The organism is Ensifer adhaerens (assembly GCF_001270265.1).
In the GTDB taxonomy this organism is placed as follows: domain Bacteria; phylum Pseudomonadota; class Alphaproteobacteria; order Rhizobiales; family Rhizobiaceae; genus Ensifer; species Ensifer adhaerens_B.
On sequence record NZ_LGAP01000001.1, the window covers coordinates 621462 to 679132 of the forward strand.

General features: G+C 60.8%; 51 protein-coding genes and 5 tRNA genes (2 of these 56 cut by a window edge). 36 read left to right on the forward strand and 20 right to left on the reverse strand.

The genetic code is table 11. From position 1 onward, the window contains the following. From AC244_RS03010 to exoR, 3 genes are all read left to right on the forward strand, one after another. Nucleotides 1-1182, forward strand: partial view of a valine--tRNA ligase gene (locus AC244_RS03010; RefSeq protein WP_053247310.1) — the 3' portion only. It extends 1659 nt beyond the left edge of the window; 1182 of the gene's 2841 nt are visible here — the last part of the coding sequence; the start codon falls outside the window, past its left edge; the stop codon is at nt 1180-1182. A gap of 453 nt (nt 1183-1635) precedes the next feature. Continuing rightward, a complete protein-coding gene (locus AC244_RS03015; RefSeq protein ID WP_053247311.1) occupies nt 1636-2892 on the forward strand; it encodes an OmpP1/FadL family transporter in 1257 nt (418 codons plus the stop codon). A gap of 455 nt (nt 2893-3347) precedes the next feature. Beyond that, a complete protein-coding gene (gene exoR / locus AC244_RS03020; RefSeq protein ID WP_053247312.1) occupies nt 3348-4154 on the forward strand; it encodes an exopolysaccharide production regulator ExoR in 807 nt (268 codons plus the stop codon). 28 nt (nt 4155-4182) lie between these two features. Here the strand turns inward: exoR and xth are convergent, their stop codons facing one another. Continuing rightward, entirely contained in the window at nt 4183-4977 is a 795-nt protein-coding gene (gene xth / locus AC244_RS03025) for an exodeoxyribonuclease III (RefSeq protein WP_053247313.1), read from the reverse strand. A gap of 205 nt (nt 4978-5182) precedes the next feature. On the opposite strand from xth, the gene AC244_RS03035 reads away from it, so the two are divergent. Further along, nucleotides 5183-6646: a phospholipase D-like domain-containing protein gene (locus tag AC244_RS03035; protein ID WP_053247315.1), complete on the forward strand. Its 1464-nt coding sequence runs from the start codon at nt 5183-5185 to the stop codon at nt 6644-6646. 33 nt (nt 6647-6679) lie between these two features. Here the strand turns inward: AC244_RS03035 and erpA are convergent, their stop codons facing one another. Next, entirely contained in the window at nt 6680-7012 is a 333-nt protein-coding gene (gene erpA / locus AC244_RS03040) for an iron-sulfur cluster insertion protein ErpA (RefSeq protein ID WP_053247316.1), read from the reverse strand. A gap of 214 nt (nt 7013-7226) precedes the next feature. Between erpA and AC244_RS03045 the strand changes: the two genes are divergently transcribed. The 15 genes from AC244_RS03045 to AC244_RS03115 all read left to right on the forward strand — a co-directional run bounded on the left by AC244_RS03045 (nt 7227) and on the right by AC244_RS03115 (nt 24697). After that, entirely contained in the window at nt 7227-8444 is a 1218-nt protein-coding gene (locus AC244_RS03045; RefSeq protein ID WP_053247317.1) for a deoxyguanosinetriphosphate triphosphohydrolase, read from the forward strand. 95 nt (nt 8445-8539) lie between these two features. Continuing rightward, nucleotides 8540-10300 (forward strand): arginine--tRNA ligase, encoded by a 1761-nt coding sequence (gene argS, locus AC244_RS03050; protein WP_053247318.1) that lies wholly within the window; start codon nt 8540-8542, stop codon nt 10298-10300. A 63-nt stretch (nt 10301-10363) separates the two neighbouring features. After that, complete coding sequence (locus tag AC244_RS03055; RefSeq protein ID WP_053247319.1) at nt 10364-13321, forward strand: SPOR domain-containing protein; 2958 nt, start codon at nt 10364-10366, stop codon at nt 13319-13321. A gap of 142 nt (nt 13322-13463) precedes the next feature. Further along, nucleotides 13464-14480 carry a beta-N-acetylhexosaminidase gene (gene nagZ / locus AC244_RS03060; RefSeq protein WP_053247320.1) on the forward strand — a complete coding sequence of 339 codons (1017 nt, stop codon included), beginning with the start codon at nt 13464-13466 and terminating at the stop codon, nt 14478-14480. Between the two features lie 84 nt (nt 14481-14564). Then, complete coding sequence (locus AC244_RS03065; protein ID WP_051509162.1) at nt 14565-15383, forward strand: segregation and condensation protein A; 819 nt, start codon at nt 14565-14567, stop codon at nt 15381-15383. Beyond that, nucleotides 15376-16104 carry an SMC-Scp complex subunit ScpB gene (gene scpB, locus AC244_RS03070; protein ID WP_053247321.1) on the forward strand — a complete coding sequence of 243 codons (729 nt, stop codon included), beginning with the start codon at nt 15376-15378 and terminating at the stop codon, nt 16102-16104. Before AC244_RS03065 ends, scpB begins: the two co-directional genes overlap by 8 nt. A gap of 87 nt (nt 16105-16191) precedes the next feature. After that, a complete protein-coding gene (locus tag AC244_RS03075; protein WP_053247322.1) occupies nt 16192-17304 on the forward strand; it encodes an ABC transporter ATP-binding protein in 1113 nt (370 codons plus the stop codon). A gap of 94 nt (nt 17305-17398) precedes the next feature. After that, nucleotides 17399-17605, forward strand: coding sequence for a twin-arginine translocase TatA/TatE family subunit (locus AC244_RS03080; RefSeq protein WP_053247323.1), 207 nt, complete (start codon nt 17399-17401; stop codon nt 17603-17605). Between the two features lie 74 nt (nt 17606-17679). After that, the gene (tatB, locus tag AC244_RS03085; RefSeq protein ID WP_053247324.1) at nt 17680-18357 is read left to right on the forward strand and encodes a Sec-independent protein translocase protein TatB; all 678 of its coding nucleotides are present in this window, start codon (nt 17680-17682) and stop codon (nt 18355-18357) included. After that, entirely contained in the window at nt 18354-19196 is an 843-nt protein-coding gene (gene tatC, locus AC244_RS03090) for a twin-arginine translocase subunit TatC (RefSeq protein ID WP_053247325.1), read from the forward strand. The genes tatB and tatC overlap by 4 nt, the downstream gene beginning before the upstream one ends. Before the next feature lie 47 nt (nt 19197-19243). Further along, nucleotides 19244-20527, forward strand: a complete 1284-nt coding sequence (gene serS, locus AC244_RS03095) for a serine--tRNA ligase (RefSeq protein ID WP_053247326.1) — start codon at nt 19244-19246, stop codon at nt 20525-20527. A gap of 16 nt (nt 20528-20543) precedes the next feature. Continuing rightward, the gene (gene surE, locus AC244_RS03100) at nt 20544-21314 is read left to right on the forward strand and encodes a 5'/3'-nucleotidase SurE (protein ID WP_053247327.1); all 771 of its coding nucleotides are present in this window, start codon (nt 20544-20546) and stop codon (nt 21312-21314) included. Beyond that, complete coding sequence (locus tag AC244_RS03105) at nt 21311-21964, forward strand: protein-L-isoaspartate(D-aspartate) O-methyltransferase (protein WP_053247328.1); 654 nt, start codon at nt 21311-21313, stop codon at nt 21962-21964. Before surE ends, AC244_RS03105 begins: the two co-directional genes overlap by 4 nt. A gap of 380 nt (nt 21965-22344) precedes the next feature. Then, the gene (locus tag AC244_RS03110) at nt 22345-22989 is read left to right on the forward strand and encodes a hypothetical protein (RefSeq protein WP_053247329.1); all 645 of its coding nucleotides are present in this window, start codon (nt 22345-22347) and stop codon (nt 22987-22989) included. 151 nt (nt 22990-23140) lie between these two features. After that, nucleotides 23141-24697 (forward strand): LysM peptidoglycan-binding domain-containing M23 family metallopeptidase, encoded by a 1557-nt coding sequence (locus AC244_RS03115; protein WP_053247330.1) that lies wholly within the window; start codon nt 23141-23143, stop codon nt 24695-24697. A 7-nt stretch (nt 24698-24704) separates the two neighbouring features. On the opposite strand, the gene AC244_RS03120 is transcribed toward AC244_RS03115, so the two are convergent. After that, a complete protein-coding gene (locus AC244_RS03120) occupies nt 24705-25574 on the reverse strand; it encodes an ATP-binding protein (protein ID WP_053247331.1) in 870 nt (289 codons plus the stop codon). 237 nt (nt 25575-25811) lie between these two features. On the opposite strand from AC244_RS03120, the gene yajC reads away from it, so the two are divergent. The 5 genes from yajC to AC244_RS03145 all read left to right on the forward strand — a co-directional run bounded on the left by yajC (nt 25812) and on the right by AC244_RS03145 (nt 30680). After that, nucleotides 25812-26147, forward strand: coding sequence for a preprotein translocase subunit YajC (gene yajC / locus AC244_RS03125; RefSeq protein WP_053247332.1), 336 nt, complete (start codon nt 25812-25814; stop codon nt 26145-26147). A gap of 49 nt (nt 26148-26196) precedes the next feature. After that, nucleotides 26197-28761 (forward strand): protein translocase subunit SecDF, encoded by a 2565-nt coding sequence (gene secDF, locus AC244_RS03130; RefSeq protein WP_053247333.1) that lies wholly within the window; start codon nt 26197-26199, stop codon nt 28759-28761. Nucleotides 28762-28768: 7 nt separating this feature from the next. Then, entirely contained in the window at nt 28769-29155 is a 387-nt protein-coding gene (locus tag AC244_RS03135) for an Mth938-like domain-containing protein (RefSeq protein WP_053247334.1), read from the forward strand. Between the two features lie 22 nt (nt 29156-29177). Then, nucleotides 29178-30020: a phytoene/squalene synthase family protein gene (locus AC244_RS03140; protein ID WP_053247335.1), complete on the forward strand. Its 843-nt coding sequence runs from the start codon at nt 29178-29180 to the stop codon at nt 30018-30020. Between the two features lie 192 nt (nt 30021-30212). Beyond that, nucleotides 30213-30680: a hypothetical protein gene (locus AC244_RS03145; protein WP_053247336.1), complete on the forward strand. Its 468-nt coding sequence runs from the start codon at nt 30213-30215 to the stop codon at nt 30678-30680. Between the two features lie 216 nt (nt 30681-30896). Here AC244_RS03145 and trmFO read toward each other — a convergent pair whose 3' ends face one another. From trmFO to AC244_RS34955, 3 genes are all read right to left on the reverse strand, one after another. Beyond that, nucleotides 30897-32315, reverse strand: coding sequence for a methylenetetrahydrofolate--tRNA-(uracil(54)-C(5))-methyltransferase (FADH(2)-oxidizing) TrmFO (trmFO, locus tag AC244_RS03150; protein WP_053247337.1), 1419 nt, complete (start codon nt 32313-32315; stop codon nt 30897-30899). A gap of 109 nt (nt 32316-32424) precedes the next feature. Next, the gene (locus AC244_RS38810) at nt 32425-32568 is read right to left on the reverse strand and encodes a DUF1127 domain-containing protein (protein WP_065781539.1); all 144 of its coding nucleotides are present in this window, start codon (nt 32566-32568) and stop codon (nt 32425-32427) included. Nucleotides 32569-33009: 441 nt separating this feature from the next. Continuing rightward, the gene (locus AC244_RS34955) at nt 33010-33153 is read right to left on the reverse strand and encodes a DUF1127 domain-containing protein (RefSeq protein WP_082366713.1); all 144 of its coding nucleotides are present in this window, start codon (nt 33151-33153) and stop codon (nt 33010-33012) included. A 935-nt stretch (nt 33154-34088) separates the two neighbouring features. Between AC244_RS34955 and AC244_RS03155 the strand changes: the two genes are divergently transcribed. The 4 genes from AC244_RS03155 (at nt 34089) to tig (ending at nt 37717) form a co-directional block, all read left to right on the forward strand. Next, nucleotides 34089-35198, forward strand: coding sequence for a DUF2157 domain-containing protein (locus AC244_RS03155; RefSeq protein ID WP_053247338.1), 1110 nt, complete (start codon nt 34089-34091; stop codon nt 35196-35198). Beyond that, nucleotides 35195-35788, forward strand: a complete 594-nt coding sequence (locus AC244_RS03160) for a GDYXXLXY domain-containing protein (RefSeq protein WP_053247339.1) — start codon at nt 35195-35197, stop codon at nt 35786-35788. The genes AC244_RS03155 and AC244_RS03160 overlap by 4 nt, the downstream gene beginning before the upstream one ends. 186 nt (nt 35789-35974) lie before the next feature. After that, nucleotides 35975-36059 (forward strand) — tRNA-Leu (locus tag AC244_RS03165). Between the two features lie 179 nt (nt 36060-36238). Then, a complete protein-coding gene (gene tig, locus AC244_RS03170; protein WP_053247340.1) occupies nt 36239-37717 on the forward strand; it encodes a trigger factor in 1479 nt (492 codons plus the stop codon). 105 nt (nt 37718-37822) lie between these two features. Here the strand turns inward: tig and AC244_RS03175 are convergent, their stop codons facing one another. Continuing rightward, nucleotides 37823-38632, reverse strand: a complete 810-nt coding sequence (locus tag AC244_RS03175; RefSeq protein ID WP_053247660.1) for an endonuclease/exonuclease/phosphatase family protein — start codon at nt 38630-38632, stop codon at nt 37823-37825. Nucleotides 38633-38809: 177 nt separating this feature from the next. Beyond that, nucleotides 38810-40216, reverse strand: a complete 1407-nt coding sequence (sthA, locus tag AC244_RS03180) for a Si-specific NAD(P)(+) transhydrogenase (protein ID WP_053247341.1) — start codon at nt 40214-40216, stop codon at nt 38810-38812. A 201-nt stretch (nt 40217-40417) separates the two neighbouring features. Between sthA and AC244_RS03185 the strand changes: the two genes are divergently transcribed. Beyond that, nucleotides 40418-41461 carry a magnesium and cobalt transport protein CorA gene (locus AC244_RS03185; RefSeq protein WP_053247342.1) on the forward strand — a complete coding sequence of 348 codons (1044 nt, stop codon included), beginning with the start codon at nt 40418-40420 and terminating at the stop codon, nt 41459-41461. A 15-nt stretch (nt 41462-41476) separates the two neighbouring features. Here AC244_RS03185 and radC read toward each other — a convergent pair whose 3' ends face one another. The 4 genes from radC to phaC form a co-directional block, all read right to left on the reverse strand. Next, on the reverse strand, nt 41477-42268 hold the full coding sequence (gene radC, locus AC244_RS03190) for a RadC family protein (protein ID WP_053247343.1): 792 nt from the start codon (nt 42266-42268) through the stop codon (nt 41477-41479). Then, complete coding sequence (gene map / locus AC244_RS03195; protein ID WP_053247344.1) at nt 42265-43104, reverse strand: type I methionyl aminopeptidase; 840 nt, start codon at nt 43102-43104, stop codon at nt 42265-42267. Before map ends, radC begins: the two co-directional genes overlap by 4 nt. A 228-nt stretch (nt 43105-43332) precedes the next feature. After that, nucleotides 43333-44064: a DNA/RNA nuclease SfsA gene (gene sfsA, locus AC244_RS03200; RefSeq protein ID WP_053247661.1), complete on the reverse strand. Its 732-nt coding sequence runs from the start codon at nt 44062-44064 to the stop codon at nt 43333-43335. 19 nt (nt 44065-44083) lie between these two features. Further along, the gene (phaC, locus tag AC244_RS03205; protein WP_053247345.1) at nt 44084-45934 is read right to left on the reverse strand and encodes a poly(3-hydroxyalkanoate) polymerase subunit PhaC; all 1851 of its coding nucleotides are present in this window, start codon (nt 45932-45934) and stop codon (nt 44084-44086) included. 109 nt (nt 45935-46043) lie between these two features. Between phaC and AC244_RS03210 the strand changes: the two genes are divergently transcribed. From AC244_RS03210 to recJ, 4 genes are all read left to right on the forward strand, one after another. Further along, nucleotides 46044-46352, forward strand: a complete 309-nt coding sequence (locus AC244_RS03210) for a hypothetical protein (RefSeq protein WP_053247346.1) — start codon at nt 46044-46046, stop codon at nt 46350-46352. 124 nt (nt 46353-46476) lie between these two features. Next, nucleotides 46477-47694, forward strand: a complete 1218-nt coding sequence (locus AC244_RS03215) for an LL-diaminopimelate aminotransferase (protein ID WP_053247347.1) — start codon at nt 46477-46479, stop codon at nt 47692-47694. An 84-nt stretch (nt 47695-47778) separates the two neighbouring features. Beyond that, the gene (locus AC244_RS03220) at nt 47779-49101 is read left to right on the forward strand and encodes a homoserine dehydrogenase (protein ID WP_053247348.1); all 1323 of its coding nucleotides are present in this window, start codon (nt 47779-47781) and stop codon (nt 49099-49101) included. A gap of 230 nt (nt 49102-49331) precedes the next feature. After that, the gene (recJ, locus tag AC244_RS03225; protein WP_053247349.1) at nt 49332-51134 is read left to right on the forward strand and encodes a single-stranded-DNA-specific exonuclease RecJ; all 1803 of its coding nucleotides are present in this window, start codon (nt 49332-49334) and stop codon (nt 51132-51134) included. Nucleotides 51135-51213: 79 nt separating this feature from the next. Here the strand turns inward: recJ and AC244_RS03230 are convergent. From AC244_RS03230 to AC244_RS03255, 6 genes are all read right to left on the reverse strand, one after another. Next, nucleotides 51214-51289, reverse strand: a tRNA-Glu gene (locus AC244_RS03230). 190 nt (nt 51290-51479) lie between these two features. Next, nucleotides 51480-51554: transfer RNA gene (locus tag AC244_RS03235), tRNA-Glu, on the reverse strand. Between the two features lie 198 nt (nt 51555-51752). Further along, nucleotides 51753-51827, reverse strand: a tRNA-Glu gene (locus tag AC244_RS03240). Nucleotides 51828-52037: 210 nt separating this feature from the next. Further along, nucleotides 52038-52112: transfer RNA gene (locus tag AC244_RS03245), tRNA-Glu, on the reverse strand. 136 nt (nt 52113-52248) lie between these two features. Next, the gene (locus AC244_RS03250; RefSeq protein ID WP_053247350.1) at nt 52249-53622 is read right to left on the reverse strand and encodes a YcbK family protein; all 1374 of its coding nucleotides are present in this window, start codon (nt 53620-53622) and stop codon (nt 52249-52251) included. Nucleotides 53623-54017: 395 nt separating this feature from the next. Beyond that, complete coding sequence (locus AC244_RS03255; RefSeq protein WP_053247351.1) at nt 54018-54458, reverse strand: VOC family protein; 441 nt, start codon at nt 54456-54458, stop codon at nt 54018-54020. Nucleotides 54459-54655: 197 nt separating this feature from the next. Here AC244_RS03255 and AC244_RS03260 point away from each other — a divergent pair, with 197 nt between their 5' ends. From AC244_RS03260 to AC244_RS03270, 3 genes are all read left to right on the forward strand, one after another. Then, a complete protein-coding gene (locus tag AC244_RS03260) occupies nt 54656-55234 on the forward strand; it encodes a cold-shock protein (RefSeq protein WP_025426885.1) in 579 nt (192 codons plus the stop codon). Then, on the forward strand, nt 55234-55716 hold the full coding sequence (locus AC244_RS03265; RefSeq protein WP_053247352.1) for a DUF192 domain-containing protein: 483 nt from the start codon (nt 55234-55236) through the stop codon (nt 55714-55716). Before AC244_RS03260 ends, AC244_RS03265 begins: the two co-directional genes overlap by 1 nt. A gap of 158 nt (nt 55717-55874) precedes the next feature. Then, on the forward strand, nt 55875-56522 hold the full coding sequence (locus AC244_RS03270; RefSeq protein ID WP_053247353.1) for an outer membrane protein: 648 nt from the start codon (nt 55875-55877) through the stop codon (nt 56520-56522). A 106-nt stretch (nt 56523-56628) separates the two neighbouring features. Here AC244_RS03270 and AC244_RS03275 read toward each other — a convergent pair whose 3' ends face one another. Further along, nucleotides 56629-57285, reverse strand: a complete 657-nt coding sequence (locus AC244_RS03275) for a DUF1062 domain-containing protein (RefSeq protein WP_234716836.1) — start codon at nt 57283-57285, stop codon at nt 56629-56631. Nucleotides 57286-57656: 371 nt separating this feature from the next. After that, nucleotides 57657-57671 carry the end of a D-alanine--D-alanine ligase family protein gene (locus tag AC244_RS03280; protein WP_053247355.1) on the reverse strand. It continues 1062 nt past the right edge of the window, so only the last 15 of its 1077 coding nucleotides appear in the window; the start codon falls outside the window, past its right edge; the stop codon is at nt 57657-57659.

The window sequence follows — 57671 nt, forward strand, 5'->3', positions numbered from 1 at the left end:
AGGATGATGATGATGGGCCTGCATTTCATGAAGGATGACGACGGCACCCCGGTCGAACCGTTCCACACCGTTTATGTCCATGCGCTCGTTCGCGACAAGAACGGGCAGAAGATGTCGAAGTCGAAGGGCAACGTCATCGATCCGCTGGAACTGATGGACGAATACGGCGCCGACGCGCTGCGTTTCACGCTGGCGATCATGGCCGCCCAGGGGCGCGACGTGAAGCTCGACACGGCGCGCATCGCCGGCTACCGCAATTTTGGAACGAAGCTTTGGAACGCGACGCGTTTCGCGCAGATGAACGGCGTCACCAACAGCGACGGCTTCATTCCGGAGGCGTCGTCGCTGACGATCAATCGCTGGATCCTGACCGAGCTCTCGCGGACCATCCGCGACGTTACCGAAGCGCTCGAAGGTTTTCGCTTCAACGAAGCTGCCGGCAGCCTCTACCGCTTCGTCTGGAACCAGTTCTGCGACTGGTATCTGGAACTGCTGAAGCCGGTGTTCAGCGGCGAGGACGAGGCGGCCAAGCGCGAGTCCCAGGCCTGCGTTGCCTATGTTCTCGACGAAATCTACAAGCTGCTGCATCCGTTTATGCCCTTCATGACCGAAGAGCTATGGGATCAGACGGCAGGTGAGGGACGTGAGCGCCCCGGCCTGCTCTGCCACGCGGAATGGCCGTCCGCTTCTTACGCCGATGACGCTGCCGCCGACGAGATCAACTGGCTGATCGATCTGGTTTCAGGCATCCGTTCGGTCCGTTCGGAGATGAACGTCCCGCCGGCAGCCACCGCACCGCTCATCGTCGTTGCCGCCAACGCGCTCACGCGCGAACGCCTCGAGCGGCATGCCTCGGCCATCGGCCGCCTGGCACGCGTCGAGCATATCGACCATGCGGCCGTGGCGCCGCGCGGCAGCGCCCAGATCGTTGTTGGCGAAGCGACAGCTTGCCTGCCGCTTGGCAACCTGATCGATCTCTCGGCCGAAAAGTCGCGTTTGGAAAAGGCGATCTCCAAGGTCGAAGTCGAGCGGGAGCGTATCCTCGGCAAGCTGGCCAACGAGAAGTTCGTCGCCAATGCGAAGCCGGAACTGGTCGACGCCGAACGCGAACGTCTTGTCGAACTGGATCTGCAAAAGGACTCACTCGGCGTCGCTTTGGCCCGGGTTGCAGAAGCCGGTTGATCGCACCGAAAGGCCTGATTTTATGTCATCCGCGGCGGAAGCGCCGCGGATTTCGCATTTTCTGACGAGGTTGCCGCGTTTGTCGCCAAACCGATTCGTCATGCCAAGGCGGTGGCTTTCTGTCGCATCGACTGGGGAGTTCGAGCCTCGCTTTCAAACCCGAACCCGCCCTTTTTGGTGCAAAAACCGATGTTGTTGTTGTTGAGTAACACTTTCGGATTATATTGGAACATCATCCTAATATTGGCCTCATAATCGGCATTTCGCGCAAAATGCGTTCGATTTGCGTGGATTGTGTTCAAATGATGAGAATCTTACGTAAATTTTATGGCGCACATGAGCGCCGCACCCCTAGAAAGCGGCATTTGCGATTTCACGCGATCGTGAGATTACTTTTCGCACAGGCGACGTGAGGTGGATTGTCGCAGATTGAAATGCAGGGGGAGGAGCTTGATGGCTCATAAGAATTTGAAGCGGGGCGTCCTGACATTGGCGGCCGGAATTCTGGTCGCATCGTCGGCGCACGCTGGCGGTCTCGAGCGCGGCGGTTACAATATCGACCTGCTGTTTGATCCGTCCGACTATGCAGCGGAAGCGACGGCAACCTATGTCAACCCGCAGCGCGAACTGGACAATGTCAGGGATCCTATCGCGGCAGATGGCAACTTGAATAGTCGCCCGAATTCGGGGATTCTGGATACCGAGGGATACTGGGTGCCTCGCGTTGGGATCAAGGCCGGTCTTGGCGACAGTGTCGATTGTATGGCGGACTATTCGCAGCCATGGGGCGCGCACACCAATCCAGGCGCCAACTGGGCAGGTGCGAATGATAACATCGAAACGAAGATCGACAGCGACAACTACGCAGCGACCTGCTCCTACAAGTGGGATGTGGGGCAGGGCCAATTTCGCGTCATCGGAGGTGCTTTCTACCAAGAGGTGAGCGGCTTCAAGGAGCGCCTAGTTCAACAATTGCCGGGCGCGCTGGGTCTTTCCGGGGTCGGTCGACTTGATCTCGCTGGAAACGGATACGGCTGGCGCGCTGGCGTTGGCTATGAAATACCCGAGTATGCGGTTCGCGCGAGCTTGGTATACAATAGCTCCGTCGACCTCGGTGATGTAACGGGTACTCTTGACCTGCGCCAGCTCCCGCCAGTTGGCAGCCCGTTAGCGGGTCGAATTACCGACGTTTACGGCACGGCCGACATGCCCGACTCGCTGGAACTTAAGGTCCAGAGTGGCATTGCGCCGGGATGGGTCGCTTTCGGTTCGATCAAGTGGGTTGATTGGAGTCAGCTTCAGATTTTGCCATTTTGCCCGACGTCAACACGTGGGCTTGCTGCATGTACGCCGAACAGCCCTGTTGTCGCTACAACACTCGACCTCCTTTATCGTGATGGCTGGACCGTCTCCGGCGGTATCGGCCACAAGTTCAACGATCAGTGGAACGGTGCTGTCAGTCTGACCTGGGACCGTGGAACAAGCACGGGCTTGGGCACTTTGACCGACACGTGGACGCTCGGGGCCGGCGTGTCCTATGCTGCAAATGAGAACGTCGAATTTCGCCTCAGTGGTGCGCTTGGCATCTTGACCAGTGGCTCGTCCGGGGTCGTTAGAAAAGACGGAAGAGACTACGGAACACGCGCTCAGTACGATTTCGGCAATGATCTGGTCAGTGCCATCTCTACATCCATCAAAGTAAAATTCTGATCCTCCATCGATCAGGACACTCAAGGCCCGGTTCATCACCGGGCCTTTCTTTTGAGTTGCGCGACATCTGTTGGTGATTGTTCCGCGCCACGCCAATGTGACGATTCAGCAACACATTTAATGCTAGAGTTTGCTAGGGTCGGGCTCAAGGTGAGTATGTCCATTTCCCGCCACAAACAGGGAGCAGCGATGTTAGGGACAAACGTGCAACTTGAAGATCGAGCCTGCAAAGTTTGTAACGAAGTGAAGTCATGTGTCGTCTTGAACACGCTGCCGTACTTCTGCGGAAATCGTTAGGTAAGGCTACGCATAATGGAGTTTCATCCTGGACTGGGTGCGTCGATGTTGTCGGCGGTTTCGGTGAACAATTGAATGGCAAAGGGCTATTCAGGCGTTTGTGTTTGCAGCGGTGATGAGTTCGGCGTGGCCGGCTGGAACGGAAGAATTAGACTGTGATGCTTGCGGGTGAACTGAAGTCTTTGAAGGTTGCGATGCTCGGCGTGTCGCTGATGGTCGGCGGTGCGACGGCCGGTCCGGCACGTGCCTTTGATCCAGGCGCCGGTGTCAGCAAGGAATCCGGTCCGTTTGCCTTGTTCAAGTTCGGCTTTTCCGCCTACAAGAGCGGCCGCAAGGACGAAGCGGTCGAAGCATACCGCTATGCCGCCGAGAAGGGGCATACCGGCTCCCGTTGGGCTCTTGCCAACATGTATGCCTACGGCGACGGTGTCGCCGAAAATGACCTCGAAGCCTTCAAGATCTACAGCGAGATTGCCCAGCAGGGTGTCGAACCCGGTTCCGAGGATACGGGCTACTTCGTCAACGCGCTGATCTCGCTTGCCGGTTATTACCGTCGCGGCATTCCCGACAGCCCGATCAAGTCCGACATGTCTCAGGCCCGCCAGCTCTACTTCCAGGCAGCATCGACCTTCGGCGTATCTGAAGCGCAGTTCCAGTTGGCGCGCATGTTGCTTTCCGGCGAAGGCGGCAACGTCAATGTTCAGCAGGCCAAGAAATGGCTGAACCGCGCACGCAAGAATGGTCATGCCGGCGCCATGGGTGTCTTCGGCAACGTCATTTTCCAGGAGGGCCAGACCATCCGTGGCCTTGCCTATATGACCGCCGCCCTCGATCAATGTTTGCCGAAGGATCGGCCATGGCTGCAGTCGATGCAGGAACAGGCATTTTCTCTGGCGACCGAAGACGATCGCCGCAAGGCGATCACGCTGTCGCAGAATATGCACACACAGGGCGACGAAGACTAAGCGTCGCCCCCAGCGGTCGCCCTTCGCTTCAAAGCGGACGTTCGAACGCGAAGTAGCCCGCGACCGGCACGTGGTCGGAAGGTTTCTCCCAAGCCCGCACATGTTTTTCGATCGACGTTGAAACCAGTCTGTCTGCCGCTTCCGGCGACAGCATCAGGTGATCGATCCGTATCCCGAAATTCTTCGGCCAGCAGCCTGCCTGATAGTCCCAGAATGAGTAGAGCGGCACGTCATCGGTCGTCGAGCGAACGGCATCGGTGAGGCCGAGGTTGCGCAGATGGCGGAAAGCCTTCCGCGTCTCGGGCAGGAACAGCGCATCGTTCTGCCAGACCTTGATGTCCCAGCAGTCGTGCTCTTCGGGGATGACATTGTAGTCGCCGGCAAGAATGAGCGGTTCTTCAAGTTCCAGCCGCCGTTGCGCATAGGCGGAAAGGCGCTCCATCCAGCGCAGTTTGTAGGGGTACTTCTCGCTGTCGACTGGGTTGCCGTTGGGCAGGTAAAGCGAGCAGACGCGGATCACGCCGCCGGAGACGGAAAACACGCCTTCGATAAAGCGGGCCTGCTCATCCACATCGTCGCCCGGCAGCCCACGATTGACTTCGTCCGGTTTCAACTTGGAAAGCAGCGCAACGCCGTTGAAGCCCTTCTGGCCGTGCGTTTCGACGTGATAGCCGAGCGCTTCGATTTCCAGGCGCGGGAAGTTTTCGTCGACAGACTTGATCTCCTGCAGGCAGACGATGTCCGGGTTCGATTCTTTCAGCCACGCCAGCAGGCTGTCGATTCGCGCCTTGACGCCATTGATGTTCCAGGTGGCAATCTTCATGGCTCGAAACGCCCTTCCATGTCAGTGAATCCTCTCGGACTGCTTCTTGTAACGGCTCCGGATTCTTTTGACAAATCCGATACCTGCGGTCTTTCCGCCGGGAAAGGCGTCATACATCAATAACGCGCGGCGCTTTTCATCCACTTGCCGTATGCGGGCATGTCCATCAATTGATTCCCACCCACTGAAGGCTATAGTCCCGCACATGATCGACCTCATCCAGAACTATTGGCCGCATTTTCTCGTCTTCCTGTCTTTCGTTTTGGGCGTGCCCGCAGTCATCCATGCTGCCATGACCAAGGACGATGTTCGGGCAGCGGCCGGCTGGGTCGGGGTCGTGCTGCTGTCACCGATTGTTGGAGCGCTCGTCTATGGCGTTGCCGGCATCAACCGCATCCGTCGCTCCTCAATCGGCATGCAGCGTTCGCTGTTGCTCGGAAGCGGGCCGGATCAGTTCGGGCGTTTCGATGTGTCCGATGCCGAGATTGGCACACGCTTCGGCCAACGTTTCGCGGCTATGAAGATCCTCGGTGACCGCGTGTCACGACATGCAATGTCCACAGGCAACCGTATAACCATGCTCGAGGGCGGGGATGCGGCCTATGCCGCCATGCTGCACGAGATTGCCAATGCGCGCCGCAGCATCCTGCTTGAAAGTTATATCTTCGATCGAGACGCACTCGGCTTGCGCTTCGCGGACGCATTGATTGCGGCGCGTGGGCGAGGGGTCGAGGTACGGGTGCTGATCGATGCCGTGGGCGCACGTTACTCCGTGCCGAGCATCGTCGGCTATCTCAAGGCCGCCAGCGTGCCCACGGCTGTGTTCAACGGCAACATCATCATGGGCCTGAGATTGCCCTATGCCAATCTGCGTACGCACAGGAAGATCCTGGTCGTCGATGGCACAACCGCCTTTGCCGGCGGCATGAACATCCGCGCCGGCTTCACCACCGAAATCGCCGGCCCCGAAGCAGCCTACGACACTCATTTTCGCATCACCGGCCCCGTCGTTGCCGATGTCTTCCAGGTTTCGGCCGAGGATTGGCAGTTTTCAACCGGCGAACTTCTGGCAAGTGACACCTGGACGATCGAGCCGACTTCGCCGCCGGCAAAGGCGCCGGGCATTTTGATGCGTGCGGTGCCATCGGGGCCCGATAAAACGAATGAGACCAATCACAAGATTCTGATGGGTGCGTTCTCCGTGGCACGGAAGAACATCCGGCTGATGTCGCCCTACTTCCTTCCCGACCGGGAGTTGATCAGCGCGCTCGTGACGGCCGCCCGCCGCGGCGTCGAGGTGGATATCGTCGTGCCTGCGGTCAACAATCTGCTGCTGGTCGACCGTGCCATGACGGCGCAGTTTGATCAGGTGCTCAAGGGGCACTGTCGCGTGTGGCGTGCAAAGGGTGCCTTCAATCACTCGAAGCTGCTCGCCGTTGACGAGCGCTGGGCCTATGTCGGCTCGACGAACCTCGATCCGCGGTCGCTGCGTCTCAACTTCGAGTTCGATCTCGAAGTGCTCGATGACGTCTTTGCGCGCAACGTCAGCGGCCGCATCGCTGCGATCATGGAGACGGCTGATGAGGTGACCCTGAAGGATTTGAATGCCCAGCCTTTGGCTGCGCGCCTGGCGAACCGCCTGTTCTGGCTGGGATCACCATATCTGTAGCAATGAGCGGCGCATGGAAATGCGCGCGCGCAGTCAGATGGAAAAACTCGTTCCGCATCCGCAGCTTGCGACAGCATTCGGATTCTTTATCTGAAATGACTGGCCGAGCAGGTTGTCGATGAAGTCGATCTCCGAGCCACCCATATAGACGAGCGACAGGCTGTCGATCAGGACTTTGGCGTTGTCCTTTTCGAGCACGAAGTCGTCGTCGTTCGCGTCGTCGACCAGATCGAACTTATAGGAGAAGCCCGAACAACCGCCGCCTTCTACGGAAACCCGCATGGCATTCTTATGCCCGTCCGAGCGCAGAATGGTGGCGATCCGCTTTGCCGCCGCGTCGGAAAGTGTCACTGTTTCCTGTGTCATATTTGCCTCCTGCCGGGGTCAAGAACCGGAGAGATTCGTCTTCATTGCGCGATTTACAATCGGTCGGTGCTGGCATGTCTTTCAATGTCGAGCGCCAAACCATTGCTTTGGCTTAAGGAATCGGTCGATGTTTGGTCGCCGCTTTCCCGTAGCTTTCACTATAGGTATGAAGGCTTGAATGTCCCGTCAATGGGACGACACAGGCAGGTGTGAAATGACATTCGACAAAAATGCGCTCGGCTTCGGTTACGGCGAACATGCGCCATTCGCGTCGAATCCGTGGGCGACGCGCGGCAGGCTATATCCGGAAGCGACAAGCCCGACACGATCCGACTTTCAGCGTGACCGCGACCGCATCGTCCACACGACCGCTTTCCGCCGGCTGAAACACAAGACGCAGGTCTTCATCGCTGCCGACGGCGACCACTATCGCACCCGCCTGACCCACACGATCGAAGTGGCGCAGATTGCGCGGGCATTGGCGCGGGCGCTGAAGCTTGACGAGGATCTCGCTGAAGGCGTCGCGCTCGTCCATGATTTCGGTCACACGCCATTTGGCCATACGGGCGAGGACGCTCTGCATGACATGCTCAAGCCCTATGGCGGCTTCGATCACAACGCGCAGTCGCTGCGGATCGTCACCAAGCTCGAGCGACGCTACGCCGAATTCGACGGGCTGAACCTCACTTGGGAAAGCCTGGAGGGGTTGGTCAAGCACAACGGGCCGCTCCTGACAGTTGACGGGCAGGGCACGCACGGTCCGGTGCCGCAGCCGATCCTGGATTATTGCGCCATTCATGACCTCGAGCTTGCGAGTTTCGCGAGCCTGGAGGCGCAGGTGGCGGCGATCGCCGATGACATCGCCTATAATACCCATGATATCGATGACGGCCTGAGGTCCGGCTACCTGACGTTCGAGATGCTCGAAGACGTACCGTTCCTCGCCCGTCTGATGCGAGAGGTCAGCGATCGTTACCCCGGTCTGGAGGCGAGCCGCTTCACCCATGAAATCATGCGGCGTCAGATTACGGCGATGGTCGAGGACGTGATTTCGGTCGCACAAACGCGCCTCAAGAAGGCTCGGCCCAAAAGTGCCATGGATGTCAGGCAGGCGGGGAAGGTCATGGCGACATTCTCGCAAGAGATGGGCGAGACCGACAAGCAGATCAAAAGACTGCTGATGACGCGGATCTATCGTCATCCCGAGGTGATGCGCGTGCGTGAAGGCGCTGCATCGATCGTCTGCGATCTCTATCGCGCCTTCATGGCCGACCCCTTGCTGATGCGCGAACACTACTGGATCGACCAGATCCCCGGTATGGCCGAGCCGGCGCGGGCGCGCCATGTCGGGGACTACCTGGCCGGGATGACGGATACCTTCGCCATCAGTGTCCACCGCCGTTTGTTTGACCATACGCCCGATTTGCGGTAGGGACGCCCCGCCCGGAGGCTTTTGGTTCACGCGAACCGAGCCTCCTTTTGAGTTTTGCACCGACCATATTCTGTCGGGAAAAGCGGACGGATCAGATGAATCTCTTCACGGACTTCGAATCAAGAATTAAGGACATTCTCGAAACGCTTGATGTTGTTCGAGAAAAGCGATCCGAGCTTGACTTCGGCCGTATCAATGTCGAGCCGCCGCGCGACGCCAGCCATGGCGATGTCGCAACCAATGCCGCGATGGTGCTTGCCAAGCCGTTGGGGATGAATCCGCGCGCGCTTGCCGATCTGATCGTCGAAAAGCTCAGACAAGACCCTGAGGTCACGGATGTTTCCGTTGCCGGTCCCGGCTTCATCAATGTGCGCCTTTCGGTTTCCTACTGGCAGAAGCTGTTGACCGCGATGCTTCGCTCCGGAGCGGACTATGGCCGCAGCACGACCGGTGCCGGCCGCAAGGTCAACGTCGAATATGTGTCGGCCAACCCGACTGGGCCGATGCATGTCGGCCATTGCCGCGGTGCTGTCGTCGGCGACGCGCTTGCGAACCTGTTGGCCTTTGCCGGCTATGAGGTGACCAAGGAGTATTACATCAACGACGCCGGTTCGCAGATCGATGTGCTCGCACGTTCGGCCTTTCTTCGTTATCGGCAGGCGCTTGGCGAAGAGATCGGCGAGATTCCGTCGGGCCTCTATCCTGGCGACTATCTCGTACCCGTCGGCGAGGCGCTGGCCGACGAATTTGGCACGAGCCTGCGGTTGATGCCGGAGGACAAGTGGATGCCGCTCGTCAAGGAACGCACCATCGACGCGATGATGGCCATGATCCGCGAGGATCTTGCGGCGCTCAACGTCACCCATGATGTCTTCTTCTCGGAGCGGACCCTGCATGCCAATGGCGCTGCCAAGATCCGCACCGCGATCAACGACCTGACTTTCAAGGGCCACGTCTACAAGGGCACGTTGCCGCCGCCGAAGGGGCAACTGCCGGAGGACTGGGAAGATCGGGAGCAAACGCTGTTCCGCTCGACCGAGGTCGGCGACGACATCGATCGACCGCTGATCAAGTCGGATGGAAGTTATACCTACTTCGCCGCCGACGTTGCTTACTTCAAGGACAAGTTCGACCGCGGCTTCGACGAGATGATCTATGTGCTTGGCGCCGACCACGGCGGTTATGTCAAGCGGCTCGAGGCGCTGGCGCGCGCGGTGTCCGGCGGCGCGTCGAAGCTGACGGTGCTGCTTTGCCAGCTGGTCAAGCTCTACCGTGAGGGTGAGCCGGTCAAGATGTCCAAGCGTTCCGGCGATTTCGTGACTCTGCGCGATGTCGTCGACGAAGTCGGACGCGATCCGGTCCGGTTCATGATGATCTACCGGAAGAACTCCGAGCCGTTGGATTTCGATTTTGCCAAGGTGACAGAACAGTCCAAGGATAACCCGGTCTTCTACGTCCAGTACGCGCATGCGCGTTGCCGGTCTGTCTTCCGTCAGGCGGCGGACGCTTTCCCCGGCCTCGACCTGGCTTCAGTCGATCTTGCCGGCGCAATCAACGGCGCGATCGTCGATCCGGCGGAGCTGCAGCTGGTCGCCAAGCTCGCAGAATATCCGCGCGTCGTCGAGGCTGCGGCACTGGCGCAGGAGCCCCATCGCATCGCGTTTTACCTGTACGACCTTGCCGCTGCCTTCCATGGACATTGGAACAAAGGTAAAGAGAATCCGGAATTACGTTTTGTTAACGATAAAAATAGAGAATTAAGTACTGCCAGACTCGGGCTGGTGCATGCTGTCGCTTCCGTACTGAAGTCGGGCCTGTCCATTACAGGCACCTCCGCACCGGAAGAAATGCGATAAGTATTGTCACCATTTTCCCACAATGCACTGGCAAGTGAATGCAGGCAATTGTGAGTGGAGAGCATGGCAGACAAACAATTCGCACGAAGCGGGCCGGCTGAATTCGATGTATTGGCAGACGATGATCCGTTGGCCGAACTCGCCCGGATCGTCGGCTACGATGCCCGGCCGGCTGTCCAGCAGTTGCAGGAATTGCAACGCCACCAGGAAACTGTCCGGCAAGATCCGGCATTCGATCTCGAGGACGAGCTTCTTCGAGAGTTCGATACCTATGACGCGCCGCGTGCAGCAAATGTTCAGCCGGACAGCGATCTGGTTGAGCATGCTGCCGTGCCTGCAGAAGAGGTGCAGCAAGTCGAGCCCGTGCTCGAATTTGCGCCAGCCGAATTCGCTGTCGCCGAATCGGCGCCGGTCGAGGACGCACCGGTAGTCGAGCCGGCATACCAGCCTTCCGCGTTCGCGGAGCCATGGGCAGACGCCGCTATTGCCGCGGAACAGGTCGAATACGACCCGACCGAAGTTGTCGCGTTGCCTGAAGTGGCTCCGGTTACTGACCCTGCCGGATATGAGGTGGCTTCCGATGCCGGCGAGCCGGCCTTCGATCTGGAGCGCGAACTCGAGCTGTCGCTTGGCGACGCCGAGCTTTCTCCGACGGCAGAGATTGCGATGGTCGAACCGAACGCTGCGGCGCACGAAGAGTGGCATGCGCCGGTCGAGGACGTTTCATTCGCCGTTTCCGATTTCGCCGATGAGCTGATGGCTGAGCCGGCTTCGCTGTCTGTCGAGCCGGCCTTCGAAGTGGCTCCGGCTGCCGAGGGCAGCAACGCCTACGCGTCGGACAACTCTTATTCGTATGAACCGGCCGTGATCGAAGAGGCTGCTCCAGTTGCGGCAGACCCGGCAACCGATGATGCCGTCGATCAGCTTCTTGCCGATATCGAGCGGTTTCCGGTGCCGGCTGCGACGGGATTGGTCGCCGCCGCAGTTCACGCTCATCCCGCCGTTCACGCGCGAGCTGAGCCGGTCGTGACCGGAGCCGCTCCGGTCAAGAAGAGCCCGTATCCCTTCACTCCGACGTTCAGCCGCGCCACACCGGTTGCTTCGCCTTCGGGTGTCGGCCAGCAGCGCGCCTTTGCCGGTCCGATCGTCTCGTCGATCCCTGCCGCTGCGGCACCTGCAGTCGCTGTACCAGTGGCCGCAGTGGTTGCTCCGCAGGCTGCCGTTGAGCCTGTCCGCCCGACCGTTGAACCTGAGAACGAGCCGAGCTTCGACATCGAGAACTTCGAAATGGAGCTCTCGGATGTGGCGATGGAGCTGGAGCTTCCGGAGTTCGACGCTTCTGAGGATGTCGTGGCTGCCGTGCAGCAGCCGACGTTCGCTGTTGTTGAACAGGCGCCGATCCAACGCGAAGAACCCTTCGCAGCGCCGTCGGTCGCAGCAGGGCCCATGGAGATCGAAGAGCCGCCGGTTGAAAGCGCTCTGCCTTTCGATCCGTCGATGATCGCCGAAGCCGATACCGGCGTTGCACCGATCGCCGATATGGATGTGCCGCAACTGCCGGTCATCGAGACAGAAAAGCCGGTCGCTTATCCTGCCGACTACGATCTCGATATCGACGCGGAAATGGCCCAGCTCTTCGGCACGCCCGCACCCTCCGTGCGGGAGGCACAGGCTCGGCCCGTCGAGACTCGCGAACCTGCGCGCTCCGCGCCGGCCGCCAAGCCGACCGCATCGTTCGGCGCAGCCCCGATGGATGATTTCGACGAGTTCGAGAAGGCGATGGAAGAAGACTTCCGCCGCTCGATGGTTGAACGCCAGAACACGCCACGCGAATCCGAGCGCGTGCAGCCCATGTCCGGCCAGGCCGACGCGGGTGTTTATAACGAATACGGCTCCGGCCGCCGCTCGCAGCGCATGATGCTACTGGCTGCAAGCGTCGCGGGCGTCATCATTCTTGGCGGTGCAGGCGTCTATGCGTGGATGGGTGGCAGCGATGCCGTCTCGTCCGGAGAGGGCCCGAAGATCATTCTCGCCGACAAGTCCCCGGTAAAGGTCGTGCCTGAGGAAAAGGGCGGCAAGACCGTGCCGAACCAGGACAAGGCCGTCTATGACCGCGTCGCCGGCGCACAGGGCACCGGCCCTCGCCAGGAGGCTCTGGTCTCCTCGACAGAAGAACCGATGGACGTTGTCCAGCGGACGTTGACACCGGAAAACCTGCCTGATGACGGCAGCGATGAAGCGGATTCTCTCGGTGCTGCGTCGCCGAGTGCGGACGAAGAGTCTGCCCGTCTTTTGCCTGATGACGGCACTGCTGCGCCGGCTGATCAGGAAGAGGACAAGGCTCCCGCTGTCGCACCGCGAAAAGTACGCACCATGATCGTCAAGCCGGACGGCACGCTCGTCGCTCGCGAAGAGCCGGTTGCGGCACCTGCGACGGAAGTCGCTGGTAATGTTCAGCCGGTTCCTGCAACGGCTTCGGGTCAGGCGGCTGCGTCGGGCATCGAGGGTCAGGCTACAGCCACGGGCGCCGGTTCCGAACTTCGCGCAGCCGACCAGGCACCGGCCGAAACCGATCAGGTCGCACTTGCCGCTCCAAGCAACGCCACCGCCGATGCTGCTGGCGATCAGGCCCCGCTGCCGCAGACCCGTCCGGCCGAACAGGCGGGCAACGTGGCCGGAGCCGCAACTGAACGCGGAAACGCACGCCCGACGGAAACACAGGCGGCCGCGAACACTGCAGCGGATACCCAACAGGTTTCGACGGCATCCGTGCCGGCTGGCACCTACTTCATCCAGGTGGCGTCGCTGCCCTCCGAGGCCGAAGCGCAGAAGTCCTACAACAGCCTTTCGAACAAGTTCGCGAACGTTATCGGCGGGCGCGGCGTGGATATCCGCAAGGCGGAGATCGCCGGCAAGGGCACGTACTATCGTGTCCGCATCCCGGCCGGATCGCGCGAAGATGCCAATGCACTTTGCTCGCGCTACAAGGGTGCCGGCGGCAGCTGCCTCGTGACCAAGTAGTCACCACGACGAATATTATCCTCGGAAGGGCGCGGCAGAGATGCCGCGCCCTTTCATGTTTCAGTGTCAGTAGTCTGTGCATGACGCGCATGGACAACTATTCTCGCTTCGCTGCGGGCAAGCCGCGCACTATGCTTTTGGGATGAGCGAATCAAAAGCATTTATCTCCGGCTGCAAGGGTCTTTCTCTTTCGAGCGAAGAGCGCAGCTTCTTTGATGGCGAGCGACCCTGGGGCTTCATCCTCTTTGGCCGCAACATTGGCGAGGAACAGCAGATTTGCGATCTGGTCGCGGCCCTGCGTGACAGCATCGGCAATCCTGCTGCACCCGTGCTGATCGACCAGGAGGGCGGGCGCGTTCAGCGCATCCGGCCGCCGCTTGTTCAGCAATATCCGAATGGCGCGGCGATCGGCGAGATCTACCGCCGCGATGCCGAGGGCGGTCTGCGTGCGGCCTGGTTGATGGGGCGGCTGCACGCCTTCGATCTGATGCGCTTCGGTATCACGGTCGATTGCCTGCCGGTGCTCGACGTTCCGGTGCCCGGCAGTCACGATGTCATAGGCAATCGCGCCTACGGGCACGACCCGCACAGCGTCACGGCGATCGGCCGCGCGATGGCGGAGGGCCTGAAGTCCGGTGGCATGCTGCCGGTGATGAAACATATGCCCGGTCATGGGCGCACCTTCGTCGATTCTCACCATAGCCTGCCTGTGGTCAGCGAAACGTTCGACGAGCTTGCCAAGAGCGACTTCCTGCCCTTCATCGCGATGAAGGACGAGGCCATGGCCATGTCGGCGCATATGGTCTTTACGGCGATCGATCCGGACAATCCGGCAACGACTTCCGCCAAGGTGGTGCGCGAGATCATCCGCGGCCATATCGGCTTCGACGGATTGCTGATGTCCGACGACGTCTCGATGAATGCGCTGGCCGGCGACATGACGACCCGCGCTCGCAACATCATCGACGCCGGACTTGATCTCGTCTTGCATTGTCATGGCATAATGGACGAGATGAAGGCTGTAGCGAATGTCGTGCCGGTATTGGCCGGAGAGACGTTGCGCAGGGCAAAGGCCGCCGAGGCCGCCTTCCGCAAGCCCGACAATGCGAACGAGCAGGAACTGCGGGCCGAGTTCAACGGCCTGTTCGCGACGGTTTGAGAGCGGGTACGGCCGGCGGGAAAGGATCGGGCTGTCGTGAGCAATGCGGGTGAAAAGCAGGGCAGGTCCGGTTCGAAAGCGCCGATGGATCCCTTGTGGCAGGACGAGACCGCGGAGCGGGGGCTGCACGAAGAGGCGCTTGTCATCGACATCGCCGGCTTCGAAGGCCCGCTCGATCTGCTCCTCCATCTTGCTCGCAGCCAGCGGGTCGATCTTGCCCGCATCTCTGTGCTGGCACTGGCGGAGCAATACATCGCCTTCGTCGAGCGCGCGCGCAGCATCCGCATCGAACTGGCTGCCGACTACCTCGTCATGGCGGCTTGGCTTGCCTATCTCAAATCGCGGCTGTTGATCCCGCAACAGGCGAAAGATGACGGCCCCTCGGGTGAGGAGATGGCATCGGCGCTGGCGTTCCGGCTGAAGCGCCTCGAAGCCATGCGCGAGGCCGCGACCCGGCTGATCAATCGAAACCGCCTCGGCCGCGATGTTTTTGTGCGGGGCGCGCCGGAGCACATCGTCACAGAGCGGAAGTCGGACTACGACGCTTCGCTTTATGATCTGCTGACCGCCTATGCGAGCTTGCGCCAACGCACGGCGATTACACAGGTAACGATCGAAAAGCGTCATGTCTGGTCGCTTGCCGATGCGCGATTGATCCTGGCCCGCATGATCGGTCACCTCGACGATTGGACCGCGCTCGACCACTTCCTTCTGCGTTACATGACGACGCCGAAGGAGCGGGCGACGGCCATCGCCAGTTCCTTTGCCGCCTCGCTGGAGATGGTGCGCGAGGGACGCCTGGAAATCCGCCAGGAAGAAGCGTTCGCGCCGATCTATCTGCGGCGCGGGCCAAACCCGATCGATGCGGCGACGCTCGCCGATATGGAGGCAGCCCGTGGCTGAGCCGCAGAAGTACTTGCCGGGCGTGGCAGATGAAGACAACGAGAATGACGGCCCGTTGCTCGATCCGCGCGTGGAACAGGAAGCCGAGCGGATTGCTGAAGCGCTGGTGTTTGCCTCTGCTCAGCCGGTCTCCGAGGCCTATATCGCCAGCCGTCTGCAACGTGATGCCGATGTCCCGCGCATCATGGCGCGGTTGAAGGCGCTTTATGCCAGCCGTGGCGTCAATCTGGTGCAGGTGGCAGATCACTGGGCGTTCCGCACCGCCGCCGACCTTTCCTTCGTCGTTCAGGCGGACGAGCAGGAGGTGCGCAAGCTGTCGCGCGCCGCGCTCGAGGTTCTGGCGATCATCGCCTACCACCAGCCGGTAACCCGCGCCGAAATCGAAGACATTCGCGGCGTGCAGACATCGAAGGGCACGCTCGATGTGCTGATGGAAGCAGGCTGGGTCCGTTTCCGCGGTCGCCGCCGCACGCCCGGGCGTCCGGTCACCTTCGGAACGACACGTGATTTTCTCGACCACTTCGGCCTGGAGGAACTGCGCGATCTGCCTGGTATCGAGGAGTTGAAGGGAGCGGGGCTCCTCTCCGGCCGCGTTCCGTCCAACCTGCATATTCCCGTGCCCATCGGCGAGGACGACCTGGCGGAAAATGAGGATCCGATCACCCAGCTCGATCTCGAGGAACTGGGGCTCTTGACTCCGAAGGGCGAAGAGGCCGATTAAAAACCTGATTGGAGATATCGGCTTTCTCCATCGAGCCTGCACCCGGCATGGTCGCCACGGTGCCACCGGTGTCAAGGAATACGCAGCATGGTTTCAGATACGCAGGACGGGCCCGTCATGGCAACGCGACGGACGGCGGGCGTATCTTTCGCTGCGAGCCTGACATTCGAGGATATTCACCACAACTACCATTCCAAGGAGACGATCAAGGGTGTCAGCCTGGCGGCCAAGGCTGGCGAAGTTCTTTGCCTGCTCGGTCCCTCCGGCTCAGGCAAGACGACACTGCTGCGGATCGCCGCCGGCATCGAGATCCAAAGCGCCGGTCGTCTCCTGCTCAACGGCCAAGAGATTTCCGGCCCGTCGATCTTCCTGCCGCCGGAAAAGCGCGGTGTCGGGCTGATGTTCCAGGACTTTGCGCTGTTTCCGCACATGACCATCCGCGACAACGTTCGTTTCGGTTTGACCGCGCTTCCCAAGAAGGAAGCGTTGATCCAGGCTGATGCAGCGCTGGACCGGGTCGGTCTGTCCCATTATGCCGACCGTTATCCCCATGTGCTTTCAGGTGGGGAGCAGCAGCGCGTAGCGCTCGCCCGTGCGCTCGCCCCGAGGCCGGCCGTGCTGTTGATGGACGAACCTTTCTCGGGGCTCGACTCGCGGCTTAAGGATTCGATCCGCGCCGATACGCTCGCCATCCTGCGGGAGACGCGAGCCACCGCGATCGTCGTTACCCATGATGCCGAAGAAGCTATGCGCATGGCTGACCGGATCGCTCTGCTCAAGGACGGACGCCTGGTCCAGGTCGGCACCGCGGACGAGCTTTATCGCAAGCCACGGGACCTGTTCGCCGCCGGTTTCTTCTCGGAAATCAATGTGTTCGATGCCCAGGTGCTCAACGGTCGTGTCGACACGCCGCTCGGCGGCGTGGATGCACGCAAGTATCGCGATGGGCAGCGTCTTTCCGTGGCCGTCCGGCTTTCGGGCCTGCATGTCGGCAAGGACGAGGGCGATATACCGGCGCGTATCGTCTCGCGTCGTTTCATCGGCGTTGTCGAATTGCTCGAACTGGCTGTGCCAGGCTGCGACGGGACTGTGCGCGCCCGCATCCGGGCGGACCAATTGCCGCAAGGATTGCGCGATGTAATGCTTTCAGTTAACGAGCGGGATATATTGCTGTTTGAAAAAGATGTTCCGACATCTTAGGGTCTGTGGCGAAAAGAGGCGACGCTGGTGGCGCGCCTGAAAATTGACACGCGAATAGGGCCTAAATCGGGGAAGGCTCAGAGGGAGTAAGCGCATGGGTTCCTTTAGTATCTGGCACTGGCTGATCGTCTTGGTCGTGGTGCTGTTGTTGTTCGGTCGGGGTAAAATTCCGGAACTGATGGGCGACGTTGCCAAGGGCATCAAGAGTTTCAAGAAGGGCATGACCGACGACGATGCCGATTCCGCCGACAAGCCGCTCGACAGCAAGACTGTCGATCACAAGTCTGACGAAGTTCGCTAACGATCGAGCACCGATAGGGCCGGGCTGGGATTATCTCCCGGCCGGCCGCACCACGGGTTTGCAGGACATATCGAATGCTTGATATCGGCTGGACCGAGCTAGTCGTCATTGCCATCGTACTGATCGTTGTTGTCGGACCGAAGGATTTACCGCCGATGTTGCGGGCCTTTGGCCGGATGACGTCGAAGCTGCGCGGCATGGCATCGGATTTCCGCCAGCAGTTCGACGAAGCGCTGCGCGAGGCCGATCTCGAAGATGTCCGCAAGACGATCAGCGACGCACAAAGCCTCAACCCGGCAAATGCGCTGCGCGATGCAATGACCCCGCTGCGCCAGACCGGCAACGAGATCAAATCCGATCTGCAGAAGGCGGCATCGCCGGACAAGGCCCCCGCAGTTGCGGCGGCAGAACCACCGGCATCCTCCTTAGAACCGGTTACCGCCGTGCCTACGGTCGACGCAAAGCCGGCCGACAGCGTTGCGGCCGCGGCGATCGGTTCCGCGAGCCGGCAGATGCAGCGAGCCGAAGCGCCTGAGCCTGCCGCAAAGCCGAAGCGGGCGACGAAGGCCAAGACCGACGCCACCGCCACGGCCAAGAAAGCCACAGCGCCTAAGGCAGCGGCCGGGACCACCGTGGCTGAGCCTGCAGTGGCCAAGCCTGCCGTGAAGAAGCCGGCGAAGGCGGCGGCCGAGCAGCCGAAAGAAAAGACCCAAAAGACACGCGCGGCGACGCGCCAGAAAGGTGACGCATGAGCGGCGATATCGAGGACCGGCCGCAGCCGCTGATCGAACATCTGATCGAGCTCAGGAAACGGCTGATGTGGGCCGTTGGCGCGTTCTTCATCGCCTTTCTCGTGTGTTTCTACTTTGCCAAGGGTCTCTTCAACCTGCTGGTGCTGCCCTTCAAGTGGGCGGTTAGCTGGGCCGGGATGGATCACCGCACTGTCGAGCTCATTTACACCGCGCCGCAGGAGTTCTTCTTCACCCAGATCAAGGTAGCGATGTTCGGTGCCCTGGTGATCGCCTTTCCGGTGATCGCATCGCAGGTCTACAAGTTCGTCGCTCCCGGCCTTTACAAGAACGAGCGTGCTGCATTCCTGCCGTTCCTGATTGCATCGCCGCTTTTGTTCCTGCTCGGTGGCGCGTTGGTCTATTTCTTCTTCACGCCGATGGTCATGTGGTTCTTCCTGGCAATGGAGCAGGGCGGTGGCGAAGGTCAGGTGGCGATCCAGCTTCTGCCCAAGGTGTCGGAATACCTAAGCCTGATCATGTCGCTGGTCTTTGCCTTCGGCCTCGTATTCCAGCTGCCGGTGATCACCACGCTTCTGGCGCGCGTCGGCTTCGTGAGCTCGCAGGGGCTGAAAGAGAAGCGCAAATACGCGATCGTGATCGCCTTCGTCGTCGCGGCTGTTTTGACGCCGCCGGACCCGGTCTCCCAGATCGGCCTTGCACTGCCAGCCATCCTTCTCTACGAAATTTCGATCTATACGGCGCGACTCGTCGAAAGACAGCGGGCAGCGGATGCACTCAAGCGTGAGGCCGCCCAGTCGCAGGAAGAAACTTCCGAAGAGGTTGGCCCCGCAAAGGGCTGAGCATTCGACGGTTCCGCGCCGTGACCTGAAAAACGCGTGGAACGACAATGCTTGATATCAAATGGATCCGTGACAATGCCGATGTGCTGGACGCCGCCCTGGCGAAGCGGGGCGCGGAACCATCGTCCGCGTCGCTGATCGCCATCGACGAACGTCGCCGTGCAATCCTTCAATCGCTGCAGGACATGCAGTCGCGCCGCAATACGGCGTCGAAGGATATCGGCGCGGCCATGGCCCAGAAGAACAACGAGCTTGCCGAAAAGCTGAAGGCCGAAGTTGCCGAGCTGAAGAACTCCATGCCGGCGCTCGAGGAAGAGAGCCGCCAGGTCGAGGTCGAACTGAACGACGCCCTGTCGCGCCTACCGAACATCCCGCTCGAAGATGTCCCGGTCGGTTCGGACGAGGCAGGCAACGTCGTCACGCGGGTGATCGGTGCCAAGCCAACCTGGAACCACCAGCCGCGCGAGCATTTCGAAATCGGCGAGGCGCTGGGCCTGATGGATTTCGAAGGCGCCGCACGTATTGCCGGATCCCGCTTCACCATCCTGAAGGGTCAACTGGCCCGGCTCGAACGGGCGCTCGGCCAGTTCATGCTCGACCTCCACACCCAGGAACACGGCTATACCGAAGTCCAGCCGCCACTGCTGGTGCGTGACGATGCGATGTATGGCACCGGGCAGCTGCCGAAATTTGCCGAAGACCTGTTTCGCACCACTGATGATCGCTGGCTGATTCCGACGGCCGAAGTTCCCCTGACCAATATCGTGCGCGAGCAGATCCTCGACGGCGAGAAGCTGCCGCTGCGCTTTACCGCGCTGACGCCGTCCTTCCGTTCGGAGGCTGGTTCTTCCGGGCGCGACACGCGCGGCATGCTGCGCCAGCACCAGTTCAACAAGGTCGAACTCGTTTCGATCACCGACGCCGAGACGTCCGTTGCCGAGCACGAGCGCATGACTGCCTGCGCCGAAGAGGTGCTGAAGCGTCTGGGCCTGCACTACCGCGTGATGACGCTCTGCACCGGCGACATGGGCTTCGGTGCCCGCAAGACCTACGATCTCGAGGTCTGGCTGCCGGGACAGGATACGTATCGCGAGATTTCGTCCTGCTCGGTCTGCGGCGATTTCCAGGCGCGGCGCATGAATGCGCGTTACCGCAACAAGGAAGACAAGGGGACAAGGTTCGTTCATTCGCTGAACGGTTCCGGCGTTGCCGTCGGCCGCGCCCTGATTGCCGTTATCGAAAACTATCTGAACGCCGACGGCTCGGTTTCGGTGCCGGACGTCCTGGTTCCCTACATGGGCGGCCAGAAGCGTATCGAAAAAGCTGCCTGACGGGAAAGAAGTCGCGATGCGGATCCTGCTGACAAACGACGATGGCATCCACGCCGAGGGCCTTGCAGTCCTTGAGCGGATCGCCAGGACGATTTCCGATGATGTCTGGGTGGTCGCGCCCGAGGCGGATCAGAGTGGTCTCGCCCATTCGCTGACGTTGTCGGAACCGCTGCGCCTGCGCCAGATCTCCGAGAAGCGTTTTGCGCTTAGGGGCACGCCGACGGATTGCGTCATCATGGCCGTCCGGAAGGTGATGGACCGCAAGCCGGATCTGGTCCTGTCGGGCGTCAATATCGGCGCGAACATGGCGGACGACGTCACCTATTCCGGCACTGTCGCCGGTGCGATGGAGGGAACGCTGCAGGGCATTCGCTCCATGGCCCTGAGCCAGGCCTACAGCCATGTCGTCGGTGAGGCCGTTGCCTGGGACGTGGTAGAGCGGCATGCGCCTGCGTTGATCCGCAGCTTGCTGGCGGTTGACCTGCCTGATGGTACGTTGCTCAACCTCAACTTCCCGAAATGTTCGGCCGACGCCGTCGCCGGCACCGAAGTGACCTCGCAAGGCAAGCTCGATTTCGGTCTGACGATCGACGAGCGTTCCGACGGTCGCGGGTTTCCCTACTTCTGGCTGCGCTTTGGCGAGCGGTTCGGTGATTTCCGCGCCGGTACCGATATCCACGCGCTGCGCGAAAACCGGATCTCGGTGACCCCGCTCAAGCTCGACCTGACCGACTACACCGTGCAGGACCGTCTGGCACAGGCCTTGAGCGAAGGGACCGTCGTTTGAGCGGACGTGTTTCGGAACAGGAAGGCTTCGCGGCGATGGTCCTTAGGCTTCGCGCCGAGGGCATCAGCAACCAGAGCCTGCTGAACGCGGTCGAGCAGACGCAACGCGGCCATTTCGCGCCGCCGCAGTTCCAGGCGGAAGCCTACTCGCAAAGGACGATCCCGCTCGAGTGCGGTTCGTTCATGGAAGGCTATGACTTTGCCGTGCGGCTGCTGCACTGCCTCAATCTCAAGTCCGGCCAGCGTATCCTCGAGGTGGGCACCGGCAGCGGCTTTACCGCCGCCGTCATGGGCCGCATCGCCGAGCGCGTGCTGACGATAGACCGCTACCAGACGCTCGTCGCTACCGCGCAGAAGAATCTGGAAAAATCAGGCGTTCGCAACGTCATTGTTCGGCACGCCGATGGCAGCGCCGGCGTGCCGGGCGAGGGCACGTTCGACCGCATTCTGATTACGGCTGCTTTCAACAGCCTGCCGCGCATGTTCTCCGACCACCTTGTCTCCGGCGGAACGCTGGTCGTTCCGATCATGATGAGCGAAACGCATTGTCGGGTGGTCCGTGTCAGCCGCACCGGTAGCCGCTTCGACCGCGAGGATCTGTTCGACGCGCCTTACCTTCCGATCGTTCCGCAATTGGCGTCTTACCTCTAAGCTTGCCATTCCAGTCTCCCTGGGACGGCACGTTGCGAAAGCTGGCCCATCCAGCCGCGCCACGCATCCAGCCTTTCACCCTGAACGCGGGCGTGGCCGAGACGCGTGCTGCAATGCCCGCGTTTCGACCGCGCAACCAGCCTGAGTGGCATGCAGCCCCTTTAACAGCGCAGCCCGAGATCATCTTCGTGGCCGAGTGAAGCTGGTGGGCGATTGCGCGCCAGGGTCAGTCATTGGTTAACAAAATCCTAACGCCTCCAGTTTCGCGCAAGCTTCGCGCCATACGCCTTCGGCTGCACGAAAGGTCTGGCCTTGCGAGTCGCTGAATTTCTATGCGGTTCGGAAAGGCAATCTGTTCGTACGGGCGACGGAGACGGCACATGCAGATCGCGAACAGGCTGACGACCGCGACATCAGGCGACGGACTAGGCAACCTTGCCGGTCGTGCGGCGGGGCAATCCGGCGCAAGCGGCAAGGATGAAAGTGCAGTGCAGGCGCTGCAGGCCACCTTTTTCGATCCGACGCCGCGGATTTCGCTTTCCGCCGATGCGCTGCTTTACCTCAGCCAGAACAGAAGATCTTCTGACGGACAGCCCGCTCTGACGCGCGACGAATGGAACAACCGCTTGTCGCCGCAGTTGGCGTTGCGGGAATACCAGGCTTTTGGAAAGTTCCTCGAGACCGGCGATCACGGCGCGTACTACAAGGGCTTCATCGAGTACTACGATGGCCTGCGATCGGAAGATCAGGATAGCCTGCGCTATTTCGGGACACGGGAAGCGGCTGTCGCCGGACTACGCTCGCTCGAATACGATCAGGCAAGCGGCCTGGAGGGCGAGGCGGCCTTCCAGACCCTGGTGAGCGTGCTCCTCGAGGAGGACAAGACCGCGCAATCGGAGGCGCCTGCAGCACCGGCGGGACGCCAGATCTTTGCCTGGGACCTGACGAGCATCAGCTATGAGGACGAACCGACCGAGCGGCGCGCCGTCTCGGAAATCGAACGCCTCTATTCCGAACTGATCTAGGTCCAGTCCCGGCTGACTACCGCGCCACGCGTCGCTCTATGGTTAGCATTCTGTCAAACTAGGCCTTTGGTGGTGCCGACCTTAACCGTGCGGTAACTCTAATACGCTTTAATCATCCCACATCGAGTTGCGTTCGGAGTGGGTAAGCGTCATGCGTCAGTTTGTATCTCCCAAGGTTGGAAAGTCCACGATCCGCCTGTGTGCAGCAGTTTTGTTGGCAGGTGTCGCCACAGGCTGCAGCTCCGACGCCAGCCGTTTCGACGGCTTGTTCTCGCGGTCGGACACGCTGACGACCAGCTCAATTCAAAGAAATACGACACCGGTGCCGCGCGGCGACGTCGCCAACGGCCAGATGGCTGTGGTTTCGCCGGCCGACACGCGCAACTCGGCGCTCGGTCAGCCCTATCCCACGGCAAACGGTGGCTACGACCCGGTCAATACGGCGTCTACACCGATGTCCAGCGCGCGCGCCGCCTCGACGCCGATGAACGTGCAGCGTTCAACGCTTGCAGATCCGACTGCCGTCTCCAGCCGCCCTGTTGATCCGCAGCCGTTCCCGGCGGCACGCCAGGTCGAGCAGGCCTCCGCTGCCACGCGCCAGGCCTTACCGGCGGCCGTCAACGAGACAGCGAGCAAGAGTGGCTGGACGACGCAGAACGCGCCTTCGATCATGGTTCGCCAGGGCGACAGCGTTGCCGTTCTCTCCAAGCGCTTCGGTGTTCCTGAAAAGGAAATCCTGAAGGCCAACGGATTGAAGACTGCCGGACAGGTCGAGCCCGGCCAGCGCCTCGTCATCCCGACCTTCGGTGTTGCGAGCAGCGCCGCGAAGGCTGCCGCCTCCAACACGATCACCGACCTGGATGGCAGCAAGCGTCAGCCGTCGCCCTTGCCGACCGATCAGCGCGATGTCGCGATCCTGCCGGGCCAGTCGCAGTCTCGCGAAAAGAGCGAAGGCAAAACGGATGTCGCCGCTGGCAAACTGGCCTCGACGGGCGAGGGCAGCGGTGGCGGTTCGTACACCGTCAAGCCGGGCGATTCCCTCAACCGTATCGCCAAGGCAACAGGTGTCTCGGTCGGCGCGCTCAAGCAGGCCAACGGCCTGACGGCAGAATCGATCCGCGTCGGCCAGACGCTGAAGCTGCCGGGCGCCGCAGGCGCCGCGACCGATCAGGTCAAGACCGCATCCGTTCCGAACAAGAAGGCCGAAGGTCAGGTGGCCTCGCTCGACAAGAACAAGCCCGCCGAGTACCAGCCTCCAGTCGCAAAGCAGAGCGTTACCGAGGTCGCCAGCAAGACGGCTGACGTTGACGAGGAATCGCCGAAGTCGACGGGCATCAGCAAGTATCGCTGGCCGGTTCGCGGTGCAGTCGTCGCCGGCTATGGCGCCAATGTCGATGGCAACCGCAACGACGGCATCAACATCTCCGTGCCCGAGGGTACGCCGATCAAGGCCGCCGAAAACGGTGTAGTCATCTATTCCGGCAGCAGCCTGAAGGAACTGGGCAACGCCGTCCTCATTCGTCACGACGACGGCACCGTCACGGTCTACGGCAATGCTTCCGAACTGAAGGTCCAGCGCGGCCAGAAGGTGCAGCGCGGCCAGACGCTCGCTGCATCCGGCATGACCGGCCGCGCAAGCCAGCCGCAGGTCCACTTCGAAGTGCGCAAGAACGCCAGCGCCGTGAACCCGGCAACCTTCCTGGAATAGGTTGGTATTAGTCGTCCAGCCGGTGGCGCAGGCGGCCGGCCAGATCCTGAATGAACTGCCAGGCGACGCGGCCGGACCTTGCTCCCCGCGTCGTCGACCATTCCAGCCCATCGGCGTGCAAGGCCTCCTTGTCGACAGCCAAGCCGTAATGAGCCGCATAGCCGTCGATCATCGCCAGATAGTCTTCCTGGCTGCATTTGTGGAAGCCGAGCCACAATCCGAAGCGATCCGAAAGCGACACTTTCTCCTCGACCGCCTCCGATGGATTGATGGCCGTCGACTGCTCGTTTTCCATCATGTGCCGCGGCAGGAGATGGCGTCGGTTCGATGTGGCATAGAGCAGCACGTTGGCCGGCCGCCCCTCGACGCCGCCGTCGAGCACGGCCTTGAGCGACTTATAGGACGTGTCATCGTGGTCAAAGGACAGGTCGTCACAAAAGACGATCACCGGCACGGGGGCCGATTTGAGTATTTCCATCAGCGCAGGCAGCGTCGCGATATCTTCGCGGTGAACCTCGACCAGCTTCATCGCGACACCCGTATCCCGTGCGATCTGCGCGTGAACGGATTTGACCAGCGAGGATTTTCCCATGCCGCGCGCGCCCCACAGAAGCACGTTGTTCGCCGGATAACCTTCGGCAAAGCGCAGCGTGTTGTCGACCAGGATGTCGCGCACGTGGTCGACGCCGGTGATCAGCGACAGTTCGATGCGGTTCGGCCTTTTGACCGGCTGCAGATGATGGCTTGCCGGCGCCCAGACGAAGCACTCTGCAGCGTCCCAATCGTTGGCGGCAGCAGCGGGGCCGGCGATGCGTTCGATCGCCGCGGAAAGCTTCTGCATTTCCTTGATGAGAACGTCGATCTTTTTTTCACCCATGTCCATCTCCGCTTGCTGAATCAGTCACTTGGCTCCGGTTTAACCGGGTAGCACGCAGGTTTGCGCTGGAAAAGGCCGAACCGGGCGGGACAGGGGGTTCTCCTCTTGCGCAATTTATGTCAGAGGCACTGGAACGGATACGGGTGCCGTCGCTTTGCATTGCGGCTGCGCGCCCTTATATTCCGGCCGATTTGGCGCGGAGGAACCGCCGCATATTTTGAACTCAAGGAGTGATCGATGTTCATTACCGAAGCTTTTGCGCAGACAGCCGGCGCCTCGTCGACCGGTGGCGCGGACATCCTTATGTCCATTCTGCCCTTCCTGCTGATCTTTGTTGTCATGTATTTCCTCATCATTCGCCCGCAGCGTGCGCAGATGAAGCGCCGCGAAGAGCTCTTGAAGAACATCCGTCGTGGTGACCAGGTCGTGACCGGCGGCGGCATCGTCGGCAAGGTGACGAAGGTCGTCGACGACAGCGAGCTGGAAGTCGAGATTGCGGAAGGCATCAAGATCCGCGTCATTCGCAGTGGCGTATCGGAAGTTCGCGTCAAGGGCGAACCCGTAAAGGAATAATCCAAGTCCAGCCACAACCGGGGCATCCGGGTCACGGAGCGTTTGAGGCATGTCCAATCTGAAGCCGTTGAAAAGCGCTCTTGTTTGGCTGGCAGTGCTTTTGGGTGTCGCGTTTGCGATGCCGAACTTCCTGACGAAGGAACGGGCGGATGCGCTGCCTTCGTGGTTGCCGCACCGTCAGGTGGCGTTAGGGCTCGACCTCCAGGGTGGCTCGCACTTCATGTTGCAGGCCTCGCGTGAGGATATCCTCGCCGAGCGGCTTGAGGCAGTGACAAATGATGTCGGCAAAGCGCTGCGCGATGCCGACATTGCCTATATCGGCCTGTCGGGCGAGGGGCAGCTGATCTCGCTGCGGGTTCGTGACCGGGCCAAGTTGCCGACCGCGCGCGCAGCGCTCGCGCCGCTGACGACGCCGGTTGAAACCGGTGGACTGGTCAACGACGAAGTGACCGAACTGGCCTTCGACAGCGCTGAGGAGGACGAACTTGTTCGTCTGCGCCTGAGCGACGACGGTATCGACTACCGGATGTCGCAGGCTCTGGGACAGGCGATGGACGTCGTTCGGGGCCGGATCGCCGAAGTTGGCGTGGCAGAGCCACTGATCCAGCGCCGTGGCGGTGATCGACTTATCGTTCAGGTGCCGGGTCTGGCGGATCCGCAGCGCCTGAAGGACCTGCTCAGCCAGCGTGCCCGCGTTTCCTTCCAGATGCTGAACACTGCCGTACCGGTGGAGCAGGCCATCAATGCGCAGCCGCCCGCCGGCAGCGAAGTGCTTTACTCCTTCGACGATCCGCCGGTCCCCTATCTCGTCGAGAAGACGCCGTTGCTGTCGGGGGAGGATTTCACTGGCGCGCAGCCGGAGATCGACGCGGCAAGCGCCGAGGCATCGGTCGCCATCAAGCTGACACCAGCGGCAACCGGCCGCGTCGCCGCGCTTCAGGCCAAGGGCGCCGACCAGAAAGTCGCGATCATTCTCGACGACCAGGTCGTTGCTACTCCGACGCTTGGCGCGGCTGTGAAGGGCGATACGGCTATCATCGCCGCCGATCTGCCCGAGGAGGGTGCCGGCGATCTCGCCGCTCTCGTCAGGACGGGACCGCTGCCGGCAACGTTGACAGTCGTTGAAGAGCGGACCGTGGGACCGGGCGTTGGCGATGATGCGATCGGTGACGGTCTCAAGGCCGGCTTCATCGCTGCCATTGCTGTCGCTGCATCAATGATCTTCTTCTACGGTGTCTTCGGTATCTTCGCCGTTGCCGCCCTGGCCGTGAATCTCATTTTGATCATTGCCGTGCTTTCGCTCACCGGCGCAACGCTGACATTGCCGGGCATTGCCGCAATCATTCTGACCATTGGCGTCGCCGTCGACTCCAATGTGTTGATCTACGAGCGCATCCGCGAGGAAGCGCGAGGCGGTCAACCACTGGTCCAGTCGGTCAACAAAGGCTTCGCACGCGCCTTCAGCAGCCTTTTTGATGCCAATCTGACGATGCTGATTGCCGGTGCGATCCTCTTCTACCTTGGCTCGGGTCCCGTGCGCGGCTTCGCGGTCACGCTTGCGATTGGCAGTGTCACGACCTTGTTCACCGCCTATACGGTCACCCGCAGGATCGCCAAGGCCTGGCTGCGTGGCTGGAAGGCTCAGCATCTGCCGAAGGGCATCCGCACGGGCCGCTTCAGCGATCTCGACATCCGCTTCATGGCGATCCGAAATCCGGTCTTCATCGTCATGGCGGCGCTGTCGGTCGCCTCCGTCGTGCTCCTGGCCAGTCTCGGTCTCAATTTGGGGGTCGACTTCAAGGGCGGCTCGATCATCGAACTCGAAGGCAAGGCCGGCAACGTCGATATCGCCGATCTGCGCGTGCGGCTCGATGAGTTGAACCTCGGCGAGGTTCAGGTACAGCATCTGGGTTCCGGCAACGATGTCCTCGTGCGCGTCCCGTCGCAGGAGGCAGGCGACAATGCCGAGCAGACCGCGATCGGCGTCATCCGCGCGGAACTCAGTGATGAATATGCGTTCAAGCGCGTCGAGGTCGTCGGTCCGGTGGTCTCGGGCGAATTGACGCGTGCGGGCACCATTGGCCTTGCCGTCTCCTTTGCTGCGATCCTGCTTTATGTGTGGCTGCGGTTCGAATGGCGCTTTGCACTCGGCGCCATTATCGCGACGCTGCACGATGTGCTGCTGACAATCGGCTTCCTTGTTGTAACCGGCATCGAGTTCAATCTCGGCAGCATCGCCGCCGTCCTGACCATTGTCGGTTATTCTCTCAACGATACCGTCGTGATCTATGACCGCATCCGCGAGAACCTCAGCCGCTACAAGAAGATGCCGCTGTCGGTATTGATCGACGCCTCCATCAACCAGACGCTGTCGCGCACGATCCTGACGGCGCTGACGACGGTGCTGGCGCTGGCGGCGCTCTACCTTTTCGGTGGCGGTCTTATCCGTTCTTTCAGCGTTACCCTCTTGTTTGGCGTCATCGTCGGTACGATCTCTTCGATCTATATCGCTGGTCCGATCCTCATTCTATTCCGCAAACGGACGGACCATTTCCAGGGCGGGGAGAATGCCTCCGGCCCAGGCGCCGGAGCGGCGCAAACGGCAAAGGGTTAAGTCTGAAATGGCCAGGGGTATCGAGATCCGCGAAGCGCATTTTCCGGGGCGTGCCCCGATCGACGCCTATGGCAATGGCGGCTTTCGGTTTGCCGACATGTCGCATCGCGGCTCCGTGCTGATGCTGCCCTCGGGCGTCTATGCATGGGACGTGGTCGAAGGGGATACGCTTGCGGTCGAAAAGTTCCAGCGGGTGCTGGACGAGGCGCGTGACATCGAGGTGCTGCTGGTCGGTACTGGCCGTGATAGCCGCCCCCTGCCGGCTGAGCTGAAGTCGGCCCTGCGTGCATTGAATATCTCGTCGGATCCGATGAGCACGGGGGCAGCCGTCAGAACCTACAACGTGATGCTGGCCGAATCGCGGGCCGTCGCGGTCGCGCTGATTGCCGTCTGATCGCGACCAGGGAAAGACTTGCGTGCAAGACCTCAACATCCAGATCCTGACAGACCTCAGGGACACTGACCGCGACCGTTATCTCGCCTGCCTGCTGGCGCCTGTAGCCAGCCAGCCGTCGCTCGCGCCACTCTATGCGTTCAACGCCGAACTCGCTCGCATTCGCGAACTCGTGCACGAGCCGATTCCGGGCGAAATCCGCATGCAATGGTGGCGCGAATTGCTGGAAAATGAAGAGGCGACCGGCGAGGGGCATCCGCTCGCGCGCACACTGCTCGAATGTATTCGTAAGCATCGGCTGCCCATCGCCGTGTTTCAGAACATGATCGATGCGCGGATCTTCGATCTCTACGATGATCCGATGGAAGATAGGGCGGCGTTCGAAGGTTACGCCGGAGAGACGGCATCGGCGCTGATCCAGCTGTCATCGCTCGTCCTCGATCCGCAGAACGCCGCAAAATCTGCCGAGGCTGCCGGTCACGCCGGCGTCGCCCAGACGGTGGCGGGCCTTCTCCTGCTCCTGCCGCAGCATTGCCGCCGCGGCCAGGTCTATCTTCCGGCCGATCTGCTGCGGGCAACCGGCCTCGACCGGGAAACGCTGCTCGCTGGAGAGGACCTGGAAGCGATCGGGCGGGCGATCCGGGCCTTTACCGGCTTCGGCCGCGACCATCTGGCCAAGGCACGCGCCCGGCTCGGCACGATCTCGTCCGACAATTTCGCAGCCTTCGTTCCGCTGGCACTCGTCGAGCCCATCTTCAATCGTGCGGATGCCGTCGGTGCGGAGCTGTTGCGCAATCCGATCAGGCCGGCGCAATGGCGGCGACAGTGGTGGATGTGGTGGGCGAGCAGGCGCAAGCGGTTCTAGTGCTTGGCGGTCGAACCTGCTTAGCATTTCGGACAACGGTCCCTATGAAAAGCTGAGGCGCTTCACTTGAACCCCTGCGCGGCGTCTTTTGGGGCCGCGGGTCTCGGCGGCCGGCTGGTCAAATTGGCGCAAGGCTCGCATCGTATACACACAGTCTATCGACTCAATGCCCACTGAGGGGGTGCCTGTCTGATGCTCTGGCTGCTTTTCATCATCGTCGTCATTCTCGCCGGCGCCTTCTATATGTGGATGAACGCACGGGCCGAGCGGGATTGGGATGATCCGGATGCCGGTTCGGCGATGGTCGAGTTTGGGCGTGCCTTTCCGGACGAAGCGATCCGTGCACTTCATTCGACCGCAGATCGGAAAGCGATTTTCCTGCGGCTGCATGACGGCAAGGCCGGTTTCATTCAATCGCACGGCACGCACTATGTCTGCCACGTCATTCAGCCGGGCAAGGTCCGGGTCAACAGTTCCGACAGCGGCCGTGGCCTGATCGTCCATTTCCCAGATTTTGCCTATCTCGACAACACCTTCGAGTTTCAGAACGCCAGCGAGGCGGCCGAGGTGTCTCTGTGGCTGCTGGGCAGTTTCAGCCCGAAGTCCGAATTCACTGCAGAGGAGACGGGCGCGCCGTCTTCAGCGCAGGCGAGCGAATAGGTCGCCCTTAGAGCATTTCCAGGAAAAGTGCGAAGCGGTTTTCCGTCAGGAAATGCGTGAAAACAAGAAGATTGAGCGTTTCCGCGACTCCGTCTAAACCGGAAACGCTCTAGTCGAGCCGATCGCGGCCGACCGTCATCTGATCAGCATAGGCTGCAAAGGCAGGGTCGCCGGCAAACCGGTGTGATTCCGGCTGGCCTGGCGCGTGTTTGGTTCTCAGGCCGTGCCGTTCAGCCAGGCGGCGCAATCGCCGAGCGCGCGGGCGGCCGTGGCCTGCTTCTTCGCTGCGGCCTTTTCCTTGCCGCGGAAGCGCTTTGCCCCTTCGGGCTTGGTGACGGCGCCCGGTTCCAGCGGCGGGAACAGGCCGAAGTTGACGTTCATCGGCTGGAACGAACGCTTGCCCGGCTCGTCGTCGGAAACGATGTGGCCGCCGGTGATGTGATTGAGCAGCGCGCCGAAGGCTGTCGTTGCCGGCGGCGCGACCAAAGGTTGACCTTTGCGCTCCGCTGCGGCGAACCTGCCGGCCAGCAAACCGATGCTTGCGCTCTCCACATAGCCCTCGCAACCGGTGATCTGGCCGGCAAAACGCAGGCCCGGCCTCGACTTGAGCGTCAGCGTTCCGTCGAGCAGGGTGGGAGAGTTGATATAGGTGTTGCGGTGCAGGCCGCCGAGGCGCGCGAATTCCGCATTCTCGAGGCCCGGTATCATCCGGAAGACTTCCGCCTGCGCGCCGTATTTCAGTTTCGTCTGGAAGCCGACCATGTTGTAGAGCGTGCCGAGCGCGTTGTCCTGGCGAAGCTGGACGACGGCATAGGCTTTCACGGTCGGATTGTGGGCGTTAGTCAGGCCCATCGGCTTCATGGGGCCGTAGCGAAGCGTCTCGCGTCCGCGCTCGGCCATCACCTCGATCGGCAGGCAGCCATCGAAATAGGGCGTGCCTTCCCACTCCTTGAAGCCGGTCTTGTCGCCGGCCACAAGCGCGTCGATGAAGGCGTTGTACTGCTCCTCGTTCATCGGGCAGTTGATATAGTCCTTGCCGGTGCCGCCGGGGCCGACCTTGTCGTAGCGCGACTGGTACCAGCAGATGTCCATGTCGATCGTCTCGGTGTAGACGATCGGCGCGATGGCGTCGAAGAAGGCAAGCGCGTCGGCGCCCGTTTCCTGGCGGATCGATTCGGCGAGGTCCGGCGCGGTCAGCGGGCCGGTTGCAATCACTGCAAGGTCCCATTCTTTCGGCGGCAGGCCGCGGATTTCTTCGCGAACCACGGATATTAGGGGATGGCCGGCGATCGCCGCGGTGACGGCGTCGGAGAAGCCGTCGCGGTCGACGGCAAGCGCGCCGCCGGCCGGAACCTGATTGGCATCGGCCGCCTTCATGATCAGCGAGCCCGCAAGACGCATTTCGGCGTGCTGCACGCCGACGGCGTTGCTTGTCGCGTCATCGGAGCGGAAGGAATTGGAACAGACGAGTTCGGCAAGGCCGTCCGTCTTGTGTGCATCGGTGCCGCGGACGCCGCGCATCTCGTGCAGCACGACCGGAACGCCGGCCTCGGCGATCTGCCAGGCAGCTTCCGAACCGGCAAGGCCGCCGCCGATGACATGAATGGGAGAGTGGGAAGAGGTGTCTTTGCTCATGGGCGGTTTCCTACCATGCTCGCCCCTTCGTTCCAACCGTCGTTGCTATCGGAACAAACGAAAACGGCGCCCGAAGGCGCCGTCTTGGAAGTCTGGCCGTTCGTTCCGATTAACGGAAGGAACGCGATGCAATGTTGCGGATATCGTAGCGGGTGATGCCGATATCATTCAGAGCGTGGTTCGACAGGTTGCCGAGCTCGCTGACGGTGCGGCGGTAGTTGATCCAGCTTTTTGCGATACGAATCGGGTTCATGACTTTTTCCTCAAGAGCGGTCTGTCGCGACAGCCATCTGTCTGCGTCGTTGAGGTTCTTATACGCTTGTCTAATTAGAAGGTGGAGTGCAAAGAAAATGCATCTGCTATGCATTTGTGCAGTGCATCGCCAAATTGCTGGGCAGCATTTGCGCCCGCTCGAAAATGCGCCATCACTTAAAGATTGATTAAAGTGCGGATGTGTCGCGTTAAGGATTTGTAATCGCGTCATTTTCCGCGTGGAAAACCGAAAGCGTTACCGGTGATTCCCGCTTAAATCCGAGCAAGATTGTTTGGCCGTGCACGGTTCCGGATCGGCGGCGCGCTTTCGCAGTTGCGAAAGCTTGTTGGCACGGTGTTTCGACAACGAAAAACGCCCCCCGGAATGAACCGGAGGGCGTTGGTAATGTCCGGCGCGCTGCGCGAAGCAGCGCTCCTGGAATTACTTGATGGCCTGACGCGCAACGTAGGAGATGTCGCCGCGGCCGATGCCGAGGTCGCTCAGCTCACGGTCGCTCATGCGGCCGAGTTCGTTGCAGGTCTGACGATACTTGCGCCAATTGTTGAAAGAGCGTGCGAGGTTCATGATCCTATCCTTTCTAGGGTCGTTTGCCAGCGCTTATCTCTCTGCTGGCCGTCATCTGATGTCCCGAAATATAATCGATTTGGGCGGAATTTACAGAGATAATGCTGCATCGCACCCATGCAACTCTTGCAAGCCTCATTGTGGCGGCACTCCGGCGGCAGGTGCTGTTTGCGCCGTCGGATGGTGAAAGCGCTGTCGGAGACTGCGGAGCGGAATGGTTGGCTTGAATCAAACAACGCCCGCTGGGGGAGGAGATCCAGCGAGCGTCGTTTTGTTCTGATCGGCAACTGGGAGGAGGAGTGCTGCCGATCCAAATCGAGGGGCGCTGGGAGGAGGAGTGCGCCGCCCCGATCGATGAGTTGAAGGTAGTCCAAGCTGCCGGGTTTGGGTAGATCGAATGCTTCATGGCACCTATGCGCGTGCCGCATGGCTCCGCACAATGGCGGCCAAAATCTGCACAAACATTGTGCAAGCGCTTCGATCAAGCAGAATAAATGAAATGGGGAGGCTGAAAAGAATAACGCCCGCTGGGGGAGGAGGTCCAGCGAGCGCCATTGAAGGTGATTGGCAACTGGGAGGAGGAGTGTTGCCAATCGTATCGGAGGGGCGCTGGGAGGAGGAGTGCGCCGCTCCGAATTCCATCGAGCTTTCGCCCGGGTCTTTCCCGCACTTCGGGGCGGCTGACCATCGCCGCTGACGTCCGCTTGGCTGTTTGCCTTCGTTCGCCTTTGATGACTTGAATATAGGGTCTTTAAATCGATTTGTGCAGTGCAATATCCGCATGGAAGATATGCGCATTGCGCAAGCCGGCAGATCCTGGCGAACTCACCCGTGATGCGAGCGATCGAATGGTTGTGTTCGCCCGCCATTGCATGATTAGGTGGATATCTCGGGTTTTGCCTTCAAGGGGCAGCCCGTCGCAGGAGTGGAGCAACATGTATCGCGGGCGTCTCGAAAGGGATTTCAAGCATTGGGTTGGCATGGGGCTTTTGCCGGAGGCGTCCGCGCGACAGATGCTTGCGGAGTATGATGGTCGCGAGTCCACCTTTCGGGCCGGCCGTGTTCTGCTGGTGCTTGCTGCCCTGCTGCTGTCGGCCTCAATCCTGCTGCTCGTGGCGGCCAACTGGGAAGCACTGCCACGTCTTGCACGCCTGATCGGCATTGTCGGCTTGATCTGGGGCTTTCATCTTGCCGGTGCGTTACTTCTGCGGCGGGGCAATGGTGGCTTGGCCGCGGCGGCGCTGGTGCTGGCGACGATGTCGTTCGGTGCAGGCATCGCGCTTGTCGGGCAGATGTACCATCTCTCAGGGGAGGCCGCCGATGCGATCCTGCTCTGGATTGCCGGAGCCTGCGTGACGGCGCTTGCATTCCGATCAGCCGCCGCCACGACGGTTTGTGGCGGGTTGGCCTGGGCCTATTTCCTGACGTTGCTTTCCGAGGGCGACCTTGGCGATATCGTCCAGTGGCAGACCTGGCTTGTCCCGGCGCTCGCCGTCGTCGTCGTCGTCTTGGTGCGCGTGACCGATGCAGGGCGCGCACGCCACCTGGCCTATCTCCTGGTTATGGCGTGGCTGGTGTGGCTCTATATCGAGAACCCGTCCTTGGCTTTTGCCGGCGCGCTGGCAGGCGGCGGCATTATCGCATTCCTCGCGGCAGCCGTGCCGGGTTCGCCGCTTCGCCCCATGGCGCTTGAGGCGGGCTCCGCGCCTGCATTTTATTCCTTCGCTTTGGCGCTCATCGGTTTCGCGGTGTTGCAGTTCGAAGCAGACGGTTTGACCGGTCAAGTGGCGGCCGGTGCGGCTGTGCTCATCGTCGCCCTACTCGGGATCGCGCTTGCCGGCGCGCAGAACGGCGCAGTGCGCTACCTCGGTTATGCGGCCTTTGCCGGCGAACTTCTTTATCTCGCGTTCGAGACGCTTGGCTCCATGCTCGGAACGTCGGGCTTCTTCCTGATTTCCGGGTTGCTCGTTGCGGCGATCGCCTGGTTGGTCATCCGGATAGAAGGGCGCTTGATGCGGACGCGACGCAAGGAGGTTTCGCCATGACCGGTATCGCACCAAAGAGAGGCTGGTTGCCGCCGCTCGTCGCTGCGCTGATTGCGGCCGTCCTCCAGACTGCAGCACTTGGTTATATGGTCGAAAGCCGGGCATCGATCCTGCGCAATGGCAAGGAAGTCCTGCTGAAGACCGTGCCGGTCGACCCGAGAGATCTGCTGCGCGGCGACTATGTCATCCTGAGCTATGACATTTCCTGGCTGCCGCCGGCGCTTTTCAAGGGCGGATTGCCGACGGCGCCGGCAGAGACGGCGGTCTTCGTGCGTCTCGCCAAACAGCCCGACGGTTTCTGGGCGGCGGCGGAAGCATCCTTCAAGCCGCTTGCGCCGGTCGACGACAGCGTCGTTCTTCAATCGCAACCGTTCACCTACTACCCTTCGTCGAGCGAAAACCCGTCGTCGATCAATGTCGACTACGGCATCGAGCGATTCTATGTTCCGGAGGGCGAAGGCCGGGTGCTGGAGCAAGCGCGCAATGCCGAGGCGCTTTCGGTCAGCGTTCGCATCAATGATGCCGGGCGGGCGCAGATCAGGCAGATCGCCGTCGAGGGCACGCCGGTCTACGAGGAGCCGCTTTATTGACCGCATGCTGCGGGATCAAATCGATCTGTCGTGGGTAACCGCATTTTCCCTTTGATCCCGCGAAAACGAGTGATATAGAGACGCCGCGCTCGGGAAAGCCCTGAACCTCAGCATGCCCATTCTATCTGCGGTATTTCCGTTGGTTGGTCTTGCGGGAATACGATCAGGCGGTGCGATTGTCTGAACGCGGGTATGGTGAAATTGGTAGACACGCCAGATTTAGGTTCTGGTGCCGCAAGGCGTGGGAGTTCAAGTCTCTCTACCCGCACCAAGATAAGCATCGCGCCAAAAGTCCGGATTCTGCTATGATGAAGGGGGCTGGAGTGCCATTTTGCTTGCAAAACGGTTACGGAACTGCGTAAAGCCACTCCCGGCAAATGGATCGGCTCACGTGCTCGCCAGACCTTTTCAAGGGGAAGAGCACAGTCAACGTGAAATGAAGGTTTGAACATGCAGGTTATCGAAACGCTCGCTCAAGGGCTGAAGCGCGAACTCAAGGTCGTTATCCCGGCCAAGGACATGGAAGCTCGTATGAACGAGCGTCTGGCCGAAGTGAAAGACCGTGTGAAAATCAACGGCTTCCGGCCGGGCAAGGTGCCGTTCGCGCATCTGAAGAAGGTCTACGGCAAGTCGATCATGGCAGATCTCGTCAACGAGATCGTCCGTGAAAAGCCGACCGAGATCCTGTCGGGCCGCGGCGAGAAGTCGGCGACCCAGCCGGAAATCGCGATGACCGAGGACGAGTCCGAAGCCGACAAGATCCTCAACGCTCAGGCTGACCTCGAATTCACCGTCGCTTACGAAATCATCCCGGCGATCGAACTCAAGGACGTCAGCGGCATCAAGGTGACGCGCGAAGTCGTCGAGATCGCTGAAGACGAAGTCAACGAGCAGATCCTGCGTATCGCTGAAAGCGCACGCACCTACGAATCGAAGAAGGGCAAGGCCGCCAACGGCGACCGCGTCACTATCGACTACCTCGGCAAGGTTGACGGCGAAGCCTTCGACGGCGGCAAGGACGAAGACGCAGAACTCGTTCTCGGCTCCAACCGCTTCATCCCGGGCTTCGAAGAGCAACTCGTCGGCGTCAAGGCTGGCGACGAGAAGACCATCACCGTGACGTTCCCGGCCGATTACCCGGCAGCGAACCTCGCTGGCAAGGAAGCCACCTTCGACATCACCGTCAAGGACGTTGCTTCGGCCCAGGACATCGAAATCAACGACGAACTGGCCACCAAGCTCGGTCTCGAATCGGCTGACAAGCTGAAGGAAATCGTTCGCGGCCAAATCGAGAGCCAGTATGGTTCGCTGACCCGCCAGAAGGTGAAGCGTCAGATCCTCGACCAGCTCGACGAACTCTACCAGTTCGACACGCCGGAGCGCCTCGTCGAAGCCGAATTCGAAAACATCTGGCGCCAGATCAACACCGACCTGCAGCAGGCTGGCAAGACCTTCGCAGACGAAGAAACCACCGAAGAAGAAGCCCGCGCCGAATACCGCAAGCTCGCTGAGCGCCGCGTTCGTCTCGGCCTCGTTCTCTCGGAAATCGGCGAAAAGGCCGGCGTTCAAGTCAGCGACGACGAACTGCAGCGTTCGCTCTTCGAACAGCTCCGCCAGTTCCCGGGCCAGGAAAAGCAGATCCTCGACTACTTCAAGAACACCCCCGGTGCCGCCGCTTCGCTGCGTGCTCCGCTGTTCGAAGAAAAGGTCGTCGATCACCTGCTCTCCGAAATCTCGGTAACCGACAAGACGGTTTCCAAGGAAGAGCTGACGGCTGACGACGAAGAAACCGAAGGCAAGGCTGCCAAGAAGGCTCCGGCCAAGAAGAAGGCCGCTGCCAAGGCTGACGCCGCTGAAGGCGAAGAAGCTGCTGCTCCGAAGAAGAAGGCTCCGGCCAAGAAGAAGGCTGCTGACGACAGCGCCGAGTAATCACTTCTTCGATTGCTTAGAGATTGAGGCCCTGCCGTTTACGGCAGGGCCTTTTCCGTTGTGCAGATGTTTGGGTGCAGCGGGTGCGAAGAGGTGGAGCTTGGCCTATCGCAGATCCAGCAGCAACGCACGATGATCCGAGACTTCCGGCTGTTCGACGACGTCAAAGCGAACGACGTCGACATCCGGCGTGGCGAGCATGTAGTCGGCGAAACGCCCTGATTTGCCGTAGTGCGACGTGCGGGTATCGGTGTGGCCGCGGCCGGTGACGAGATCGGACAGGCCGAGATTGCCGAGTGCTGCAAAGGTTGCGCTCTCCGGCAGGACATTGAAATCGCCGCAGACGATCAGCCGTTCGTTTCCGGGCCAAACGCGGCCGACAAGTTGCATGAAAGCATCCGCCTGCGCCTGCCGTTCCGGCGTGTCGCCCTTGCCATTGGTATCCCGTAAGCCGTGCATCTGCGCGATGGTTATTGAAAAGCCGTCCTCATAGCTGAAGAGGCGGATGCAATGAGCATTTCGAGCGCGCGGGTGCTCGCCCCAACCGTCAGGCGAAAACCGTCCATGGACGAAATCCAGCGCCTGGCCGATGACGGGAAGGGATTTGCGCACGAATGTCGCCAATCCGAATTCGGAGTGGACCATGCGATCACCATCGGAAAGCTCGCCTCTCGCCGTCGGGCAGAAATAGCCGTCGTGTTCCGGCAGGGCTGCGCGGATTTCGTCGAAAAGATTGGCACGCTGCGGCAGCTCGACATCGCGATCGCGGTAGACCAGCCAGTCGGACGTCGTCTCCGGAGAACGCACGACCTCCTGCAGACACAGGACGTCTGCGTCGACTTCAATGAGATACCGCATCAGCGGTGCGTGCAGCTTGCCGCCCCAGGCATTCAGGGAGAGGATGCGTAATGCCATGTTCAAACGCTCGCCAAAGCATGCCGCCCGAAAATGCGCTGCGCATTCGGCCGACATGCGTGAACAACAGGACCCCGAGCCCATCGTTTCAAGGGATGGGTTCAGGATGTCAGGGCGTTGAGGCTATCTGATTCGAGGCGGTTTGTTCGAGGCCCGCTTGACCGCCCCGCGGCGTCTCTACGCTGTCGGCTTGATCTCGCCCATGCGGTTCCAGGCGTCGAGACCGGCGATCTTGTAGGCTTCGGCAAGCGTCGGATAATTGAAGGTGTTTTCGACGAAGTACTCGACGGTGCCTTTGAGATTGAGCACGGCCTGGCCGATGTGAACCAGCTCCGTTGCGCCTTCGCCGATGATGTGCACGCCAAGCAGGCGGCGCGTCTTCAACGAGAAGATCATCTTCAACAGCCCGGAATCGAGGCCCATGATGTGGCCGCGCGAGGTCTCGCGGAAGCGTGCCATGCCGCATTCATAGGGAATGCCGCGATCCTTGACCTCTTCTTCCGAAAGCCCGCAGGTAGAGATTTCCGGCACCGCGTAGATGCCGTAGGGGAAATACTTCTGTGGTTCCATGGCGATCGCACCAACGGCAACACGAGCCGCGATGCGACCCTGTTCCATCGACGTCGAGGCAAGGCTCGGAAAACCAACCACGTCACCAGCGGCATAGATGTTTGGCACGGAAGTCTGGAAGGTTTCGGGATTTACCTTGAGGCGGCCGCGGCTGTCGGCTTCGAGCCCGGCAGCGGGCAGGTTGAGCGTATCGGTTGCGCCCATGCGGCCCGCGGCAAAGAGCACCATGTCGGTTGTGATCTTGCGACCGTTGTCGAGTGTCAGCAGCACCTTACCATCATCGAGCCGCTCGACCTTTTCAGCCTTCTGCCCGAGATGAAGCTTCATGTTGCGGTCGCGCAATTGGTAGGTGAAGTCCTCGATGATCTCCTTGTCGATGAAGTCGAGCATCGTCGTCTTCGGATCGATCACCGTCACATGCGTGTCGAGCGCGCTGAAGATCGTCGCATATTCGATGCCGACGACGCCGGCGCCGATCACCACGAGCGAGCGCGGCAGCTCCGCGATATCGAGCAATTCGTCGCTGTCGAGTACGGTCTTGCCGTCGAACGGCATGTAGTCCGGGCGGAAGGGCTTGGTGCCGACGGCAAGCATGATGCTGGTGCCTGAAACCAGCAAGGTCTCGCCGTCGTCTTTGACGACTTCGAGCGTGATCGGATCGACGAAGCTCGCCTTACCGCGCATTTGCTGCACGCGGTTGCGGGCGAACTGGTGTTCGAGAACTTCAACCTCGTGATTGAGGGTGATGATCAGTCGCTGCCGCAGATCGTCGGCGCTGATCTCCTGCTTGACGCGATAGGCCCGGCCGTAAAAGCCGCGCTCGCGCCAGCCGGAAAGATTGAGTGCCGTTTCCCTCAGCGTTTTTGAAGGAATGGTGCCGGTGTGCACGGAAACGCCGCCGACGCGTTTGCCCTGTTCGATGACGAGAACCCTCTTGCCGAGCTTGGCGGCCTGGATGGCGCCCCGGCGGCCGGCGGGTCCGCTTCCGACGACGATGAGATCGAACTGGTTCATGGGCATTTCCGTAAAAAAGAAGAATCGTTGTGCGCTGCGAAAAGTCTCGCTCGCATGCGTCTATATCGTCAATCGCACAGTTTGATGAAGTGGTTTTCGTGTTTGAAACCTGTTGGATGCGAATATGAGGAAATACGCGTATGCTCGATAGCCCAATGGCATGCCGGTCCATCGAATTCATGCGGGCATGGGAGGTGTTCTATGGCGCTGGACCTGACGAATGAAGCATCCTCGGGCAAGTCGCACGCGACGGAAGCGCCGCATGCGGAAGACCGCCAGGGCGTGATCGCCGCTGCGGTCTACGAAAACGGCGTGCGTATCCAGGACATTCACGTGGAAGATGCGGGCAAATGGCGAAGCCGCCCGAACGCCGTCATCTGGATCGGTCTCCATGAACCGGATGCTGCGCTCCTTCGGCAAGTGCAGCGCGAGTTCGATCTGCATGATCTGGCGATCGAGGACGCCTGCAAGGCGCATCAACGCCCAAAACTGGAGATTTACGGCGATTCGATCTTCGTCGTCGCCCGCACCGCCCACATGGTTGGTGAAGAAATCGCCTTCGGTGAGACGCATCTCTTCGTCGGCCGCGGCTATGTCGTCTCCGTCCGCCATGGCGCCTCGACGTCCTACATGGCCGTGCGGCAGCGATGCGAGGCGTCGCCGGCGGCCCTTGCCCATGGCGAGAACTACATTCTCTATTCGATCCTCGATTTCATCGTCGACAACTACATGCCGGTGATCGAGGCGATTCACGAGGAGGTCGAACGGCTTGAGGATCGCCTGCTTCGCCAGCGCCTGGAGAAGGCCGATATCGAACGGCTCTATCTGCTCCGGCGCAACCTGCTCCGGCTTCGCAATGCGGCGGTGCCGCTGGTCGACGTGTGCAGGCGGCACGAACATATCGATTTGCCCGGCATGGAAGCGGCATTGCAGCCGCTGTTTCGTGATGTGACCGACCATGTCCGCCGCGTGCAGGAAGATATCGATGCACTGAGGGAGGTTTTGGCTTTCACCTTCGAGGCGAGCTTGATGATCGGCCAGTCGGAGCAGACCGAGATTTCGCGCAAACTTGCCTCCTGGGCGGCCATTCTTGCCGTGCCGACGGCAATTGCGGGTATCTACGGGATGAACTTCGACGAGATGCCGGAGCTCAAGTTCCGCTACGGCTATTTTGTCGTGCTCGCCTTCATCATCGGACTCTGCCTGACACTGTACCGCTTCTTCCGCCGCGCCAGATGGCTTTGAGCGCCGGTGCCGCCGCTAGAACAGGCGCAGCCCTTTCAGGCTCACATGGCCGTCCTTGCCGATGATGATGTGATCGTGCACGGCGATGCCGAGCGGCTTTGCCGTTTCGACGATCAGCTTGGTCATATCGATATCCGCCCGCGATGGCGTTGGGTCGCCGGAGGGATGGTTATGCGCAAGGATGATCGCGGTCGCCGACAGTTCGAGCGCGCGCTTGACGACCTCGCGCGGATAGACCGGCGTATGATCGATCGTGCCTGTCTGCTGAACCTCGTCCGCAATCAGTGCATTCCGCTTGTCGAGGAACAGGATGCGGAATTGCTCCTTGGTCTCGTAAGCCATCGCCGCGTGACAATATTCGATCACCGCCGACCAGGACGAGAGGATGTGCTTCTTGCGCAGGTCGCTCTTCAGCGTCCGGTGGCCGATGGTGGCGACGAGCTTCAGATCGAGCGCGACCGATTCGCCGACACCCTTGACCTCCTGCAGCAGTGCGAGCGGTGCCCCGAACACGCCGGCAAGCGTCCCGAAGCGCGTTAGCAGTGCCTTTGCGATCGGCTTGGTATCTCTGCGCGGGATGAGCCGAAACAGCAGCATTTCGAGGATTTCGTAGTCGGCAAGCGCGGCATCGCCATGCTCGCGGTATCGGGTGCGAAGCCGATCGCGGTGACCGAGGTAATGCGCCTCGGTGGCAGCGGCAGCCGTGTCTGGACCATGCGTGTCCTGCGGCAGCAGATCTGCGAAAAACGACCGCTCGTCCGCCGGCTGCGTCGCATCGCCCGCGGATGAACGGGAGTTTTTCTTCATGCGGCGCCCATGGCGGTCATGTCAGGCTTGAAGAGACCGGCCGGCGAGAGCGTGAAGATCTCGCAGCCGTCGGCGGTGACGCCGACCGTATGTTCGTACTGCGCCGACAAAGAGCGGTCGCGGGTGACCGCCGTCCAGCCATCCGCCAGCACCTTCACGTGCGGGCGGCCGAGATTGATCATCGGCTCGATCGTGAAGATCATCCCTTCGCGCAACTCCGGCCCCTCGTTGGCGCGGCCGTAATGCAGGATGTTGGGAGCGTCGTGGAAAAGCCGGCCGACGCCGTGTCCGCAGAAGTCGCGCACGACCGAGCACCGTTCGGCTTCGGCATAGGCCTGGATCGCCTCGCCGATTGCGCCTGTGCGGGCGCCGGGGCGGACGGCGGCAATGCCGCGCATCAGGCATTCATGCGTCACATCGAGAAGCCGCTCGGCGGCGCGCTTGATCTCGCCGACCGGATACATGCGGCTGGAATCGCCGTGCCAGCCATCGATGACGTAGGTGACATCGATGTTGACGATATCGCCGTCGCGAAGCGGCTTGTCGTTCGGAATGCCATGACAGACCACATGGTTGATCGAGGTGCAGGATGACTTGGTATAGCCGCGGTAATTCAGCGTCGCCGGCAAGGCGCCGTTGTCCATGCCGAATTCGAAGACGAAACGATCGATCTCCTCGGTCGTCACCCCCGGTCGGACCCGCGACACCAACTCGTCGAGGCAGCGCGCCGTCACCTGACAGGCCTTGCGCATGCCTTCGAACCCTTCCGGTCCGTAGAGGCGGATGACGCCGGTGTTCTTGTAGGGCGCAGACCCTGCCTCGATGTAAGTCACCATTCCAGAACTTTCAGTTGTTTCCTGTCGAATTTCATAATGCAGCAGGGGCGGCCTCGTCCACTGCCGCGCGCCACGAGGCACTGATATAGGTCGCAGCGCACAGCATTTCGCCGCCTCGCTGTCCGCTGAACAGATCGGCAAGCCTAACGCGGATCAATGCCTGCGCCTATCCGTAGAATGTTGCAGGTCGCGGCGGATCGGCGGTGCAGCGTGGGCAAACGCGATGGCTCAGGCCAAGGTCCGAAGAGGGCTGCCAGCAGCCTCAGCGACGGAGATCAATCCGATGGGTGCGATCTCGGTCGGTGATACCAGGCATTTCACCGCATAGGCTTCGACACCGCGGGCCATGGCGCGATCGAAGGCAGCGGCATAAATAGGGTCGTAGTCGCGGCAGATCTTCAATTGATCACAATCGCTGCGCTGCACGAGGTAGACCATGATCGCTCGATGACCGGCTTCGACCATGTCGCCCAGTTCTTCGAGGTGTTTGGCGCCGCGTGCGGTCGGGCTGTCGGGAAACTCGGCAACGGCGCGGGCTCGGCTGAAATGCACGTTCTTCACTTCGACGTAGGCAAGCCCGCGGGCCGGGTCGCTGAGCAGGATATCAATGCGCGAATTGCGCCCGTATTTCTGTTCGCGCGAAAGCGTCTCATAGCTATGGAGATCGGAAACCAGCCCAAGACGAATGGCTTCTTCCGCCAGGCGGTTGGGCAGGCCGGTGTTGATACCGACGAGTGTGTTGTCCGCCTCAACGATCTCAAGCATCTGTCGGTACTTGCGTGTCGGGCTGTCATGTTCCGACATCCAGATACGCGAGCCAGGAGTCGTCAGTCCTCGCATCGACCCGGTGTTGGGGCAGGAGCCGGTCAACGCCCTGCCGTCCGTAAGGGTGGCATCGAAGAGAAAGCGCTTGTAGCGCTGGACGAGCGTGGCGGGCACGAGGGGCCGGTCGAAGATCACGGTAAATTCTATGCTTTCGTCAGGCGCGGGCGCGCACATAGGAGCCGGGCGCCTCTTCCAGCGTGTTGAGCGTGCCGCCGGGCTTGCGCGCGGGCACGCGCTTCTTGTCCAGTTTTTCGATCCACTGATGCCAGTGCGGCCACCAGGATCCGGGCGTTTCCTTCGCTGTCCTGACCCAGTCGTCGAAGTCGCCCTTGGGCGCACCGCCGGTCCAGAACTGGTATTTGCCCTTGTCCGGCGGATTGACGACACCGGCGATGTGGCCGGAGCCGGAAAGTACGTAAGTGACCTTGCCGCCGAATGACGAGCTGCCGAGGAAAACGGAGCGCGGTGGGGCGATATGGTCCTCCTTCGTCGCCAGATTGTAGATCGGGATCTTGACGTCGCCGAGCGATACCTGCTTGCCGGCCAGCATCATCTCGCCCTTCGATAGGCGGTTTTCCAGGTAGCAGTTGCGCAGGTAGAAGGAGTGGTTGGCCGCCGGCATCCGGGTCGAATCGGAATTCCAATAGAGCAGGTCGAAGGGCAGGGGCTCCTGACCCTTGAGGTAGTTGTTTACGAAGTAGGGCCAGATCAGCTCGGAGGCGCGCAGCATATTGAACGCCGTCGCCATCTTCGAGCCGTCGAGATAGCCGGCAACCCGCATGTTGGCTTCCATCTGGCTGATCTGGTCTTCATCGACGAAGACCTTGAGATCCCCCGCGTGGGTGAAATCGACCTGTGTCGTGAAAAGCGTTGCCGAGTGGATGCGCTCGTCGCCCTCTGCGGCATGAAGCGCAAGCGTTGCGGCCAAAAGCGTTCCGCCGACGCAATAGCCGATGGCATTGACGTCCCGTTCACCCGTCGCCTGCTCGACGGTGTCGAGCGCAAAGCCGATGCCCTCGCGTGCGTACGCTTCCCAATCCTTGGTCGCATGCCGCTCGTCCGGGTTGACCCAGGAGATGACGAAGACCGTGTGACCCTGGTCGACCGCCCACTTGATGAAGGATTTTTGTGGGTTGAGGTCGAGCACATAGAACTTGTTGATCCACGGCGGGCAGATCAACAGCGGACGCTTGAGCACGGTTTCCGTCGAGGCTTCGTACTGAATCACCTGGCAGACGTCGCTCTGCGCAATCACCTTGCCGGGGGTGATCGCGATGTTCTCGCCGATCGCGAATTTGCTGGTATCGGTCTGCCTCAACCGCAAATCGCCGCGACCTGCAGCGACGTCCTCGGCAAACATCTGCATGCCCTTGACGAGGTTGGCGCCGTTGGTCGCCACCGTTTCCCGGTAGAGCTGCGGATTGGTGGTAACGAAATTGGTCGGCGAGAGCGCGCTCGAAATCTGCCGGACATAGAAGGCAGCCTTGTGCTTGGTGTGATCGTCGAGGCCCTCGGCGTCGCGCACCATCTTGTCGGCCCAATCCGACGTGATGAAATAGGCCTGCCGGACAAAATCGAAGAAGGGGTTTTTTACCCAATCCTCGTCCGTGAAGCGTTTGTCCATCCGCTGTAGGCTGGCAGGATCCGCGGCGGCAACATCACCGGACATGCGATGCAGGGTTCGAGACCACATCTCGAAGAAGCTGCCCATGAGATGGGTCTGTGCTTCAAGCGTCCGGCGCGGATCGGAAAGCCAATACTCAGAAACCCTGGAGAGGGTCTTGACCATATCGGTGACGGGTTCTGAGAACACGTCGGATTTTTCGCCGGTCTCGCGCGGCGCAAGCCAGGCGGAGGCTGCCTTGCCGAGCTGTTCCATCGCGCGGGCAAGGTTGACCGCAAGGCTTTCAGGATCCTTGACAATGTAGGGTTCAACGGACTTCGGGTCGAAGCCAGCAAAGCCGTCCTTGCCGGCGTGGCCTTCGGCATTCCTGTCTGCTGTCACCCGGTTTCCTCCACAGCATCTTGTTTGTTTTGTATTTTTACATTCTGCCCGAAAATGATTACAAGGGCTAGCGCATCGTCGCGCCACGAAAACAGAGGTCTTTGCCAGTATGCTCGCCGTCGGAAAACAGCGCTCCATCACCTGGGTTGCCGGGGTCATTCTCCTTGGCACGCTTGCGGGCTGCAACAGCCAGAAGACCCCGTTTGAAAACTATCCTTCCGTCTATGGTCAGAAGCCGGCGGCGACGCAGCAGATGACCAACGAGGAAGCCGCCGACATGCAAGCACGGCTGACCGCTCTCGGTGCTGCGCGCAAATCCGGTTCCATTTCCGAAGCTGAGTATCAGCGTCGTATGAAGGAAATGCGTACGCTCGCCGAAGACCACGGGTCCGACACGCTGAAACAGATCGAGAATTAGCACTTGCGTTTCAGGTGATTTGGACGCAAAGCGTTCAATGGCCGCAGTGACGGCCGTTCACCAAAGCGCATGTTTTCGCGACGGCCAACCGCTGGCGGAGACGTGCGCCAAACGAGGTTTGGAGATGGAAGAGTTTCACAAAGTCCGGCGTTTGCCGCCTTATGTTTTCGAACAGGTCAACCGTTTGAAAGCAAGCGCGCGAGCGGCCGGTGCTGACATCATCGACCTCGGCATGGGCAATCCGGATCTTCCCACTCCACAGTCGATTGTCGACAAGCTCTGCGAGGCCGTTCAGGACCCGCGCACGCATCGTTATTCGTCGTCGAAGGGCATTCCCGGGCTGCGTCGTGCCCAGGCCGCCTATTACGCCCGCCGCTTCGGCGTCAAGCTGAACCCGGACACGCAGGTCGTCGCCACCCTTGGCTCCAAGGAAGGCTTCGCCAACATGGCCCAGGCGATCACCGCGCCGGGCGACGTGATCCTGTGCCCCAATCCGACCTATCCGATCCATGCCTTCGGCTTCCTGATGGCCGGTGGTGTCATCCGCTCGATTTCGGTCGAGCCCGACGACACGTTCTTCGGACCGCTGGAGCGCGCCGTTCGCCATTCGATTCCGAAGCCGCTGGCGCTGATCCTCAACTACCCGTCGAACCCGACGGCTCAGGTCGCCACGCTCGATTTCTACAAGGAAGTCGTGGCGTTTGCGAAGAAGCACGACATCATCGTGCTGTCGGATCTGGCCTATTCGGAGATCTACTTCAACGACGCACCGCCGCCATCCGTGCTTGAAGTGCCGGGTGCGATCGACTGCACGGTCGAGTTCACCTCGATGTCGAAGACCTTCTCCATGCCCGGCTGGCGCATGGGTTTTGCCGTCGGCAACGAGCGGCTGATCGCGGCGCTGACGCGCGTGAAGTCCTACCTCGACTATGGCGCGTTCACGCCGATCCAGGTGGCGGCCACCCAGGCGCTCAACGGTGACGGCAGCGACATCGCCGAAGTCCGCAACATCTACAAGCGTCGCCGCGACGTGATGGTCGAAAGCTTCGGCAAGGCCGGCTTCGACGTGCCGCCGCCGGCAGCGACGATGTTTGCCTGGGCCAAGATCCCGGAGAAGTTCCGTCACCTCGGATCCCTCGAATTCTCCAAGCTGCTCGTCGAAAAGGCCGATGTGGCCGTAGCACCTGGTATCGGCTTCGGTGAGCAGGGTGACGACTACGTGCGTCTCGCCCTCGTCGAGAACGAGCACCGGATTCGCCAGGCGGCCCGCAATATCAAGAAGTTCCTGTCCACGGCTGACGAGACGATGCACAACGTCATCTCGCTCAACGCGCATCGGTAAAAGACGGGGGCGTGCCAGGCGCGCGCCCCTACCGCAACGGCCCCGCCGTTCTGGCGGGGCGCCCTCACATGTTAGGAAATGGCTATGGCAGATGCCCTCAAAATCGGCATTGCGGGCTTGGGTACCGTCGGTGCCTCGCTCGTGCGAATCCTCCAGGATCGTCACGAGATGCTGGCAACGACATGTGGCAGGGCGATCGAAATTACAGCCGTAACGGCGCGCGATCGCTCTAGGGATCGCGGCGTTGACCTGTCGATGACGACCTGGTTCGACGATGCCGTTTCGCTTGCTGCCAAGGCCGATATCGATGTCTTCATCGAACTGATGGGCGGTTCCGGCGACCCGGCTTATGCAGCGGTCAAGACGGCGCTTAGCCGTGGGATCCATGTCGTCACCGCCAACAAGGCGTTGCTGGCGGCGCACGGCATCGAGCTTGCAACCATTGCCGAGAAGAACGGCGCGCTGCTCAACTATGAAGCGGCCGTTGCCGGTGGCATTCCCGTCATCAAGGCGCTGCGCGAATCCATGACCGGCAATACGATCTCGCGCGTCTACGGGATCATGAACGGCACCTGTAACTACATCCTGACAAAGATGGAAAAGGAAGAGCTTTCCTTCGAGGCCTGCCTGAAGGAAGCGCAGAGGCTCGGTTATGCCGAGGCAGACCCGGCCTTCGACATCGAAGGCAACGATACCGCACACAAGCTGTCGATCCTGACGAGCCTGGCCTTCGGCACGGCGATCGCTGCTGACGACATCTATCTCGAAGGCATCACCAACATCTCCATCGATGATATTCATGCTGCGGCCGATCTCGGGTACCGGATCAAGCTTCTCGGCGTTGCCCAGCGCACCGAAAGCGGCATCGAGCAACGGGTGCACCCGACAATGGTTCCCTATGATTCGGTGATCGCCCAGGTCGACGGCGTCACCAATGCGGTCGCGATCGAATCCGATATTCTCGGCGAGCTGCTGATGGTCGGGCCCGGTGCCGGCGGCAACGCCACGGCGTCCGCCGTTCTTGGCGACGTTGCCGATATCGCCAAGAGCCGCCCTGGCGCGCAGCATGTACCGGCCTTCGGCCGCCCGACCAATGCGTTGCTGCCCTACAAGCGCGCGCAGATCCAGAGCCACGAAGGCGGTTACTTCATCCGCCTGAAGGTCGTCGATCGCACCGGTGTCTTTGCAAGCATTGCTTCGCGCATGGCCGAGAACGGTATCTCGCTGGAATCGATCATGCAGCATTCCAAGCACCCGAAGGAATCATTCGAGCCGCAGACCATCATCCTGGTGACGCACGCGACCGCCGAGCATTCGGTGCGCGATGCGATCGTCGCGATCAAGGGCGAGGGCTATCTGGTCGGCGAGCCGCAGGTGATCCGCATCGAGCGACCGAAGGCAGCCTAGTTCCAGGCGCAAATCTGTTGAGAAAGGGCCCCATCGACCATTGGCGTCGGTGGGGCCCTTTTCATGCCGGGTTTTGCGTGCGCGCATTGTTCGCTACAGCGCCGCGCGTCAGACATGACGCGCAAAGGACGCTGTAGCACTTGAAACTTGCTGCATGATTTTATCCTTAAATCGGATCCGATTTAAGGGATCATGCAGTAAGAACGAAGAGATTGAGGCAGGTGGACAGCATGGAAGAACCGGTAGATCCGATACAGCGAGCTTTCCTTGGCGTGGAACGGTCGATCAGCGGTCAACGCTGGGTGTCGCGTCTCGATCAGGCCGGCCAGAACCGGGCACTGGCGATCAGTCAGGTCCATGGCTATTCCGATCTGATCGGCCGCGTGCTTGCCGGGCGTGGAGTAACGCTCGACGATGCGGCGGTCTTCCTCGACCCGACGCTTCGTTCGCTGATGCCGGATCCCGATACCATGACCGACTGCCGTAAGGCGGCTGAGCGCCTCGCGGTTGCGATTTCCAGGCGCGAGAAGGTCGTGATCTTCGGCGACTACGACGTAGACGGAGCCGCATCGTCGGCGCTGATGGCGCGCTTCCTCAAACATTTCGGGCTCGAGGCCGAGATCTATATCCCCGATCGTATCTTCGAGGGTTATGGCCCCAACCCACAGGCGATCGAACAGTTGATCGACAACGGCGCCAGGCTCATCGTCACCGTCGATTGCGGCTCGACCAGCCACGAGGCGCTTACGGTGGCAGCGCAGCGCAACGTCGATGTGGTCGTCATCGACCATCACCAGGTCGGCTCGTCGCTGCCGCCATGCCATGCGCTCGTCAACCCCAACCGCGAGGACGATCTCTCCGGTCAAGGACACCTTTGCGCGGCCGGCGTCGTTTATCTCGTTCTCGTCAATACGATGCGTGTGCTGCGTGCCGCCGGTGACGCCCGCGTCGGGTCTTTCGATCTGCTGGCGCAACTCGACCTTGTGGCGCTCGCAACCGTTTGTGACGTGGTGCCGCTCAAGGGGCTCAATCGCGCCTACGTCGTCAAGGGGCTGATTGCAGCCCGGCACATGGGCAATGTCGGGCTGGCGGCTCTGTTGCGCAAGGCGGCGATCGGCGGTCCGGTGACGCCGTATCATCTCGGGTTTCTGGTCGGGCCGCGCATCAATGCCGGCGGCCGCATTGGCGACGCGGCGCTTGGCAGCCGCCTGTTGACGATGGGCGATAGTGCCGCCGCTGAAACGATCGCGGCACGGCTCGACGAACTCAACCGCGAACGGCAGGCAATGGAGGCCGCGATGCTGGCTGAAGCCGAAGCCGAGGTTCTGGCCGAGTACGGCACGGGTGAGGGGGCCTCCGTGATCGTGACGGCACGGGAGAACTGGCACCCGGGAATAGTCGGGCTGATTGCAGCGAGAATAAAGGAGAAGTTCCGCCGTCCGACCTTCGCCATTGCCTTCGATCCGAATGGTCGAGGCACGGGATCCGGCCGGTCGATCGCTGGTTTCGACATGGGAAAGATGGTTCGTGCGGCCGTCGACGGCGGATTGTTGGTGAAGGGCGGCGGCCACGCCATGGCGGCAGGCCTGACGGTCGAGCGGGCGAAGCTCGGCCGGCTGCGGCAATTCTTCGAGGAGAAGGCAGAAGCGGCCGTGCGCGACCTCGTTGCCGTCCAGACGCTAAAGGTCGATGGTGCGCTCGGTGCGTCTGGCGCAACACTAGAGCTGATCGATTTGCTGGAGCAGGCCGGGCCCTACGGCTCCGCCCACCCGCAGCCAGTTTTTGCCTTCCCGCAGCATCGGTTGCGCGATTGCCGTCAGGTTGGAGCAAACCATATCAAGATCACGATCGAGGGGCAGGACGGCAGCCGCCTCGACGGTATCGCGTTTCGAGCCGTGGAGACGCCGCTCGGGGACCTTCTGTTCGCAAGCCGTGGCGCGTCGATTCATGTGGCGGGATCGGTCTCCGCAGATCTCTGGCAAGGCCAGCGCCGCGTGCAACTCCGCGTTGCCGACGCGGCGAAGGCTGTTTGACAGGGATACATGGCGAAGCGCAGTGCGCACCAAAGCGTAGCCAAATCAAAGGTTTGGTATAATAGGCTAAACTCTTTAATGGTGCGCCCAACGGGACTCGAACCCGTGTTGCCGCCGTGAGAGGGCGGCGTCCTAGACCGCTAGACGATGGGCGCACTCGCTGTGTGGGCGCCTTGCAGCCAGTGGGTTTGAAGGCGGCAAGTGCACATCTGCGGATTCTTGTGCTTTTCTGTTAAAAAGCAACAGCAAAAATGCGCTGCCGACCGCTCGATCCTCGGCGTACCAGAAACGCCTCTCGCCGCGTAAGCGACATGGGAGCTTGCGATACTGACGGGATTGTCACAGTGGCACGCCCTAGGGGAGTCGAACCCCTCTTCCCAGAATGAAAATCTGGTGTCCTAACCGATAGACGAAGGGCGCACTTGCTGTGTGGGCGTCTTATAGTCAGCGCTTTTGCCGGCTGCAAGCGCTAATGTCAGGATTTTCGAAGTTTTTCTGTGAAAAATGCTGGAAAAATCACGGGTTAAAAACACCGCGCCCGTGGCAGACACAGAGGGGAGCATGGACCACGCAATCGGCGTTAAATCAGTGGCGAATGTGCTGGGGAGAGGATCACAGTGGCACGCCCTAGGGGAGTCGAACCCCTCTTCCCAGAATGAAAATCTGGTGTCCTAACCGATAGACGAAGGGCGCACTTGCTGTGTGGGCGCCTTATAGTCAGCGCCTTTGCAGACTGCAAGCGCTAATCTGAGAATTCGAGCGCTTTTCCTGTGAAAAGAACCGGAAAAATCTGCGGCCACTCGGTCGTCCCGGAGAGCGGCACATGGTCGAGCGCGCGTCGGATTCTCGACGCAAAACTGCCGATCACGAACAGGGAAATCACGTGTGAGGGGAGGGTCACAGTGGCACGCCCTAGGGGAGTCGAACCCCTCTTCCCAGAATGAAAATCTGGTGTCCTAACCGATAGACGAAGGGCGCACTTGCTGTGTGGGCGTCTTATAGTCAGGCGATTTGATTACCGCAAGCGTCAATTTTCATTTTTCTGTAAAAAATGCACAGGCAGGGGGAAGGGGGCGGATTCTGTGGATTAACCCGTGGAAACAAGGGCTTGCGTTCAGCCCTTGCTGCGGCGGCAACGCCAGTTCCAGTCGCGCTGGGCGCCGATGTCGATATGAACCGATTCCGTGTGGCAGTAGGTGCCGACGCCGCCGCGCCCGGGAATGCTGCGCAGGAAATCCGCCAATTCCCACTTGCTGACGCCCTGGACCTGGATGTCGGCCGCTTCGCAGCGCGTATGGAGGGATTGCTTCGCGCGGTTGACCTTGATCGGGCGCAGGCCTGAAGTCACCATGACTTGGCGGCCGTAATGCGTCTCCACCTGCTTCAGCATCTGCATCAGTTCCGGCTTGAAGCAGCCGGCCTCGACCTTTTCGGTCTGCAGGATGAGGCCGCTTGGCGCCAGCCGGGCAAGGCCGGAAAGTGAGGCGAGCTGAACGGGCGCGTCCTCTTCATCTGCTGCATGGTCTTCATGTGCGACGCTGAACAGCGGGCTCATCTTGACGCCGGGCAGGCCATTGTAGGCGAGCGAAGCCATTTGCGGCTGGCTGGCATTGCTGGTGGTGATGGTCTTTTTTTCAGCGGGCTGCGCTGTGCGCGCCGTTACCTGCTTCTCCTTGCGCTTGCCGGCAAAAAGGCTTGCAAGGGTCCAGGTCTTGGGCTCTTCCTTGGAATCGTTCTCGCTGGTCTTGCCGTCCGGCGCGACCGTCATCGTCTGGGCAACTTCTGTCGTTGGCTGCGCCTGCTCGGCGGCCTGCACGGGTTGCAGCACACGCGACGTCTTTCCGCCGAGGGCAGCCTGCGCACTCAAGGGCAGCGGCACAGAGGCGGGAAGGGTGGTTCCGTCCGGAGAGGCATAGGCCATCACAGCCGTATCCGACGGCGCGCCGGAGGTGTCGTTCGAGGCACCCTGCCGCGGCTGGATGATCGGTTGGGGTTGAGGCTGAGTTTGCCCCTGGCCTTGGGCACCGCTGAAAAGACTGTTCGTCGTTGCGTTCATGCTCGGCTGGGCAGCGCCCGTGGCGGGGATGGAGCCCGTCGTCTGCGGCTGTGCGCCCGTCGCTGCCGCCTGGCCGCCCGCCGGAGCCTGGCCATAGATGCTGGAGGAGGCTGCACGCAGGCCGGTGCTCTGCATCGTCAGCGATCCACCCTGTTGCGCTGGGTCTTGCCCCGGCACGAGGGCGCCATTGCCCTGGGCTGCCTGCGGGTTGCTGCCGACCGCCGACACCTGGGCGTCGCGAACAGTCGCGCCGGCCTGGGTCGAATCGGCGACCTGTAGCGATTCCTGCGTTTCCTCGACTTTCAGCGCGGTCGCCGCCTCGTTGTCGGCGACCGCAGACATGCAGCCGCTCAAGGCGAGCAGTGAAACGGATATCGCGGCTGCGCGGCTGATGGTTCCCAGCAGCGCGCCCTTTGTTTCCCGATGTTGCAACGTCCTATCCCCGCTCTCCGTGCATGATTGGCGAGATCGTCGCCTTTCCATGCATTAAGTCTCAGTTCCGAAACATCGCTCAGAACAAACAAACACGAAATTCGCGCGACGGGCCAAACGGATCGCCGCGGGAAGGATTAGGCCAAATACAGTTAGGGGGCGTCGCCACGAGCGGATAGGACCCCGTATCAACGTTTCGCGCGGAAGTTACTGAACGATACGTGATTTGTAAACTGGCGCTAACCTTGAGCCCACATACAACCAGCATGCGAAGGCCCGGTGTCGGTGCCGGGCCCCGGATCATTCATTATTTCAACGGATCCGCGACTCGACTTTGCCAAGCCGGGATAACCGGCTGTAGACGTCGATCATCGGCCGTCAGAATTGCGCGAGGCTTACCAGGCGCCGGTGTTGCCCATGGAGGCCCAGGGCTCTTGCGCAGGTCGATTTTCGCCCTTCTGCAGGATCTCGATCGAAATGCCGTCGGGCGAGCGCACGAAGGCCATGTGCCCATCGCGCGGCGGACGGTTGATGGTCACGCCATTGTCCATCAGATGCTGGCAGAAGCCATAAATGTCGTCCACCTCATAGGCCAGGTGACCAAAGTTCCGGCCGCCTGTATAATCTTCGCTGTCCCAATTGTAGGTGAGTTCGAGGCACGGCGAGAGTTCGCCCTTTGCCCGGTCAAGATCGCCGGGGGCGGCCAGGAAGACAAGTGTGAAACGGCCCTTTTCGTTCTCGTAGCGACGGATCTCGCTAAGGCCGAAAATCGTGCAGTAGAACTTCAAGGCCACGTCCAGATTTTTGACGCGAACCATCGTGTGCAGATAACGCATTGCAATGTCCCTGTTTCGAAGAAGATGGCGTATACTTATCTGCCAGCAAGCCAGAGGCAAGGCTGCGTCCCTACATTCGACCCGGGCCAAAATACGCCGAGGGTCTTGCGCATCAGCGGCGGGACGATGTTATTCTAGTCAATAAGAATCAGTTAACCGTAGTCGGTAGTCGCGCGTAAACGAGGGGCTGGGAGAGAATGGCGGATAGGACATCTTCAAAAGACGTCATGCATGATGACGACTTTGGCAGCGACGCCCTCGACCTCGTCGAAATCACCGGCGTGATCAAGTGGTTCGATGTCGCCAAGGGATTTGGCTTCATCGTGCCCGATAACGGCATGCAGGACGTACTGGTGCACGTGACCTGCCTACGGCGCGACGGTTATCAGACGGTGCTCGAAGGGGCCCGGGTCGTCGCTCTCATCCAGAAACGCGATCGTGGCTACCAGGCCTTCCGCATTCTCTCGATGGATCAGTCGACAGCTATCCATCCCTCGCAACTGCCGCCGATCAGAACCCATGTGCAGGTCACGCCGACGAGCGGTCTCGAGCGTGTTCTCGTCAAGTGGTTCAACCGGACCAAGGGCTTCGGTTTCCTGACGCGCGGCGAGGGCACGGAAGATATTTTCGTGCACATGGAAACGCTGCGCCGTTTCGGACTGACCGAACTTCGCCCCGGCCAGGTAGTTCTCGTGCGCTTCGGCGATGGTGAAAAGGGCCTGATGGCGGCCGAGATCCATCCCGACGGCCCAACGCCGACGAGCCGTTCGCACTGATGTCGATGGCTCGATCCCTTTCTGCAAGAAGCGCCGCCATGGCGCTTTTTTTGTCGCTGCTGTTGTTTGCAGTCGTCGCCTTTGCGGACGTAGAGTTCACGACTGACCGGATGCGGCTGGTGACAGCCGACAATAAGATCCTCGAGCTGACGGTCGAGCTCGCCATCGATGCCGATCAGCGCGAGCAGGGGCTGATGTTTCGCCGCTCAATGGCGCCTGACCACGGGATGCTGTTCGATTTCGGCGAAACGCGCCGGGTCATGATGTGGATGAAGAACACCCATCTGGCGCTCGATATGCTGTTCGTCGACAAACGCGGCATCGTTCGCACCATCCATCAGGATGCAGTTCCGTTCTCGGAGGCGATCATCGATTCGGGCGAACCGGTGGCCTTTGTGCTGGAGCTCAATGCCGGCACCGTCAAGCGCCTGGGCATCAAGCCCGGCGACCGGCTGGAAGGCGCTCGTATCGGCGGCAATTGATCCAGCAGCGCACAGCTTTAGAATTGGCCAATTGGAAATATCTAACCATATGATTTAAAAGAGAAGTTTATTGTTCTCGCCCCGAAGCGAGCCTTTTCGGCAGACGCGCCCTACATAAGTTGGTAATCTTGCTGTCGGACCAACAGGAGGCATCTGTGATGATCAGGCATGTGCTTGTTGCAATTTTTGCTACAGCGGCCTTGGCGCCTGTGGCATGGGCCGCCGATCTGACCGAAAATCTCGAGCCTGCGCCCCTGGTGGAAGCCGCACCCACCTTTGTCTGGACGGGCGGCTATGTCGGTCTGCAAGGCGGTGGTGGCTGGCTCAACGGTGATTTCAGTACGCCGGGTGCAAATGCTTCTGAGGACTTCAATGGTGGCCTTCTCGGTGCCTTTGCCGGCTTCAACTATCAGCAGGGCGATTGGGTCTACGGCATCGAAGGCGATGTGACTTATAACTGGAACGACAAGACCTTCGATATCTTCGGCGCTTCTCCGGAAGTCGGAACCGATGTGTCCGGTTCCGTCCGCGGTCGTCTCGGCCATGTCGTCAATGACAAGGCACTTATCTATGCGACCGGCGGTTGGGCAATTACACGCGGATTCGTCGACGTGCCGGGGGCTTCCAAGGAAAAGGAAACCTTCAATGGCTGGACGATCGGTGCCGGCGTCGACTACGCCTTCACCGACAGCCTGTTTGGCCGAGCCGAATACCGCTACAACGACTATGGCGACAAGGACATTGGCGGCATCAACGTCGATGTCGACCAGCATCAATTCACCGTCGGTATCGGCGTGAAGTTCTGAAGACCATCTGTTTCAGGAGGGCTCCGATGGCATCGGAGCCCTCTTTCGCTGTCATTGTCCGCGTTATTCACGCTTGGATCGAGGCCGGGCTCCGGCCAGTCTTCGGCTAAGGCCCGGCGCGGCTGAGGATCGCATTGCGATCGGCTTCGCCTGCAAGATCGATGGTGATACGCATCTGATCCTTCACTGACCGTCGCAGCGTATTCTTGCCCAACGGGGTCGTGGTGATGCGGCCTTCTTCTTCAAGCATGGCGATACGCCTGCGTGACAGGCCGAGTTCCATGGATAGCAGCCTTTCCGCTCTCAGCGATGTTTTCATCGCCAGGCCGAGAACGATCTCCACGCGTAGGGATGACTCGGCGGCAGGGTTCAGTATCGTTTTCTCTACATGAACCTCGGCAAATTCTTCGATTCGCCCTGCATTCTGGCGCAGTCCGTCGAGATCGAAAGAAACCTTTTCGATCCAGGCTCCGTCGTTGTTCTGCAATGCGTGCAGCGTGGCCGGATCGATATCGCGGATGTGGCGGCGCTCGAAGATGGGGCGATTCCAGGTGCTGTCGCAGTCGCTGCAGCGATAGATCAACCAGGCATCCAGCCGCCGACCATTGGCATTGAGCCGCGTTTTGCCGCTCGGCTCAAACGGACGCACTGTTCGGCAGCGGTTGCAGGCGAGCCACGGGCGCGGCGCGATCCTGGGTTTGATGGTCCACTGGACCAGGAATGTGTGAGACATGTCGTCTGGTTCTTCCGATGGGAAGTCCATCAAGACGACGGTTTGAGCACCCGTTCAGGGGACGCGGTCTGGCAGCGTTTTTGGTGATGGTTCGACCCGCATAAAGAATCATGCGGCGACAGGTCGGCAATGCCATTCCGGTCTCGAACCGTCACCTCGACGAACGCATTGAGTTGCGATCCGACAGCGGCGATCGCTATCGGGCGTACGTGGTGAAACAAGCGAGACCGGGGATTACAAAGGCAAAGCAGAACTCCAGGAAAAGACAGCGCAATTTGCTGCGCAACCCTCCTAGCCGAATTTTATTGCCACGGGAAGTAGCAGTTTCGTAAGTCGTCGCGCAGTCGGAACGCGCGCGGCGCGACGCGCTCCACCAAGGCAGTGCGGACTTGGGAAAATGATCAGCGAGCCAGCGC

Bases quoted from the DNA above. Each gene is read 5' to 3' on its own strand.
- AC244_RS03015 (WP_053247311.1), top strand. From the start codon at position 1,636: ATGGCTCATAAGAATTTGAAGCGGGGCGTCCTGACATTGGCGGCCGGA.
- exoR (WP_053247312.1), top strand. From the start codon at position 3,348: ATGCTTGCGGGTGAACTGAAGTCTTTGAAGGTTGCGATGCTCGGCGTG.
- xth (WP_053247313.1), bottom strand. From the start codon at position 4,977: ATGAAGATTGCCACCTGGAACATCAATGGCGTCAAGGCGCGAATCGAC.
- AC244_RS03035 (WP_053247315.1), top strand. From the start codon at position 5,183: ATGATCGACCTCATCCAGAACTATTGGCCGCATTTTCTCGTCTTCCTG.
- erpA (WP_053247316.1), bottom strand. From the start codon at position 7,012: ATGACACAGGAAACAGTGACACTTTCCGACGCGGCGGCAAAGCGGATC.
- AC244_RS03045 (WP_053247317.1), top strand. From the start codon at position 7,227: ATGACATTCGACAAAAATGCGCTCGGCTTCGGTTACGGCGAACATGCG.
- argS (WP_053247318.1), top strand. From the start codon at position 8,540: ATGAATCTCTTCACGGACTTCGAATCAAGAATTAAGGACATTCTCGAA.
- AC244_RS03055 (WP_053247319.1), top strand. From the start codon at position 10,364: ATGGCAGACAAACAATTCGCACGAAGCGGGCCGGCTGAATTCGATGTA.
- nagZ (WP_053247320.1), top strand. From the start codon at position 13,464: ATGAGCGAATCAAAAGCATTTATCTCCGGCTGCAAGGGTCTTTCTCTT.
- AC244_RS03065 (WP_051509162.1), top strand. From the start codon at position 14,565: ATGGATCCCTTGTGGCAGGACGAGACCGCGGAGCGGGGGCTGCACGAA.
- AC244_RS03075 (WP_053247322.1), top strand. From the start codon at position 16,192: ATGGTTTCAGATACGCAGGACGGGCCCGTCATGGCAACGCGACGGACG.
- AC244_RS03080 (WP_053247323.1), top strand. From the start codon at position 17,399: ATGGGTTCCTTTAGTATCTGGCACTGGCTGATCGTCTTGGTCGTGGTG.
- tatB (WP_053247324.1), top strand. From the start codon at position 17,680: ATGCTTGATATCGGCTGGACCGAGCTAGTCGTCATTGCCATCGTACTG.
- tatC (WP_053247325.1), top strand. From the start codon at position 18,354: ATGAGCGGCGATATCGAGGACCGGCCGCAGCCGCTGATCGAACATCTG.
- serS (WP_053247326.1), top strand. From the start codon at position 19,244: ATGCTTGATATCAAATGGATCCGTGACAATGCCGATGTGCTGGACGCC.
- surE (WP_053247327.1), top strand. From the start codon at position 20,544: ATGCGGATCCTGCTGACAAACGACGATGGCATCCACGCCGAGGGCCTT.
- AC244_RS03110 (WP_053247329.1), top strand. From the start codon at position 22,345: ATGCAGATCGCGAACAGGCTGACGACCGCGACATCAGGCGACGGACTA.
- AC244_RS03115 (WP_053247330.1), top strand. From the start codon at position 23,141: ATGCGTCAGTTTGTATCTCCCAAGGTTGGAAAGTCCACGATCCGCCTG.
- AC244_RS03120 (WP_053247331.1), bottom strand. From the start codon at position 25,574: ATGGGTGAAAAAAAGATCGACGTTCTCATCAAGGAAATGCAGAAGCTT.
- yajC (WP_053247332.1), top strand. From the start codon at position 25,812: ATGTTCATTACCGAAGCTTTTGCGCAGACAGCCGGCGCCTCGTCGACC.
- secDF (WP_053247333.1), top strand. From the start codon at position 26,197: ATGTCCAATCTGAAGCCGTTGAAAAGCGCTCTTGTTTGGCTGGCAGTG.
- AC244_RS03135 (WP_053247334.1), top strand. From the start codon at position 28,769: ATGGCCAGGGGTATCGAGATCCGCGAAGCGCATTTTCCGGGGCGTGCC.
- AC244_RS03145 (WP_053247336.1), top strand. From the start codon at position 30,213: ATGCTCTGGCTGCTTTTCATCATCGTCGTCATTCTCGCCGGCGCCTTC.
- trmFO (WP_053247337.1), bottom strand. From the start codon at position 32,315: ATGAGCAAAGACACCTCTTCCCACTCTCCCATTCATGTCATCGGCGGC.
- AC244_RS38810 (WP_065781539.1), bottom strand. From the start codon at position 32,568: ATGAACCCGATTCGTATCGCAAAAAGCTGGATCAACTACCGCCGCACC.
- AC244_RS34955 (WP_082366713.1), bottom strand. From the start codon at position 33,153: ATGAACCTCGCACGCTCTTTCAACAATTGGCGCAAGTATCGTCAGACC.
- AC244_RS03155 (WP_053247338.1), top strand. From the start codon at position 34,089: ATGTATCGCGGGCGTCTCGAAAGGGATTTCAAGCATTGGGTTGGCATG.
- AC244_RS03160 (WP_053247339.1), top strand. From the start codon at position 35,195: ATGACCGGTATCGCACCAAAGAGAGGCTGGTTGCCGCCGCTCGTCGCT.
- tig (WP_053247340.1), top strand. From the start codon at position 36,239: ATGCAGGTTATCGAAACGCTCGCTCAAGGGCTGAAGCGCGAACTCAAG.
- AC244_RS03175 (WP_053247660.1), bottom strand. From the start codon at position 38,632: ATGGCATTACGCATCCTCTCCCTGAATGCCTGGGGCGGCAAGCTGCAC.
- sthA (WP_053247341.1), bottom strand. From the start codon at position 40,216: ATGAACCAGTTCGATCTCATCGTCGTCGGAAGCGGACCCGCCGGCCGC.
- AC244_RS03185 (WP_053247342.1), top strand. From the start codon at position 40,418: ATGGCGCTGGACCTGACGAATGAAGCATCCTCGGGCAAGTCGCACGCG.
- radC (WP_053247343.1), bottom strand. From the start codon at position 42,268: ATGAAGAAAAACTCCCGTTCATCCGCGGGCGATGCGACGCAGCCGGCG.
- map (WP_053247344.1), bottom strand. From the start codon at position 43,104: ATGGTGACTTACATCGAGGCAGGGTCTGCGCCCTACAAGAACACCGGC.
- AC244_RS03210 (WP_053247346.1), top strand. From the start codon at position 46,044: ATGCTCGCCGTCGGAAAACAGCGCTCCATCACCTGGGTTGCCGGGGTC.
- AC244_RS03215 (WP_053247347.1), top strand. From the start codon at position 46,477: ATGGAAGAGTTTCACAAAGTCCGGCGTTTGCCGCCTTATGTTTTCGAA.
- AC244_RS03220 (WP_053247348.1), top strand. From the start codon at position 47,779: ATGGCAGATGCCCTCAAAATCGGCATTGCGGGCTTGGGTACCGTCGGT.
- recJ (WP_053247349.1), top strand. From the start codon at position 49,332: ATGGAAGAACCGGTAGATCCGATACAGCGAGCTTTCCTTGGCGTGGAA.
- AC244_RS03255 (WP_053247351.1), bottom strand. From the start codon at position 54,458: ATGCGTTATCTGCACACGATGGTTCGCGTCAAAAATCTGGACGTGGCC.
- AC244_RS03260 (WP_025426885.1), top strand. From the start codon at position 54,656: ATGGCGGATAGGACATCTTCAAAAGACGTCATGCATGATGACGACTTT.
- AC244_RS03265 (WP_053247352.1), top strand. From the start codon at position 55,234: ATGTCGATGGCTCGATCCCTTTCTGCAAGAAGCGCCGCCATGGCGCTT.
- AC244_RS03270 (WP_053247353.1), top strand. From the start codon at position 55,875: ATGATCAGGCATGTGCTTGTTGCAATTTTTGCTACAGCGGCCTTGGCG.
- AC244_RS03275 (WP_234716836.1), bottom strand. From the start codon at position 57,285: ATGGACTTCCCATCGGAAGAACCAGACGACATGTCTCACACATTCCTG.